The 57,671-nt window shown below is 44.2% G+C and carries 38 protein-coding genes (2 of these 38 running past the window's edge); 3 read left to right on the forward strand and 35 right to left on the reverse strand.

Annotated features, from left to right (window positions below; translation table 11 throughout):
* The 13 genes from M4D81_RS05640 to M4D81_RS05700 all read right to left on the reverse strand — a co-directional run.
* Positions 1–522: the beginning of an McrC family protein gene (locus M4D81_RS05640; RefSeq protein ID WP_260064944.1), read on the reverse strand. The gene continues 762 nt to the left of window position 1, outside the view; 522 of the gene's 1,284 nt are visible here — the first part of the coding sequence; it begins with the start codon at positions 520–522; the stop codon falls past the left edge of the window.
* Positions 512–2,869: an AAA family ATPase gene (locus tag M4D81_RS05645; protein ID WP_260064945.1), complete on the reverse strand. Its 2,358-nt coding sequence runs from the start codon at positions 2,867–2,869 to the stop codon at positions 512–514. Before M4D81_RS05645 ends, M4D81_RS05640 begins: the two co-directional genes overlap by 11 nt.
* A 153-nt stretch (positions 2,870–3,022) precedes the next feature.
* Complete coding sequence (locus M4D81_RS05650) at positions 3,023–3,184, reverse strand: hypothetical protein (protein WP_260064947.1); 162 nt, start codon at positions 3,182–3,184, stop codon at positions 3,023–3,025.
* A gap of 423 nt (positions 3,185–3,607) precedes the next feature.
* Positions 3,608–7,942, reverse strand: coding sequence for a sigma factor-like helix-turn-helix DNA-binding protein (locus tag M4D81_RS05655; protein WP_260064948.1), 4,335 nt, complete (start codon positions 7,940–7,942; stop codon positions 3,608–3,610).
* An 11-nt stretch (positions 7,943–7,953) separates the two neighbouring features.
* The gene (locus M4D81_RS05660) at positions 7,954–11,082 is read right to left on the reverse strand and encodes a type I restriction endonuclease subunit R (protein ID WP_260065100.1); all 3,129 of its coding nucleotides are present in this window, start codon (positions 11,080–11,082) and stop codon (positions 7,954–7,956) included.
* A gap of 56 nt (positions 11,083–11,138) precedes the next feature.
* Positions 11,139–12,428, reverse strand: a complete 1,290-nt coding sequence (locus tag M4D81_RS05665) for a restriction endonuclease subunit S (RefSeq protein ID WP_260064949.1) — start codon at positions 12,426–12,428, stop codon at positions 11,139–11,141.
* Positions 12,418–13,941 carry a class I SAM-dependent DNA methyltransferase gene (locus M4D81_RS05670; protein ID WP_260064951.1) on the reverse strand — a complete coding sequence of 508 codons (1,524 nt, stop codon included), beginning with the start codon at positions 13,939–13,941 and terminating at the stop codon, positions 12,418–12,420. Before M4D81_RS05670 ends, M4D81_RS05665 begins: the two co-directional genes overlap by 11 nt.
* 28 nt (positions 13,942–13,969) lie before the next feature.
* Entirely contained in the window at positions 13,970–15,559 is a 1,590-nt protein-coding gene (locus tag M4D81_RS05675; protein ID WP_260064953.1) for an N-6 DNA methylase, read from the reverse strand.
* A gap of 121 nt (positions 15,560–15,680) precedes the next feature.
* Positions 15,681–17,840, reverse strand: coding sequence for a Z1 domain-containing protein (locus M4D81_RS05680; protein WP_260064954.1), 2,160 nt, complete (start codon positions 17,838–17,840; stop codon positions 15,681–15,683).
* Positions 17,841–17,916: 76 nt separating this feature from the next.
* Entirely contained in the window at positions 17,917–20,667 is a 2,751-nt protein-coding gene (locus M4D81_RS05685; protein WP_260064957.1) for a DEAD/DEAH box helicase, read from the reverse strand.
* Positions 20,668–20,682: 15 nt separating this feature from the next.
* Positions 20,683–21,918, reverse strand: coding sequence for a hypothetical protein (locus tag M4D81_RS05690; protein ID WP_260064959.1), 1,236 nt, complete (start codon positions 21,916–21,918; stop codon positions 20,683–20,685).
* Positions 21,908–22,642, reverse strand: a complete 735-nt coding sequence (locus M4D81_RS05695; protein WP_260064960.1) for an OmpA/MotB family protein — start codon at positions 22,640–22,642, stop codon at positions 21,908–21,910. Before M4D81_RS05695 ends, M4D81_RS05690 begins: the two co-directional genes overlap by 11 nt.
* A 14-nt stretch (positions 22,643–22,656) precedes the next feature.
* On the reverse strand, positions 22,657–24,528 hold the full coding sequence (locus tag M4D81_RS05700) for a hypothetical protein (protein ID WP_260064962.1): 1,872 nt from the start codon (positions 24,526–24,528) through the stop codon (positions 22,657–22,659).
* Between the two features lie 389 nt (positions 24,529–24,917).
* Here M4D81_RS05700 and M4D81_RS05705 point away from each other — a divergent pair, with 389 nt between their 5' ends.
* Positions 24,918–25,580, forward strand: a complete 663-nt coding sequence (locus M4D81_RS05705) for a 3'-5' exonuclease (protein WP_260064964.1) — start codon at positions 24,918–24,920, stop codon at positions 25,578–25,580.
* Between the two features lie 9 nt (positions 25,581–25,589).
* Here the strand turns inward: M4D81_RS05705 and M4D81_RS05710 are convergent, their stop codons facing one another.
* The 5 genes from M4D81_RS05710 to M4D81_RS05730 all read right to left on the reverse strand — a co-directional run bounded on the left by M4D81_RS05710 (position 25,590) and on the right by M4D81_RS05730 (position 34,456).
* A complete protein-coding gene (locus M4D81_RS05710; protein ID WP_260064966.1) occupies positions 25,590–26,546 on the reverse strand; it encodes a helix-turn-helix transcriptional regulator in 957 nt (318 codons plus the stop codon).
* A gap of 165 nt (positions 26,547–26,711) precedes the next feature.
* Positions 26,712–27,692: a PDDEXK family nuclease gene (locus M4D81_RS05715; protein WP_260064967.1), complete on the reverse strand. Its 981-nt coding sequence runs from the start codon at positions 27,690–27,692 to the stop codon at positions 26,712–26,714.
* Between the two features lie 126 nt (positions 27,693–27,818).
* On the reverse strand, positions 27,819–31,118 hold the full coding sequence (locus M4D81_RS05720; RefSeq protein ID WP_260064968.1) for a UvrD-helicase domain-containing protein: 3,300 nt from the start codon (positions 31,116–31,118) through the stop codon (positions 27,819–27,821).
* Complete coding sequence (locus M4D81_RS05725) at positions 31,111–34,005, reverse strand: PD-(D/E)XK nuclease family protein (protein WP_260064969.1); 2,895 nt, start codon at positions 34,003–34,005, stop codon at positions 31,111–31,113. The genes M4D81_RS05720 and M4D81_RS05725 overlap by 8 nt, the downstream gene beginning before the upstream one ends.
* 85 nt (positions 34,006–34,090) lie before the next feature.
* A complete protein-coding gene (locus M4D81_RS05730; protein ID WP_260064971.1) occupies positions 34,091–34,456 on the reverse strand; it encodes an HIRAN domain-containing protein in 366 nt (121 codons plus the stop codon).
* 418 nt (positions 34,457–34,874) lie between these two features.
* On the opposite strand from M4D81_RS05730, the gene M4D81_RS05735 reads away from it, so the two are divergent.
* Together M4D81_RS05735 and M4D81_RS05740 are read left to right on the forward strand one after the other, a co-directional pair.
* Positions 34,875–35,117 carry a hypothetical protein gene (locus M4D81_RS05735; protein ID WP_260064972.1) on the forward strand — a complete coding sequence of 81 codons (243 nt, stop codon included), beginning with the start codon at positions 34,875–34,877 and terminating at the stop codon, positions 35,115–35,117.
* Between the two features lies 1 nt (position 35,118).
* Complete coding sequence (locus M4D81_RS05740; protein ID WP_260064973.1) at positions 35,119–35,508, forward strand: retropepsin-like aspartic protease; 390 nt, start codon at positions 35,119–35,121, stop codon at positions 35,506–35,508.
* Positions 35,509–35,714: 206 nt separating this feature from the next.
* Here M4D81_RS05740 and M4D81_RS05745 read toward each other — a convergent pair whose 3' ends face one another.
* The 17 genes from M4D81_RS05745 to M4D81_RS05825 all read right to left on the reverse strand — a co-directional run.
* Complete coding sequence (locus M4D81_RS05745; protein ID WP_260064975.1) at positions 35,715–35,954, reverse strand: hypothetical protein; 240 nt, start codon at positions 35,952–35,954, stop codon at positions 35,715–35,717.
* Positions 35,955–36,074: 120 nt separating this feature from the next.
* A complete protein-coding gene (locus M4D81_RS05750; RefSeq protein ID WP_260064976.1) occupies positions 36,075–36,386 on the reverse strand; it encodes a hypothetical protein in 312 nt (103 codons plus the stop codon).
* Positions 36,387–36,726: 340 nt separating this feature from the next.
* Positions 36,727–37,479 carry a superoxide dismutase family protein gene (locus M4D81_RS05755; protein WP_260064978.1) on the reverse strand — a complete coding sequence of 251 codons (753 nt, stop codon included), beginning with the start codon at positions 37,477–37,479 and terminating at the stop codon, positions 36,727–36,729.
* Positions 37,480–37,708: 229 nt separating this feature from the next.
* A complete protein-coding gene (locus M4D81_RS05760) occupies positions 37,709–38,944 on the reverse strand; it encodes a family 16 glycosylhydrolase (RefSeq protein WP_260064980.1) in 1,236 nt (411 codons plus the stop codon).
* Positions 38,945–38,991: 47 nt separating this feature from the next.
* Positions 38,992–40,386 carry an ABC transporter substrate-binding protein gene (locus tag M4D81_RS05765; RefSeq protein ID WP_260064982.1) on the reverse strand — a complete coding sequence of 465 codons (1,395 nt, stop codon included), beginning with the start codon at positions 40,384–40,386 and terminating at the stop codon, positions 38,992–38,994.
* Between the two features lie 237 nt (positions 40,387–40,623).
* On the reverse strand, positions 40,624–41,508 hold the full coding sequence (locus M4D81_RS05770; protein ID WP_260065101.1) for an AraC family transcriptional regulator: 885 nt from the start codon (positions 41,506–41,508) through the stop codon (positions 40,624–40,626).
* Between the two features lie 90 nt (positions 41,509–41,598).
* Entirely contained in the window at positions 41,599–43,014 is a 1,416-nt protein-coding gene (locus tag M4D81_RS05775; protein WP_260064984.1) for an ABC transporter substrate-binding protein, read from the reverse strand.
* 41 nt (positions 43,015–43,055) lie between these two features.
* Positions 43,056–44,018, reverse strand: a complete 963-nt coding sequence (locus M4D81_RS05780) for a carbohydrate ABC transporter permease (protein WP_260064985.1) — start codon at positions 44,016–44,018, stop codon at positions 43,056–43,058.
* Positions 44,015–44,908 (reverse strand): carbohydrate ABC transporter permease, encoded by an 894-nt coding sequence (locus tag M4D81_RS05785; RefSeq protein WP_260064987.1) that lies wholly within the window; start codon positions 44,906–44,908, stop codon positions 44,015–44,017. Before M4D81_RS05785 ends, M4D81_RS05780 begins: the two co-directional genes overlap by 4 nt.
* Before the next feature lies 1 nt (position 44,909).
* Positions 44,910–47,324, reverse strand: coding sequence for a DUF5696 domain-containing protein (locus M4D81_RS05790; RefSeq protein WP_260065103.1), 2,415 nt, complete (start codon positions 47,322–47,324; stop codon positions 44,910–44,912).
* On the reverse strand, positions 47,324–49,435 hold the full coding sequence (locus tag M4D81_RS05795; protein WP_260064989.1) for a YIP1 family protein: 2,112 nt from the start codon (positions 49,433–49,435) through the stop codon (positions 47,324–47,326). Before M4D81_RS05795 ends, M4D81_RS05790 begins: the two co-directional genes overlap by 1 nt.
* A gap of 24 nt (positions 49,436–49,459) precedes the next feature.
* Positions 49,460–50,374: a carbohydrate ABC transporter permease gene (locus M4D81_RS05800; RefSeq protein WP_100540388.1), complete on the reverse strand. Its 915-nt coding sequence runs from the start codon at positions 50,372–50,374 to the stop codon at positions 49,460–49,462.
* Entirely contained in the window at positions 50,374–51,261 is an 888-nt protein-coding gene (locus M4D81_RS05805) for a carbohydrate ABC transporter permease (protein WP_397376662.1), read from the reverse strand. The genes M4D81_RS05800 and M4D81_RS05805 overlap by 1 nt, the downstream gene beginning before the upstream one ends.
* Positions 51,262–51,358: 97 nt before the next feature.
* Entirely contained in the window at positions 51,359–54,328 is a 2,970-nt protein-coding gene (locus tag M4D81_RS05810) for an extracellular solute-binding protein (protein ID WP_260064993.1), read from the reverse strand.
* Between the two features lie 13 nt (positions 54,329–54,341).
* Entirely contained in the window at positions 54,342–55,460 is a 1,119-nt protein-coding gene (locus M4D81_RS05815) for an ABC transporter ATP-binding protein (RefSeq protein ID WP_311200609.1), read from the reverse strand.
* Positions 55,461–55,569: 109 nt separating this feature from the next.
* Positions 55,570–56,949 (reverse strand): ABC transporter substrate-binding protein, encoded by a 1,380-nt coding sequence (locus M4D81_RS05820; RefSeq protein WP_260064995.1) that lies wholly within the window; start codon positions 56,947–56,949, stop codon positions 55,570–55,572.
* Between the two features lie 28 nt (positions 56,950–56,977).
* On the reverse strand, positions 56,978–57,671 hold the 3' portion of the coding sequence (locus M4D81_RS05825; RefSeq protein ID WP_260064997.1) for an ABC transporter substrate-binding protein. The gene runs 692 nt beyond the window's last position; only the last 694 of its 1,386 coding nucleotides appear in the window; its start codon lies off the right edge, out of view — the gene reads right to left on this strand; it ends in the stop codon at positions 56,978–56,980.

Genomic DNA, 57,671 nt, shown 5'->3' on the forward strand with positions numbered 1-57,671 from the left:
AACTATATGGGCATGCCGGAGGCCATAATTTTGCCGTAGAGATGGTTGAAACAATATTTTCCCCTTAATAAATTGCAAATTATCTTCTTTGTCCTCATATGAGCGATGAACGTGTCTTTCATATAATTTAAGAAACTGTTCCAGGAATAGATGAATAAACAATTCCAATATATCGTAGTCCAAACGCTGCATGAGTTGTGGGCTTGGGAGTTCACGGACGGATAGAAAACCGGAATAATGAAGTAGTCGCATCAGCAATTGAGCCGAAAACTCAACTTCTTGGTCGGGAGTACCGTATGCCGATGAATCATGAAATATTTTAGGCAGTACCTGAAGATGAAGCTTGGGAGTGGATATAAATCCTACATAGTGCTTGAGCAACAGCCTACCATCCGCATGCAGCGTAAAATTCTGCTTTCCCCATATGCTCTCGAGTGACATCAAATCCTTGCGCTCTTCAGATGTAAAAGCGCATTGTTGTGTTCGATCTTCATATAGGGTGATCATACCTTTACTCATCATTTGCCTTCCCTTTATAGATGTCCATCAACGCACTCTCAAACTCGGAAATTCCCTGCCCCTCTCTATGTTGGTTCAGAAAGATCATGCTGCCGTATTGATCATAGAATTGGGACCCGACAATTTTCTTAACAGCTGCCGCATCGTTATAGAAGTATTCGCTTATCAACGGAAGCACCTTGTAATACCAAGTATGGTACAAATCGCTGATGGATAGAACATCCATAAAATAAGCCTGGCCAATCCGATGGTCACGATCTAGATGTTTTAGAATTCGTTCGTTTAAAGTTCTTAATAGTTTCTCTAAATCGACCACATCATTAACCATTGCAGATAGGTTAAGATTCGGATCTGTAAAGACGCTATAATCGGGTTCGACCTCAACAAATGCAAAGCGTCTTCTAAGTGCTGTATCTAGCGCAGTTATAGAGCGATCTGCCGTATTCATAGTTCCGATCAAATAGAGATTCCTCGGAAGTGTAAAAGGTTTCTGCGAATAAGGGAGGGTCACGCTCAGCGTCTGCCTCTTATCTTTCTCAATTAATGTAATGAGCTCTCCGAATATTTTAGAGATATTGCCGCGGTTAATTTCATCGATAATTAGATAGTAAGGCTTGGGATCATCAGCTTGCTGAACAGCTGCAGCAACATCAGTTGCATGATCCGCCTGGATCATCTGTTGAATATCACTCATATTGAGCCGAGTTAGTTCATAAATCGTCTTTAATGTCAGACGTGTTCGCCCATTAGCGTCATAGATATCATACGGCTGCTCAAACTCTTTCAACCATGCTACCTCACGGATATGCGGAAAAGATTCATTACTGAGATATTTATATCCACTGCGAATTACACCGACATCTCTGATTGTTGTTGGACTATCGTAAATGAGTACAATATCGCCTTCATTCATCTCATTAACGATACTATCAAGGGTGCTTGCATCATTTCCGGGAGCTTGAGCATCGGGTTCCCTCTCACTCTGGAGGATGTCATAAATATCCTCATAATTTTTACCCGTCAAGTTATGGTTACTTAACCAACCTACAGCTATCCAATTGTTCTGCTTACACCGCTCATAAGTTTGATCATCGCTTCGTTTTCCAAGGGAGACTTTCCAAATTCGGGAGCTGTCCTTGGTGTTAGACAGAAGATCTGATTTCAATTCAGATTTTAAGGTTTGTGTAAAAGCTGCTGTTGCCATGCCTTTTAAAACTCCATTTTCAATACCATATTGCAGCGATCCTCCGCTCTCTGAGGCTTCATCCGTATTAAATCTTGGACGAATCCCTTCAATAAATTCTTCGTAGGAGTAGGATTGGTGGAATGTAACAAACTTAACTCGTCCTTCCCTCTCCACCTGTTCAAATGGGACTGTCTGATTGCTGTACCTGTTCTCAAACGCCTCGATAATCTTCTTCGTGGCATAGGTTTTACCAGTACCTGGGGGTCCGTATAATACCAAGTTTGGATTAAACTCCAGTAGTTCTGCATATCTTTTATAACTCTCTTGTATTTCGACTACATCTTCATCCATATCTTGAATGTAAGATTCCGAATTGGTTTGACTGATGGAGCTGATGTTATCTTTGCTTCTCGGTGTTCTTCTGCGACCGACTAGGATATTATCATACAGCTGGACAGGATTCGACACAGCATACCAACCCTGCTTGTTCAATTCATGAAGAACAGTCGAAATGTATCTAGCTTTCTTAGGCGCTTCATTATTGGCGTATTGCAGCAGTTCTTTCAGGGTATATCTTTCTGTCGGTAGATTCCTACTTTCATATAATTTCATTAGCGGCTCATACGGCTCTGTGGAATTTCCGTTTCGCCTGATAACACTTAAGATACGGGTATCCTGAAGATTATCAATTACGACAATAATTTGCTGACTCTCGTTTGGAAGAGACTGATTTTGTAAAGCTACGTAAAAGTTTTGTTTCTGCTTAAAATCAATCTTAAGAGAATCAAAAGATTGATTCCCTTCAAGCGTAATTTCAAAGAAACCGCATCCCTTAGTGGACTTCACCGCTTTATTAAGCAGATTAATATCCAAAGAGAATGCTGGGTTTCGAATAAATTGAGCTACAGGGATTGGGGTACTGAAGGGAGTAACTTCGTCAAATTCAACAACTCCTGAGTCATTCTTGTTAATACGATTGGGTTTATTTGTATAGCCCTTTACTATCCAGAGACCAATCACCTTACCCTCAAAGATCGGGTAAACAAGATCTCCCGATTCAATCCCCCCATACCAAGTATCACCTTTGGGGCCCGCCGCATAAAATTTCTCCGTAATTTGTTCGGGTTTATCTACACCAAACTTTCCAAAATACAATTTTGCCACGTACCTTCACTCCTTAGCTTAAAAAAGTGTGTTTATCAAGTGAGACAATACCTTAGGAGTTATCCGAGAACGGCATGGTATATATTCCTTACTAAATAATACCCTAACCACAAGACTGAATATTGTCATCGAATTATAAGTTCGCATAGCCAGCTACTTTGCTGCTCTCTTCAACCACACGATTCCTGAAATCAATGCATATCCACCAACAATCAGAATGAATGATCTAGCCCCTACATTCTCTATAAATACGGCTACAGCAAACATGATAATTGCAGTACTTAAACGAAGTGAGCCTTCCTTTCTATATTTCAAAAAAATCCCCCCTTAAGACAGATTTTCTGTTTTTCATTTTACAGAAAAGTAGCCTCCTACTTTGTTTTTCTGCTACCTTCTTCTTTTAATGTTCAAAATGATGCTTAATACACATATGGCAATAGTTAAAAAAACAAATATCAAAGATAAAGTTGATAGATCCATAGTGAATAACATTGTCATGCATGTAATTAACATAAATATGTAAAAAGTATTGAATTTAATCATTGCTTCCTCCTTAGTAATGGGTTAATCATTTTTATAAATAATATATAGGAGGAAAGTAGCAACAGAGTGTCAGCGAATGTTTGTTCTGGAACGAAAGATACCGATTTTTTAAAAGTATTGATCTTTCAAAAAGAAAACGGCCATGGCAATTAGACCATGGCCGTTAAATGACATAACTCTTATAGAAATATTAATTTAAATGAGAATGTATTTATCCCCGTCTTTTCTTAGACGTCCAACCTCATTTTCAATATCCGTCAATGTGTTATAAAGCAGCTGTCCGTCCTGAGAATATCTTAGTTCGGCTAATCTACGATGTAAATCTCTCGCCGGGGCCTGACCATCAAATTCTTTATCTAGAATATAAGCTACAAAGTCACTTTCACGTTGAATTACGGAGTCTTCAATCGAAATAATGATGGAATCATAAGAACCTATTAAGCCAACCTTTTTGCCTTTCTTCAACACATCAATAATGAGGTCTTCCGTCCACTCCACATCATTTTCTAGAGTAGGCAAACCATCAGCAATTAAGATCTGCTCGGCTAATATATAGGGCTGTCCTTTGATATAAGCTTCTTGAAGTTTATGAGACACCGTATTCATTAGTTGCTGTTCTTTGGCATCATCCCAACCTAAATTATCGCGATGAATATATTCTCCGTACTGCCCCCGCGTGTAATAAAATATATTTTTCGAATTAAATAATACACCATCTAAGGTTTCCTGCCGAGCGCCCAACTCATCGGTCAACCATTGCCACACTTGCTCGCGGGGAACCTCTAATCCCTGTTCCAAAATATATTGTTCGGTTAAATTTTGCATGCTCACGTCCTCAATTTCTTGCCCAGCTCGAACGACAAACGGATATCGGATAAACTTAGTTTCCGTATCCGTATAAGCTTGCATTAAATCATATAGAAGGGAATCCGACTGGATATCAAGGGACTTGCTGTATTCTTTCATTTCTTCGAACAATAATTTGATATGGATAATAGGGCGAGATTCTAACAATGTGGAGAGTTTATTGAATAATTTATTGAAATCATCCCGACCCAGAAAATAAAATTCCCGTAGTGCGACAATACCATAATCTACACGAACATAATCCGTATCTGAGGAAAGATTATATTCGATGGTGAATTTCTTCCACCCTCTCCGTTCTACAAATTCCTGCATGATTTCCTCCCGGGTAACCGGACGATTCATCTCACGTATATAACTCTTGATCATTTCCGAGTTATTGATCTGGAAGCTATCTTTCTCATGCCAAATGTGAGGAAATTTGCGTAACTGTAATGTTGAAGAAGCGTGTTTTCTTAACAATGTGTACAGCGCATACTCATTAGGAACATTTGATCGATTCAGAGCTTCCTCAAACTGCGAATACAACCTTCCTACTGAAATGGGACTGCGCACTTCAAGAAGTTTCTCAGCAGCTGCTGCTATCTCTTTAAGTAATTCTATATCGGGTTCAACGAAAGAATAATGAATATACGTGCCGCGGCCCCATAAATACGCCGTGTCCGCAAATTCATCTCTGTTGAATATAGATGTAATTTCCCGATCTTTACAAAATGAATCTGGCCAAATAGCATTGGCTTCTTCCATTAATTCATTAGCCTTTTTATAAATTTCAATCCCGGTTGGATAATTTCTTAACACCATTTCAACGAGGTCGGCTTTACTGCTATTTGCTAACAGATAGCCTTTATCGCATCTTCTTAAAATTGCATTTGGAAGTAAATATATGAATTCATTGGGTAAGACAAACTCGGTATGAATGGACGCTAACTTTTCCTCTAGCATCCCATCCGAGATTAAAGCACCTTTGCATGTCTCTCTTAACAATCTATGCAATGATTGCTGCAGATTCTGTATCTCTTCCATCGTTCTTTCCGTCCACCAACCGTGCGACCCCAAATAGTTAAGCCCCGATACCTCCAATGTTTCAATAATCAAATAATGAATAAATGATTCATTGGGTTGTAACGGATATTTAAAGAAACCTTTTAAGGGTTCACAAGCTGTTCTGATGGCAGCCTCCAAGAACTTCGTATCTTTCTGCAATTTTTTGTTTTGTTTGATCAGAATCTGTCTAACTCTTTCACGAGTGAGACTGAAATTCTGGCCCGTCTCTTCAAGGGTGGCTTTTCTTCCATCTCTACTTGCAATCCAACGATACCGTAGGACCTCTAAATTCCGTTCACTCCCCCTGGACTTGTCATCTCCCTGGAGCCACGCTTGCCAGTTTAATTCGATTTGCTCAATGGAATCTGCGATCCTTGCTTCAGGACTCTTTAAATTCCATTCGGTTTTCTCTTTCTCCTGCAGCCTATGCTGAAATAACATTTGAACTAACTGGCTATGGAACTTGTCAACCGCTGTTGCACCAACACCTGGATATTCCAATAGTTGTTCAAGATGACTCGGAAGTTGCCCGATTGTCTCAATTCCTGCAATAATAAGTTCAGACAATAATTTGTTAACACTCGAAAAAAAAGAACGATCAATTGTAACCTGATACTCTACCTCAGCAACAAGCGTTTCTTCACTCCGCCAATAAAATCTCCCCTCCACACTCACTGGAGTTGAACGATCAATTGGCTGTAGATTAAAAACAGTTGCTTCGCCAAGGGTATAAGGATCATTATTTTTATCTAATTGTTTTAATTGCTCAAAAAATTTGGATAACGCTGTTAACCCAACACCTTTAATTTTGGTAGGCAAAATATTAAGCACTTCCGGTAAATCTTTGACATAGTGAATATTCCAGTCTTGTTGAATGCCCTTTAGTAACGCATTGCAACCATTAAAATTCAGTTCATCAATCCGCAAGGCGCATATCTGCTCCGAGATTCCAATCTGTTCGCCATTTAGTCTAAAGACCTTATGAACTTGAACCGAGGAATTGGGGGGGGCTGTTTGAACCGAATGTTTCTCTAACTTCCGAAGACTATTTACCGTATCCGCATGACGTCCTCGAAGTAACCATGCCAATGAAGAAACAGGGAGACCGCTAAGTTGATGGGACGAGAAGATTCCAAAACGCCCAAGCAAACGACATACATCGGAAGCTAGAATTTCAGTCAGATTACTTTCATCGTCTATTCTTCCTATGTACTCATCGCTTGCGTCATGCTGCAATTTAACGAATCTACCTAGTTTCCCTTCGAATTGGAACCCGAAAAACCATAATTGGACCATTACATCATGGAGAAGCTTTGGTTGTCGTTCATAAAGCTCAAGCAACCGCTCTTCGCTCCAATCACCAAACTTGATAACTCCTAGAGATTCGGATATTGCTACCAACCGATCAGACGCAAACCCTTGTAAACTCTGCTCTAGCAATCGTTCAGGAATCCTAACCATTTCTACTTGAGAAGTGTCCCTTTCCTTATCGACTACGACGTCGGTTTGATTCCCTGTCGTATTCTCCTTTGTCTCTTCTCCAACAGGCGAAGTTGATATAACGGATGGCGAACGCACTTCTGCAGAGACAGTATCTCTGTCATTCGTTACACTCTCCTCAGTTTGAGGTACTGTTTTTTCAATGATTATATCCGCTTGGGTCACACACACTTCTTCGATAGGTTGTGGTTGTGAAATAGCAACCCACCGCTGGGCCGACGGATCCTTCCCTAGCATGAACCAGGCCGGCTTACGTTTCGTGGACTGACTTCCATTCTTGGCATAACGGAAATAGATCCCCTGATCGTTCCATGTACCAAGCGCTTCTTTCAACTCCCAGCCGCCAACAACCCATAGAGCTCCACCAAACGGCCGTTTATCGATCACAGTTAAGCTTTTACTGTTAAGCTCAACAGCAATTTCTATTCGATCAGAACCCTCTGAAGAGGGAGGAGACGTGGTAACGCCCCCAGATTGTACTTGATTATCAGACCTTCTTAAGGAATGCTCAGGGCTGTTTATGACTTCTGCTGTAGCAGCCGTCCTTGTTTCCGCAATGCGCTGGAGTGCTTCCTCGATCGAACGGAACTTCTCATCCAGAGTAGGCAGCAACCTAGCTTCCAATTGGTCGGAGATCACTTTCTCTACAAGGCCGGTATCCAGAACTGGGGGCTGTTCAATCTGGTGATTAGTATGTGCCTGCTGAATCGGCATTTGATAGGGAGGCACTTCGGAATCTACAGAGCCGTACAACTCCACAAACCATGCAGATAACTCGAACATGTTTCTGTGTGCGGTTAAAGCCAAGTCAGAGTGAACTTCACTGCTGCTATGAGCAGCAGCGTTACCGTTCATCCTAAGCCATTCGAATTTATTGCGAATCTCTTCTGTTAGTAATCCCTCTCGCGCCAACTTATGCAGACGGTCAATTTGTTTAATTGAATAGACCGGTTCCACTTTTTCCTGAGTAGATATGGTTGTAGCCAGTATCTCTCCAAATAATCTCCCCTGCATAAGCGTACCGCGAGGATTCGACCAAATGCTTCCCTCCGCCTGCTCGGCAAGGGAGGCTAATTCTGGATGTAACTCCCTTAAAAATGCAAAGTTTGATGCTTCCATTGCCATTCCCCTTAATATCGAAACTCTTGAGAAGCCGACAAGCTCATGACTTCTGCCTGCTTGAGAACCATATCAATCGCCAGCTGTTCTAAATCCGGCGGGTATCCGTATTTCTTCAAAAGCCGTTTGACCGTCACCTTCATCTGAGCTCGTACATTCTGCCGCAGCGTCCAGTCTACGGTAATATTGTTTTTGATCGACTGCGTCAGTTCGTGAGCGATTTGTTTCAGCATCAGGTCACCCATCAATTCCTTCGCCGATCCGTTGGAAGCGAGCGCATCATAGAAAGCCAGCTCCTCCGCAATCATCCCCATATCCTCACCGCGTTTGACGGCCTTATTCACTTCTTTGGCCATCTGAATCAGCTCTTCAATAATCTGCGCAGTCTCAATCGTACGGTTGTTGTATTTACGAATCGATTCGTCGAGCATTTCCGAGAACTTGCGGGATTGAACCACACTCACCTTTTCAAAAGACTTCACTTTGCCCTGAAGGAGACGACGCAGCAGCTCGACCGCCAGATTCTTCTGCTTGAGACCGCGAACGCTTTCAAGGAATTCATCCGACAGAATGGCGATGTTCGGCTTCTGCAAACCGGCTGCTTCCAGAATATCCACTACTTCTTCTGAAATAATGGATTTCGAAATCAGCTGGTTTAGCTCAGCGTCCAGTTCGGCCGTAGTCTTCTTCCTGTTCTCCGTCGTGATCAGTTTGATTATCCCGGATTTCACCGCTTTTAAGAAACCGATCTCCACATTGACCGCTTCAGCCTCGGGCGTAGTCGCACACAAGGCATAAGCTCTGGATAGTTCCGTAACCCAACTTGTAAAGTTACGCTTACCTTCTTCACCGAGTCCAAGTACGGCATCTACAGTCTCCACAATGGCCTGCATGCGCTCGGAAGCTTTGGGTGAATTGTATTTACTGTAATCATGTCCATGAAGGAGATCATGTATCAAATCAAGCCGTTCCAGCATGTAATCAATTGCCTGATCCGTATCGATACCGGCGGTTTTGCGGTCATTCTCTGTATACTGCTGCAGCGCAGATTTCAGCATATCGGCAATCCCAATGTAATCGACAATCAGACCACCCGGCTTATCCCGGAAGACCCGGTTGACCCGGGCAATCGCCTGCATCAGATTGTGGCCTTTCATCGGCTTGTCGATGTACATCGTACTCATGGATGGAACATCAAAGCCAGTTAGCCACATATCGCGCACAATGACAATCTGAAGCGGATCGTTCAAGTCCTTCATCCGTTTGGCAAAATACTCTCGTCGCCGCTTCGTGCCAATATATTGCTGCCACTCTTCAGGATCGCTTGAAGTGCCGGTCATCACGATCTTGATCTTACCCTCGCTGTCATCATCGCTGTGCCAATCCGGACGGAGTTCAACAATCGCCTTATACAGATCAATGGCAATCCGACGGGACATGACCACGATCATCGCCTTGCCGAACATACCCTGCTGTCGCTGCTCATAGTGAGCAACCATGTCATTCGCAATGGCTTTGATTCGCTTCTCCGAACCGGCGAGTGCCTCCAGCCGAGCCCATTTGGACTTCAAGCGTTCCTTCTGGGTAACCTCCTGATATTCCGTAATCTCTTCATAAGCGCTGTCGATAATTGGACGTTCAGCCTCGGACAAGTTCAGACGAGCTACGCGGCTTTCATAATAAATTTTGACCGTCGTACCGTCTTCCACTGCCCGGGTCATATCATAGATGTCAATGTAATCACCAAAAACAGCAGGGGTATTCTTGTCGCTCAATTCCACAGGCGTCCCTGTAAACCCGATGTAAGACGCATTTGGTAGCGCATCGCGCATATATTTGGCATATCCGTACTTCACGTCGGCTTCGCCTGTCTTCTCGTTAGCCACCATCTCCGCCTGGAAACCGTATTGGCTGCGATGCGCTTCGTCCGCCATGACGATAACGTTCTTACGTCCGGTCAGTTCCGGATACGTATCTTCGTCATCCTCAGTGCTGAATTTATGAACCGTCGTAAAAATAATGCCTCCGGATTCGACTGCCAGCAGTTCCCTCAAATGCTTGCGGTCTGCTGCCTGCTTCGGCGTCTGCCGCAGCAAATCCTGCGATTTGCTGAAGGTCGTAAATAGCTGCTCATCCAGATCGTTCCGGTCGGTCACAACCACAATTGTCGGATTATCCATGGTGAGGACAAGCTTCCCGGCATAAAACACCATGGACAAGCTTTTTCCCGAACCTTGCGTATGCCAGACTACACCGATTTTCCGATCCCCTTCGGTTTCGGTAGCACGCTCAGTGCTTGTTATCGCTTTGTTAGTCGCATGAAACTGATGATACCCTGCTAAAATTTTGGTTACTTTCTCGCCGTCTGTTTGAAACAGGATAAAATGCTTGATGATGTCCATGAACCGCTTTTTCTCAAACATGCCTTTAATTAAGATTTCGAGTTGCGGGATAGAGGAAGGCGCGACATCGCTGCCATCGATCGTCCGCCACATCATAAACCGCTCCGCATCGGCAGTCAGCGTGCCCGCTCGAGCGTTCACTCCATCACTAATGACCATAAACGAGTTGTATGTAAATAGAGAAGGTATGCTGCTCTTGTACGTTTGCACCTGGTTGTATGCTTCACTTATACCTACTTCTTCGTTCGAGGCGCTCTTGAGCTCCATAACGACAAGCGGAATGCCGTTCACAAACACCACGACATCAGGACGTTTCTCGCCGTTCTCCACAACCGTAAACTGATTTACGACAAGAAAATCATTCTCCTCCACCCGTTCACGCTCCGTGGCGAACAGCCATACCTTGGCCGTTCGATTCTCCCCGGCAGGTGTGCGGTATTCCGCATCAATTCCGTCAGTAATCATTCGTTGAAATGCCCGATTATTCACCAGCAAGCTGGGGCTTTGCGGCACCTCAACGATGCGAATGGCTTCCTCAATCGCATCGCGCGGCACACCGGGATTGATCCGAATCAGGGCATCCCGCAGCCGGTCAGCCAAAATGACATCCGTATAGAACATGCGCTCCGGATATTCCCCTTCCGGGGAAATCTCCGGCCCGTATGCCTTTTTGTAATTCAATTCTTCAAACCATTCAATCGCCGCTTGCTCCAGGTCGCTCTCTGCATAAGATGTAATGTACACGGCACACCTCCTAAGCTGGTTGATGGACTGATAAGTAATTTGTTTATAAGTTATTCATTGATAGAAGTAAGTTCCTGTTCGTCTATCGGAACGCGAATTTCTCCGGACATGAGTTTGGGGAGAAGGGTGTCGCGGATTTCAGTTAGAACTCGATTTTGCTTCTGAATTTCCCACATTTTTTTATGCATTGCTTCTATAACACTAGATAATTCCTTTAGAATCTGGTCATGTGGTATTGGTATTTTTAATGTCTGAATATCAGCTGGTTTAATAGAAGGATATGTTGTCGTACTTCCTTCTGCTATAGATTGTAGCTTTTGTGTTATGTCCTCTTGTGTTAACCATAGATATAATAGATCGCTAGGAAAATTTCTATTACTTGTTATTACAGCAAATCCCGTTGAAACAAGCATATTCTCCAAAGGTTCCCTAATCATGCCATAATGGTGTTGATTAGGTCTTACAGTTGAAATAACTATATCATTCGGATTGACTTTCCTCTTTGCCCTACTTGGAATTTTATCTAATTTGCAATCGAGCGGTTGAATGTTTGAGATCCTGTTTCTCGTGATGTTGCCAGTATCAAGATAATTGATATAGTTCCATTTTTCTTTTCCAGAGTAGCTCTCTAAATTTACATCACTCACTTCACCTATAGAGCCAACCCTCCATCCCTTCGGAATCAAACCCAACTCACATTCTTTAAACTCTCCCCCGCTAGACTTGTAAGGTTCACCATTCTCATTCGGAAATTCAAAGTCAATAAACCAGCGTTTAAAAAGAGCTTGGGCCATTTCTTCGAGGATTTTGTTGATGGAGTTGTTGAGTTCTATTTTGTCATCCAACGCTGACAAAATTGCTGCAATATTAGTTTGAATAGATATGGGTGGAATATCTAACTCAATATTTTGAAAATCACTCTTATTTAGTATCGGCATAGTTGAGCCACCGGCAATTTGATGAAAGAATGCCTTTAATGGTTTTAACTTATAATAAATATATTCCGGACTAATATTCATATTAAAGTTAGTAATGGTATTAATCTGTTGATTTGTTAATGATGGAAGATCTGAATCAACAAATACAACCTTTCCCATGTCTGATCCAATACAACTAACGCAAATTGATTTCCCAGTAAATGTTACACCTTTAAATTTTTCTATGACTTTTTGAGAAACTGTTCTTTCTGTTGTTCTAATATACTTATTTATTGACATATCTCTAGGAGTTATAAATAAGTACTTTCCTTTAAAAATGGCGGATTCCTTTGAAGAAGGTGTTTTTCCAGTTAAAACTTCTCCAATTTCAGAAATTTTCATTTTTTTCAGTTCAAAACTCAAACCCAATCCCCCCCAACAGCTTCCGAATTTCATCCTCCAATTGGCGGGATTTCGCGAACTGCGCAGCCAGTTCACTCGTCAGGCGCACCATTTTGTCCTCAAACGGTTCGCTGCCTTCTTCCGCATCTTCGATCCCCACATAACGTCCTGGGGTCAAAATATATTCATGCTCCTGTACCTCAGCAAGCTTTACAGCTTTGCAGAAGCCTTTAACATCCTCATATTGCCCAGCCTCTGTCTGCCCACGCCAAGCATGATACGTGTCGGCGATTTTTCGCATATCTTCCGCGCTTAATTCCTTATGGGTACGGTCCACCATGTGTCCCATCTTACGAGCATCGATGAACAAAATTTCACCGCGGCGGTCGCGCAGTCCACGTGGCGCTTTGTTCTTCGCCATAAACCAAAGACATACCGGAATCTGCGTCGAGTAGAACAGCTGTCCCGGCAACGTAACGATGCAATCGACTAAATCGGCATCTACAAGCTTGCTGCGGATTTCAAGCTCACTGGTTGTGCTGGTAGACATGGAACCGTTCGCCAAAACGAACCCAGCTACGCCGCTTGGTGCCAGCTTGGAAACGATATGCTGAATCCAGGCATAGTTGGCATTGCCACCCGGCGGAAATCCGTACTGCCATCTCGCGTCTTCCGTCAGTCGCTGGCCGCCCCAGTCACTAATATTAAATGGCGGATTCGCGAGAATATAATCGGCCTTTAAGTTTTTATGTAGATCGTTATGGAACGTGTCCGCATTATATTCACCGAGATTGCTGTCAATGCCGCGGATTGCTAGGTTCATTTTGCATAGACGCCATGTGGTTGGATTAGATTCCTGTCCATACACCGCGATGTCGCTTACTTTCCCCTGATGCTCTTCCACAAACTTCTCACTTTGTACAAACATGCCGCCAGAACCGCAGCAAGGGTCATAAATTCTTCCTTTATAAGGCTCAATCATTTCAACCAGTAAACGTACTACGCTGGCAGGCGTATAGAACTCGCCCCCGTTCTTACCCTCTGCACTGGCGAATTTGCTCAGGAAATATTCATACACCCGGCCAAGCACATCTTTGGAACGGCTCTCTTTGTCCCCTACCTTAAAGGAGAAGACATCAATAACTTCCCCAAGACGAGTCTTGTCCAAAGCCGGTCGGGCAAAATCCTTCGGCAGGACGCCTTTTAGCGAAGGGTTTTCCTTCTCGATCAGAATCATGGCGTTATCGATAATCTGGCCGATCTCCGGTTTCTTGGCATTCGCCTGAATGTGGCTCCAACGTGCTTCCTTCGGTACCCAGAAAATATTGGCCGCAATATATTCGTCGCGATCTTCAGCATCCGCATAAGGCTCTAGCTCGAGCTCCGCGTATTTTTCCTCGAACGCATCCGATACATATTTTAGGAATAACAGGCCAAGCGCTACGTGCTTGTATTCCGCGGAATCCATGCTGCCTCGCAGCTTGTCTGCCATTGTCCACAGCTTCTCTTCGAATCCAATGTTTGCTGTTGCCATGCTGCAATTTCCCCCTTATTTTGCTTCCTCAATATAATGTTGAATAAATCTGTTCTCGCTGCGCTTCCCAGCGCCGGGAAGCCGCTTGAACCGTTTCCGAATACAGCTGTTTCTCTTTCCTATATGCTTCGCTGATCGCTAGCTGCTTCTCTAACGGAAGAAGCGGAATCTCAATCTCACCGACGTCAGCCGGATTTAGGTTCATGACGGTTGTACTGCGCTGAAAACTCTGGATCAGAGCCATGCCTACCGGACTTTCCAGAAAAATCTTCGCATACAAGCTGTCCACCTGCTCTTTGAAGCGAATAACAATAATATTGGCAGAAGCAATAACCATCTGCGAATATTCCGGAAGTACAGCCAGCTTCGTTTGCGTGCCTCTGCACGTCATAACCAAATCTCCCGGAAGCACCTCATATCGTCTTACCTTGCGGTACTCTTCCTCAATCGTTTCCAATTGCTCGTGCTTAACTTCCCCATCCTCAAGATTGGAAATATTCAGGACCGCAATCGGGCCCGGACGTAGATCCTGTTTCAGTATCGATTTCCCCCTGAAAATATCCGCGACCGCTCTCAGCTTGATTTTGGGAATAGCGGCCTGCTGAAAAGCTGCAAACGTATCGCTGTTCTGCTCCAGCAGGAGTTCGATTCGCCAATCCTCCAGCTGCTGGAAAGCGGCGGTCTTTAGCTGAACCTCCTGCTCTTCCTCTAGAACCGTATCCTTTAACACATAACGCCCAATTCGAATGTTCTCCGGTTGCTGTCCGCTACAAAACGTCACAAGATACGTCTTTACAGAGGTATACGGTCTAAACAAACCTTCCGGCAGGATATAAACCGCTCCGACAGGAATCATTTCGTTTATTCGTTTGCGCCATTCCCCGATCGTGCCCGATTGGAACATCATCCGCGCCGGTAGAATTGCTGTAAGCCTGCCTCCCGATTTGAGTAATGGAGCCAAATGCTGAAGCGCAACTCCTTCCGCTTCACGAACCCCGGCCGCCTCATCATCAAGCTTTAACCCGAAATTGGGCACGGCCAGAATAGCATCATAGGAATCTGCCAGCGGCAACGGCTGATAGATTGACCCCTGCAGAATCAGAATTTGCTCGTTTCCAGCAAAATACGTCTTCAACAGCCGGCCGATAATATAATTTTCGGTCAGGAGGGTTAGCTTTACGTTTGGGGGCGGCGTATACCGTGCCAGCCCTTCCATGAATTTTTCAGCCTCAACGATCAGCCAACGCCGCTCTTCCAATCCATCAGATACTTCCTTAAAGGATTGAAAAACACTCGAATGCACCTGCAAGGAAGCAATTACTCGATCCTGCCGAATCGTTTGCAATCCGTATTCCGCCAGATTGAGTTCTTTCCCCGTATGATACAGTCTGTAGAACAACTCCCGATCCCCCGGAAAATGCCCCAGCTCGATTGTTCCGATCCTTTCCTGCATCCGTTCGAACAGCTTTGTCGGATTATTCTCAAGCTCTGTCCGTTCCAAGGCAGGTACTTGCTCTATGTATTGCTTCATCTTTATAACGCGAACCGCTTCCCGAAGCAGTTGATCACGCGATTTGATGTCATGATTTAGACATATGTTCCAAAAGTCTTCGATCAATGAATCACCTACTTTGTACCTACTGTGTATAGGTAAACTATACCACAATAATATTTAGTATTACAATACTAAAAAAGGGACATCGCATACTGCAATGTTCCTTTTTTTCTCTACTAGTCTATTAATCTGCAAACAAATGATTGGCAAAAACAACAGTTTGCATCTTTTGAGGTGCTACGAGCACTGGCCAGTAGAACGGTGTCCCGCTCCAACCTTCAGCAGCACCATTCTGTCTTAGCAGCACAATTGCGGGAATATATACTGCCAGCTCTTTCGCCAACCCTTTTTCTTGATAAGAATCAGGAGAGTTCTCAAGGCGTCCGTCTTTCTTTTCTCGGGAAATATCCCGATCCCGTCTTACGATCGTCCAAACCTTTCCTCTGAGTGTTTCGTCCTCAGACAATCCCGCTAAATACTCCAAGCTAGCAATAAAGGCTTTTTGATTCCAGGAATGTCCTTCTTCAAAAGTAGTTCCGACATGCTGAATGATATCAACCACATCGCTGATGTCCATCAAGAATGGTTCCGGCGTGTTAGTAGTCTCCGTACAATACTTATTAATGATGGCATCCATAGCGGCTACCGGCTTTTGGACATGCGTTTTAGCTCTGACTTTGAAGCCAACTGGAAGCAGACGAGCCTTCGGTCTCAACGTAGTTGTATCGGACAGCAAAATTTTATTAGGAGAACAAGGTACGATCTGGCTGCTGACATCCTTTTGAATGAATACAACACCGTTATCATGACTCCCCTTCTCAAAAGCTTCTCGTAAGGCCGAATCAAATTCGTGAATACGCTGCATAACGGAATATATGCTCGACGTAGTATAGAACCGAGTAACGGTCAGGTCTTCAATTGGTCTAGCCCCGTACATTCGGGAGTGCTGAAGTACCGTGTCCTGCTGAAAGGTTTTTGGACGTCTTCCATAGTAAAATCCAATCAAATTTCCGATTGTTATACCTCGGTCAAGTATTTGTCCTCCAATAAAAATATTCAGCGGCGTTCTAAGCTTCAATTGCCCGGAAGCATCCAGAAGTTCATTTACGTCCTTCTCGGAATTAACCTTTGTGATCATGATATGTTCTTCATCTAACACCTTCTTCGCTTCCGCTATGATCTGATGAAGACCCGGCATCATAAGAGGAGAACGCTCGATCGATTTTTCTAAGTTTGCGTAAGCTTCCTGAATTAAGCGCTGAAACAAATGGGAGTCATCTCGGGATTCCTCTGTCAATTTTTTTACAATGGCATCAATAATGCTCTCTTGCCATTCATGGGCGGCCTTGCCTTGTTCGGTATGAATGATAAAACTGTATTTTCTCAAGGCATTACTTTCTTCCCTGTCTTGCATCCTCCGTATACAGCCACCAACAATGAAGTTAACAATGGCATCCCGCAGCGACTTGATTTTATTGCTGAACAAACATTCCTCGATCTTAAATACTCGACGATCCTGTTTCTTTAATACAGCCAACTCGTCTTCGGGAACCTCTTCAAATAAATGATACGCGATCGTTCCTTCTTCTTCGCTTTTCTGAAAATAATATTCACCGCCAATGTATTTATCGTGGATAGGCACCAATTCTGTAAAGACCGGCTTAATCGGTTTAAATACTTCCGAATCCACGATAATATCTTCTGGCTGAAGGTAAAGGGAGTAAGGAGTAGCCGTTACTTGCAAGAAACTACATCCCTCAACGTTTTGTCTGAATTCATCAATTTTCCCTGCGATCTTCTTAATTTCCGGTTCTTCATCCTTCTTGCTCGTAAAACCAATGCTTGCAAAATCAGCTTCGTCATCAATGATTAGAATTTTCTTGTCTAAGAGATCAGGATATGTATCAAAGAAAGCCTGATGCAGTCGTTCCATATTGCGTATCTCTTTTTTGACCACAAATGCAAGTTTCTGATTGCGCTCATATCGGGTCAGTGAAGGAACTACCATGATGTCGAAGATCTGAATGTGATCATCTTCATTCAAATCCCTAAATTCAGACTTCAATCGTTCCAAGGTTTGTTGGGCAAGCGCTTTTGTACCTTTTGTCAATATGATGACGACATCGTAGCCATTATCGTAGGCCAAAGACATGACCCCGAGGAAAGTCCTAGTCTTACCGGATTGAATCTTTCCAAGCAGCATACCTGGACGATCTAACGTAGTTTTCGTATCTAGCAACTTCAGAACTGTTCTTTCCATACAACCAATCATTTCAGCGGAATAATGGTTTTTATCGTTTAAGTATGTAAAGAAGGTACCCTTTAGATCTAAAGTCTTAATCATCCTTAACACATCCTTTCTGAAATCGAGCTTATACTCTTCTTTTGACACCATCCTGCCAGCAAACAAACGTTCGAAGTTAAATTCCCTTTAATATCTCATCTTCGATATTTATCTTCCCACTTGAGACAATCACCGAAGAAGCCATTTCCTGCTTGTCTGTCAGCAGCTGATGAACAATCTCCTCAACCGTTCCCTTTTTCGTCAATCCTTTCGTATCTGCTACTATCGGATAATAGACGTATACTGGCTTCTCCTGCCCAATACGGTAGGCTCGATCTGTCGCTTGGTTCTCAACAGCAGGATTCCACCATCGTGTATAGTGAATGACATGATTGGCAGAAGTAATGGTTAGTCCCGTACCAGCGGCTTTAGGAGAAAGAATCATCACATCAAATCCTGAGGTACTATTAAACCTGTCTACTTGTTCCTGTCTCCGATCCGTCATTCCGTTGATAATCATTGGATTTATATCGAAACAATCACGAACCACTGAGCGAAGGATCTCCTGCATTTTGATGTACTCTGTAAAAATAAGAACCTTCTCACCTTTTTCTTGCACGTTTCGGATAATACTTATCGTTTCTTGCAGTTTGGGTACTTGGTCATATGGAAGGTTTATATATTGGTCGGCCACTAACCCAGGGTGTGAACTTAAGGCCTTTAATTTCTGTATGGCCTGCAATCCATCCATAGCCTTGTTACGAACTAAAGTAAGAGCCTCTGCATAAAGTTTAGATTGTTCTGGTCCCAATGGTACCTCAGCAATGATCGACTGCTTCGGAGGAAGCTGGTCGCCTAATTCCTCCGATTTTGTACGGCGTTTGTAAACCATGGATATACGAGCCAGCAGTTTCTTCTCATCTTCTGAATCACGCGATTCCCCATCTAACTTGTTCACAAACTCTTCTTTAAACTGACTAAGGCTTCCTAGTAACCCTGGCTGTACATAATCCATAATAGACCACAGTTCACTTAATCCGTTCTCTACCGGGGTTCCGGTCATGGCTAACCTGAACTTCGATTTCATAGCCCTGAGTACCTTAGAGGCCGCTGTCGAAGGATTCTTGATTGCCTGCGCTTCATCACAAATAACAGCCTGCCAATCCACTTGTCCAAATATCAACTGGTCCTTCGCTAACGTATGATAAGTGGTAACCGTGATACCAATCCGCTTCAAGTCTTCTGCATCCTTTAATCGCTGCGTACCACGGTGAAGGTATAGGGATTGCAGTAATGAAGGAGCAAATTTCCTTACTTCTTTCTCCCAGTTATCCATAAGCGTCTTTGGCACGACAACTAGCGTCGGCGTTAGGCATCCAATGTCCTGTAAATACGACAAGAAGGAAATAACTTGAATGGTTTTGCCAAGCCCCATATCATCCGCGAGCAGTCCCCCAAGCTTCCGATAATGCAACGATTTCATCCAGACATAACCGTCCGTTTGAAACGGTTTTAGGGTCGCTGTGAAGGAGGCAGGCGGCTGTTCGGTAAATATGCCTAGGTCCTGCATCTCCTGCTGAGCCTTCAATATAGGCTGATTGAATTCCAATTGGCTAATATTATCGTAAATCTCTAAGACATAAGGAAGTTTAGTGACATCTACAAGACTACCTTCACCTAACAACTCTCGCTTCACTGTTTCCGAACGACCTACAAATTGTTCAGCATCTTTAGGCAGCCTTAGCCAGTTACCGTTCCATTCAATGAACTCTTCACCATTCTCTTGTGCTTTCGTAATTAACGTCTGCATTTCGGATGCTTCCCAAGTTTGATGAACTTCTCCGTTCTCATCCTGAGCCGCAAATCCAAAATCCAGTTCGAACCAACCTCTCTCTTGTTCCGTTGCGTGAACGAAAGGCTGTGCTCGATATACTCGGATGCCAAGAGACTTCACGCGTTCCCCAAACCGTGATAAATCAAGTCCTTCTATTTCGGGAAGAAACGCCTCAGGATTTTCAATAAACTTTGGAATATCTGGACCTGTAACAGGGGGAAGCTGCTGAATGCGGTTTGCTTCTTCCACTATAGAAGATTTGACTAACACTTTCCGATTGTTATCATCAACTGCATAGCGAGTAGACAAAGCACTCATGTTGCTCAATAAATCTGGAGATATATCGTCAGAAGAGCCATAGTGTGGACTGAGTGTAATAGCCGTTTGATCATAATTCAACTCAATATCCAACTGATCTACAAACAGATACTCCTGATGCCGCAGATAATCGTCCATCGGATAATCATGGCGTATAGCAGTGTTTCGCACTTCAGCAACGTATGCAAAAATCCGTTCCTTATCCATGGCATTAGGAGCTTCATCTATAAGCTGCTGAAATCGGTACTGCTCTTCATCCATTAGCAGCACTTGTCGATCAGGGAGAACAATCCATGGTCCAATAAACTTCGCTGTTCGTTCTAAGTGCTCCCACGACTCAAAATTCTTTTCCAACACAAACTTGAAATGCGGAGTTCCTACGGCACTTTCATGACCAAGCCTCAAGTTGAGCTTGGTGGGTCGGGGCAGCCCCAATCGTTCCTGTAGCTCCTGCGGGATTTCTTGAAGCTTATCGGTCGTGAGGACAAAGCCTGATTCCTCAGGTTCCAAATAACCTTCGAACCATAAATCCTCCAAGGTTTCAAGCAATTCGGCATTATTCAACCGCCTGAGTTCGGATATCCGAAGGTTTAATGGAAACTGTAGGTACTGACCTTCTCGTATAATGCTATATAAAAGACCATGCGAGACAAACGTTTTTTCAATTTTAATATTTAGATCTGATGAAGAAGCATTCTTACGCCGTTTATTTATAAAACCAAATAATCCTGCCATGTACCTTACCCCTTATTAAAATACTCCGTCTAGGTAATACCTCATGTAATAGTCGAACTTATCCGCCCAATTCCTGCCGTGATGACCTAACTTATCAATATACAGAGGAATGCCTTTTCTTGTTCTTTCAGGTACTTTAAGCATTGCTTCTTTATTGGTCCGACTTCGACTGTTTTTAAAGGAATAGGAAGTACTGATCGGATGGATAATTTGGTCAAAACCTTCACGATGATAGAAGTATGCAGCCCCCATCTGACCATATTCGACAACAACAAACTTATCAAAATAAATAAAAGCGATCATCGGATCCTGAATTAATTCAACATCCTGCATATAGTCGATAAATCTCTTCCAATAGTTAAGGCGTTTATTGTCTTGGTCATCTTTAAAAATGATTTGGAGTTTCTTCTGGATTAACCAACGCTTGACTTCTTCAAGAGCCCCATCACTCAAAAATTCCCAATCGGTTATTCGTTCTCTAGGATCTCTTAGTCGATCTACTGCTTGCTGGATGAGATTAGCGTGAAATTGATTAAACTTCCGTGCTTCCAGATAAATTCTAATAAGAAGCTTATATTCATCCATCGGATATTTATCGAGCAACCTCATGATAAATTCAGTACCATCCCGTTTAATCAATTGATCTGTAGCCAAACCTTGTTCCAGTACATTTTTCATTAGAGTTGCTTCCAGCTTTGATTCTGCCTCCACCTTTAACTTGTCGAAGATATCTTTGGTTTTCATATCCATCGATAACACCATAGAAGTCAGTCCCTGCACCATACCACCTTTATGGTAAACAGCATGTTCCATCCGCTCCTGTAATCGGTCATCCAGTAACAGAAACCCAAAACGATCGACATGATAAACTCCGCGTAATAAATCTTGCAACAGAGCTTCTTCAAATTGATGCTGAAAGATAGTCCATGCCGTTTTACCTACCTCAATCGAATAACGTGAAGTAAGAATTCGATTAATTTTCAGTACGGTTTCCTGATTCTCATTGGGGAATGGATAGTCATCGTAAATAAGTAATAATACTTCCATTTTCTTTAGGCTTTGTGCCAATTCTTCAATTTTTTCGATTGGCGTAGAACGTATTAATTCGAGAAGCTTGGGCAGGAGCATCTTCCCTCGGCGTTTAATGATATCAACTGCCTTGTTCTTATATTTACGTTCAATTCGAATTCTTTCATCCGTTAACAGTTGAGGTTTAAATGAGAATAGATAAAAGTACTGATTAATTTCCATCTTTTTCACCTAACCCCTGTAGTTGATCCAACAGCTGATCATCCTTCAAACGGAACTTAAACTCTACTCTTCGGGATTTATTAGCGTCAATCTTCCCGTCAGCTTTCAAAATCGGTATACTGAACGATCTTCCATTTGCAGTAATGACGGATTTCAAATCGCCCCTATATTTGAAGTTTGGGAAGGTTGGTTGAAAGATTTGCTGCACTACCGAAAGAGCACGATCTTGGGATAATTGTAAATTGTACAGATACCCACCTGCCGTATCCGTATGACCTTCTACAATGATTTGAGAGATTTCATTTCTAAATCGATCTGAGAGAAGAATATTAATATACTGTGGAATAAACTCCTCTAGGTATTTCCTGCCAGTGGGAGATACTTCACTACTGTTCGATTCAAAAAAGACTCCTCCCGAAAAGCGGATCGCTCCTGTCTGTGGGTCTACCTCCATGGCTAGATCTGAATCCTTAAATGCCTTAATCAATTCCTGAATAATCTCTGATTTTACTCCAACTACTTCCTCTATCATTTGGTTTTTCTCGTTTATAGCCGCTTCTTTTTCCTCATATGCCGATTGTGTATTAAAGATGGTAATCATCAAGACCAAAGCAAAAATAACAAGCAAAGCGGACATTAAATCGGTATACGAGACCCAGAAACTTTCTTTCTCCGCCTCGTGAGATCGGGACCTATGCCTTTCATTTCGGAATCCTCTAGCCAAAAAATATCAACACCTTATTCTGAAGTTACCGGATTCAATATCCGTTTTGATTGGCGATTCATCTCATTTACTGCTTGTTTTAATGTCTGCATGGTATCAGGCAAATCGATTAACCCTTCCTGAATCGCATCAACTCCACTGGCTAGATGCTGTACCGATTTAGTTAATTCCTGATCAAATTGGGTGAAAGTATTTTGAAGCCCGCGGTGCATATCATCAGCAAATTGGTTCATTGAAGTTTCGAGATGCTTGTTCGTCTTTGCCATAGATTCGCTGGCAGATTCCCACACCAATCTTAATTGTTCGACTCTTACATCCATGTCAGTTAATTGTTCTGTCAATGTGGTTTGTACTCTGCTCGATATACCATCCATTTCTTTACGTTCTTGCTGAATATCTCTTATTAAGGATCTCAGATCATCTTGGATATGAATAAATTCAGAGTTGTTATGAGTAAATTTATCAAAGATCAACTCCAATTCTTGATTCGACCTTTGGCTCAAATCAGCCTGTTGTGACAACGTAACCGCCAACGTTTGCTGACTTTGTGTGATATTAGAGATTCGCTGCAAATTCTCTTCGAATCGCTGCTGGAGCGAAACCTGAAGTCCTGTCTGATTAACGATTGCCCCTACGTTTTCTTTAAGTGTACTCATGTGACTATCAAAGTACTCGTTAAATAGCTTGCGTTCTTCCATCATTTTATCCAGCAGCTCTGTAGTAATGCTTTGGAGTTCGCTGTTCTTCTCAGTTGTAGCATTTAACTCCGCAACCGTTTTCTCAAGAACCGACTGATAATCGGTGATCCTCTCGGTATAACTATGGATCTGTTCGGCCAAACCTGTAGTTTTATCCACCATTGCCGACTGGCTTGAGGCTGATTCTTGCATGGATTGAACAAGAGCTCCCATTTCTGCATGAACCTTCTGCTGCCATTCGATAGTTGAATTTAAGGCGTCTCCAAGGTTTTTCATATGGTCCCCAGTCAACTCGTTAAGTTGAGTTACAAACTGGTCGATCATTTGCTGCATTCCCTGGGCCTGATTTACGGTGGTCGTCTGCATTAGGTCAGACATCATTTGTTGTGTCTGTTCCATTTGTGGAGCAAGTGATTTCTGAATTGAATCTGCCACACCGTTGACCATATTAGGAATTAGTACTTCAGATAGGAAGGATTGAAAATCCTGCATTTGCTTTTCCTGGCGTTGGTCCATACTATACAAAAGAGTACTTTGATCTTGAGTAGGGAAAGCTTCATCCAGATTTTTTCGAATACCGGAAAAGGAACGCGAAAGCCCTGGATAATAGACTCCTTTATCTAGTAGTTGCCAAAATAAAGATAGTATTATCCCGACTATGGAGGAAGCAAACTTAACCTTCATTCCAGTGAGCAAAACGCCAATGCCATCTTGCATAACGTCTGTGCTTCCATTTACATGGAGCCCCGAAACGCCAAATGCAATACCGATAAAAGTGCCCACGATTCCCATGGATAAGAAAATGCCTGCTACAATTTCTGCATATTTACGCTTCCCAAAGTTATGTACTAACGATTCCTCAAAGAAAAAGTCGTAAATATCAGGCGTATAGGAGATCCCTTTCTGCTGGTAGAACATGTATTTTTGGTAATAGCTGTTCCATGCCGGAAGGAAGCTCTTCTTAATATAACGGTTTTCATTTTGTTCTACCCATTCGTTAAATAGATGGAATTTTTCAGATACATTCTGAATCTCTGCTAACTCAGTTAATTTTGCGTTAATGGATGCAGCAGCTTTTTTACTGTTAGAGTAGGGACGAAGGACAAAGAACCAGCTTACTGCGAAAATCAAAAACATTAGTCCTATATAACATGAATAAAACAGAGACGATGTAAAAAAGGCCGCCATAAAAAACCTCCAGAATATTTTCTCTAATAAATAAAAAAGCTCCGCCAAGAGCGAAGTGTAATATATAAATACTAATTTACGTAAGCATTTCCTCTATGCACTCATGTGACTATTTAATTTGTATAGATAACCAAGTATATCTGAATTACAATCCCCTTCCCTCTAATATAAAAAGAATCAAATCAATCACTCCCAATGTTTTCTTTCTGTTTCAATTATCGGTAATTCGTTGAGAATACGATAGTATATTTTGTAAACCTAATCTCTCTTTACGTATTCTCTTAGAAAGCATTATATCTCCCCCCCATCCCCGAACACCCATTCCCTGACAACCCCAGCCACTCCCCTCTGCTAAACTAATAACAACAATTGCAGAGAGGAGCACTCCAATGCCAAATTACATTATCTTCGATCTTGAATTCATGGTGGTTCGTAAACATCAGCATCTTGCCGACATTATCGAAATCGGTGCGATTAAAATGACCGAACAGGAAGGAACACTGGTCATGACCGATGTGTTTCATTCCTATGTGAAGCCTTTGAGACAGTATAAATTAACACCGGAAACGACGCCGTTTACAGGGATTACGCAGGATCAAGTCGATCAAGCACCGTCTTTTCCTGAAGCGCTCAAAGCCTTTCAAGAGTGGATCGGCGAGGCGCCATATTATTTATGCGCGTGGGGCATGGATGATAAATATCAACTCATGCAGCATTGCCGATACCATGAGATCTCCTTAGATTGGCTTCAAAATTATAACGACATCCAGCTAGCGTTTACTCGGCTTCATCAATCGGATCATCGACAGAGATTCGGATTGAAGCGGGCTCTTGATCTGCTGCAGCTTCCATTCATCGGGGAACCGCATCGAGCAACCGATGATGCCTATAACACGGCCAAAATCTTTTTATCCATCTTCCCTAACATTCAATTGGTTACTAATAATGCCGCGGAAGATCAGCTGTACGTCTCGGAAATGGTATATTCCACAGGCTCGGAGGAGAACCACCCATTCAGCAAATTGGCGGAAATGCTGGGAATGGCACAATAGTGCCGTTCCTTATTCCCCCTCATACAGCTTGCGCCATTGTTCAAGCCGTTCTTTCATCCGGTCCCGATAAGACACTGGCGCCAAAATCTCAGCATCCGGTCCGTATTGACTTACCCAATTCATAAATTCCCTGTCGTGATTCAAGGTAACCTCGAATAGCAATCCGCCATCTGGCAAATCCTTCATTTTTGGTCTGACGAACATTTCCTCTTCCTTGATGTAACGCGCGACGTCCGGCGAGAATTTCACTTTGAAATGGATTTGTTCCTCGCCGCGTTCAATCGACCACGTGTTCTTCATATAACTCTTCAGGTTAAAGTCCCCGCGCTCAAAAGTGCGGTTGGTCATCTCCATAGAGCGGAAACGACTCAGACGGAAGGTCCGAATATCCTTCGCCTGATGGCAATAGCCGATCAGATAGAAGCGTTGATCCCTCGGGACGAGGTAATACGGATCGATCTCTCGTTCCGTTTGTTGGTTTCGGCTCTGTGTATGGTAAACGACGGTGATCGTCTTTTCTTCAACAATGGCCTGAATGACTTGATATAGATAGTTGGGCGCATCCTCCCTATATGCAGGAGAACCCATTTGGATAATATCCGTGACATGTTTGAGGATTTCGCGATCCCGCTTCTTCTGCCGAAAATGTGACGCCATAACCTTATCGTATGCCGTTTCGAATCCCGGCGGCATGTTGCTCTGATCGACAAAGGAAGGAAGCATGGAGAAGACCAGTGCCTCCTGCTGCGTCCAATTGAATGGGAACATGGCAAAATCCCCAGCGAACGTGTAGCCTTTGCCATACCCTTCATTGGTAATCGGAGCCAGCACATCTAGTGAACGCAAATCGCGATAAATCGTTCTTTCCTCGGTTTCACATCGTTCCGCCAATTCCTTGGCGCTGATTCCAGGTCTTGCTTGGATGGCATAAATAATTTTGAACCAACGAAACAGCTTATCAGACATAGTTCTAATCTCCTATGATAATATTCCTAATATATACATCATTCGACAGAGATTTACCATCCCCTTCTATATTCTCATAATTCCAATGGATTATTTTCCAGGATTTTTTCATGTTAGACATGCAATTAAAAAGGCAGGCATAGTAATATGCCGTACCTTGTTTCTTCAATCTTCAATTCCCACCTGCAACATATAGTCTTCACGTATTTGTGACAACGTTTTACCACTTTCTTTATGTATAGCAAAAACATAAGTTTGAACACTTGACCATCCAAAAAGTTCTTTTAGCCATGTTTGCATGGATAACTCCTGACCACCTACATTCACATTTCCATTCGATAGAAGTATAGCCTCATCGCCCTTACCTTTAGCTACGATAGTATCTCCCTCTCTTACCACTCCCCAAGTTAGCATAGCTTCGATCTTAGGTAGACTTCTTCTAGTGATGTCTTTCTTGGTTTTGATGACTGCGGGAAATGACCTATCCAAAAAATTAATATAATAGTCATCATGGTCCGCAACAGGAAGTAACTTTTCTGCGTTTATATATATGTCACTATTAATTTTGTATGGAACCAACCTAAAACAACTAATATCAACATTATTGCTATTTAACCAGGCTACGGCAGAAAGAGTTTGATCATCGAATTCTGACGCTACCAATATTATTCTTTGTTTGTTGTTAAAGGAGCTTACTGCACCGTTTCTTTCTAAAAACTCATTTAACTTCCTGATGCCAAGTTCATATGAAGTTAACTCGCTTGTTTCGTATTCATTTCGGTATTTTTCAATATAAGGAGCGTATACCTTTTTAACTAGCTCATCTGTAGATTTAATAGTAGCGTAACTAGCTGCATAACGAATGGCCTGGAATTCGAAAGCTTCTTTTCGGTTCTCAATATCTCTGCGGTCTCTTTTAATCTCTATCAAAACAACGTTACCATTGTTATCGATAGCAGTTAAATCACTTCTTCCATTCCTTTCGTTTTTAACCTGTCTTCCCACAATGAGCATGGATTCCTCTTCATCGCATAACATAAAAACACTGTTTCTTAAAATTTCCTCCAAGTCACTTTCCACCATATCTAGCTCCATAAAAGTAACTGATTCTATTTTTTCTGCTTTAGCACCATGAATGCTATACATATATACCTCCATATCATTCAGCAATTAATATTTATTCTCATCAAAGAAGTTTATTTTCGATACCAAGTTATGACTGTACCTAGTTAAGCAATCGTCGTACATTGGAACATGTGTTTTTTAGAATAGTTACAACACCACATACCGCCCAACCCCCGCAAAATAAAGCCCCGCTTCTTTAACTTTGAAGCCAAAGGTATTCTCCCATTCAGTAGCGTAGACTAGAACCTGAGGACGATAGAAATTAACAAACGTCTGCAGGGCCCCCTCCTCGATGTGATCGGTTTTGAAGTCAACAATGACCCAGCCGTCTTCTTCTTCGAACAGAAAATCGATGACGCCTCGCATGTAAGCATGCTTTACAGTCTCATCCTCGATTGCCGAAGCCGCGGCCGCTTCGAGCTGGATGTCTTCCATTGCCAAGCTATTGTAAGTCTTAAGCTCTTCAGTGCTCTTCCTAAGTAACAGGGGCAGCTCGAACAACCGGCGGCGAGCACGCAAGCTTCGCTGCCACAACTCGCTGACCAGGATGCTTCGCGCAATTCGAACAGCTTCGGGTATGTACTCTGCTGCCAATCCTTCTTCGCTAGCAAGCAAATGTACGGCCCCTTCTAGATCCGACTCGGCCAACCCTTTGCCGAGCATTTCCAGCGAGCGGTGGACAACGCTGCCGAAAGCCATCCCTTTCCCCTCCGACGACCATTCCGGGCGGTCATGAAGCGTCTTGGTCTGTTCCGTCACCGACAGCAGCGAATAGGTAGGCCGGCTAATATCATTCAGCTGGCGTTGACGAGTTGCCCGAATGCTGAGGATATCGGGTCCTTGGGTTAACTCCGTTTTTGGCGTTTGTATGCGTTCAGGAACCTCAAGCTCCGGCAACTCTAGCATTCCCTCAATCAGCGGGGTCCATGGGCATTTGGCCGGCTGCTCGGGATATAAACTGATGACCAGCATTTGCTTGGCCCGCGTAGCAGCTACATATAACAATCGATCTTTCTCTGCCTTTTCGAATGTCCGCTCCCGCTCACTCATTAGGCTCCAACCCGGAGGCTGAGCTACCGTTTTCGATTGAAAAACCCCTACCTTTTTATGGATCGTAAAATACCCTGCCGCCGGATCAGAAGACCGATCGATATATTGCGCGGGATCGTGTTCAGATTCTTCGCATGGACCTGCGAGGAAAACAACAGCGGCTTCCAGTCCTTTCGCTTTATGCAAATTCATCACACGGACGGCTTGATCGCCACCGGCATACAGACTCGATGTTTCCATCCCTTTGCAGGTTCTTTCCATCAGTCGGCATAGTTCGCTCCAGCTTGAACCAGCTCGGGCATCGCTGTGCACAAGCTGCATCAATCCAACCAAGGTTCCAGCGCGTACCGAACCTGCGGGTAATGCCGACACATACGGTACAATTCCCAGATCTTCGACGATAAGGCTGAAAGCCGCCGCAGCGCTTAATGTACGGACCCAATCCGAATACACGCGTAGTTTGGCCAATGCTGCGCCAACTGGCTGCGCATCGTCGCTCAGGTCCCCCGGCGATATCGACTCGTATAGAGAGATCCGGCAGCCTACCTGCTTGTAAGCCCACAGCTGCTGATCGCTTAATCCAAATAACATGCCGCGCAGTACCGCCAGCAATGCAGGCTGATCGGAGGCATCCTCGAGGCAGCAGGCCAGCTGCCAGAGCATCAGCATTTCTTCATAAGCGGCCGTGCTTCCTGAAGTATCGGCAGGAATACCGCTCAGATCCAGCTGTTCGGCATAGACGTGGATGAATTGTTTCGTTTTGGTCAGGATCATAAAGTCCCCAGGAACCGCATTCCGGCTTGTGCCGTCCCTCTGGATCATCTGCAGGTTGCCGTCGGTACAAGCCCATGAAATATAACTCGCAATACGCTTGGCATCTTCGAGGGAAGCCGCAGCTTTGCCCCCAGCAATCTTGGGATAGTTCAACACGTGTACACCATGCCCTGCTGCTTGGGTCGAGAGATCCCAGTCCGTTTCCATCTTCGCGAACGCCGCTTGATATTCCGTTTCGGCAGAAGGAAATTTGTCTGCAAACCGACTGTTGATATACTCCCCAATCGATGGAACGGAGCGGAAATTCGATGTTAACTTGAGTACTGTCCCACACTCCCGGATTCGCGCTTTAACCTCGTTGTAGATCGAGATATCTGCCCTGCGAAAACGATAGATCGACTGCTTCGGGTCCCCAACCAGAAATAGTGAGCCGGGCCTCGGCTTCAGTTGCCTCCAGTCCAGATCCTCCAGTATCGACTCGCTAACGCCCGTCAGCAGAAAAATAAGCTCTGCCTGAACCGGATCCGTATCCTGGAATTCGTCAACAAGAATCCGTTGGTACTTTTGTGCAAAATATGTCCGAACTTCACGATGGCTGCGAAGCAGCTTGGCGGTTTCCAAGAGCAGATCCTGAAAATTCAAACGTCCCGCAGACAAACGGCGTTCTTGGCAATAAGCAATAGCCGGACGAACGAACGCAATCAGCTTCGGATATAAATATTCGCGCCATTCCTGCAGGAATGGAAGCAACACGGCCTGCTGCCAATCGAGAAATCTTGTCTTCATCTCGATGGCCTGCTCTTTGGATGTCCATCGCTTCTGCGTTACATTGATCTTGCCTTCGAACTCCTCAGCGATTTCAAGAATGCGCATATCGTCCTTCAAGTCGATCAGCTGCATCTTTTGGCGATTTGTACGTACAAGCATTTGAAGCTTGTCCCAGCCTGGATCAGGCTCAGTCGATGGAATATACGGTGCCGCCGCGTCAAGCAGTGGAAAGAGCGTCTCCCGAATACGGTCGAAGTTCGGATAATTTCGTTCCTGACAAGGCAGCTCGACATCGGAGAACATGGATACCCGATCATAAACTTCCTTCAGGGTATTCACATTAACGGCGAGCGATGATAGTTCGTCATAGAGCTGCAGCTGCGTGTCATTCAATTCAGCAATATACTCATCCCAACAGGCAGCATGAAAGAGCTTTTCCTCCTCTTCCGCCATCTCCTCAAAATAGGGTTCGAGCCCCGCTTCGATCGGACGTTCCCGCAACAGCAAACCGCAGAAGGAATGGATTGTTCCAATAAACATGAGATCCAGATTGCTAAGAGCAGCCGAAAATCGACTGCCGCTCATTGAACTGGGCTCAGCTGTCCGATTGGCGGTTTCCAACGCGACTCGGAATCGTTCCTTGAGCTCCCCGGCAGCTTTATTCGTAAATGTGATAGCCGCGATTTGTTCCGCATGCACGCCGTGATCAATTAAGGCAAGAAGCCTGCCCACCAAACTAGTCGTTTTACCGGAACCGGCCCCCGCCTCCACAAGCAGCGTCGTATCTAAATCTAGAAGGATCCGTTCACGGTCTGCTTGATCTGGAGGCATGCTTAATATGCTAGATTCAATCAATCTCTTCAACCTCCCGCAGTGAACCTAATGCAGCTGCATTAACAGCGGCTCCACGTTTGTTCACCATCCACTCGGCGTGTGAGCCGCACACCGCCTGGTAATTGCACCACGTACATGTCTTAACATCCTTTGTTGGAATGAACACCCCCTGGTTCATGGAATCCAGAAGCTTAGATACAATGTCGCCCAATTCCTCCCTGCGGTTTTGCTTTCTCCTAACATACTCTCCTCTTCCCCGTACAGTTGGAAAAGCATATTCCGCTTCCGTCACCCTCGCCTCAGGGTCTCTTCCTGTTACATGAAGCCACTGTTCAACCGCGATTGCATACAGGGCATGCTGCAGCTGTGTTCCTCCGCTGAAATATCCAGAAGAGGCATACCTTTTTGTATTGCCTGTTTTATAATCAATGATTCGATATTCATGGGGGCCGATTCGGTCAACCCGGTCTACAAAACCTTTCAATCTTATTTGAATTCCGCCAGGCAATGTCAGCACCATCGGCTCACCTTCAGATGTCCCTAGTTCCAACTCGAAATAGCAGGGCTGTTCGGTCTTTCCTTCTTCGTTCATGTAAAAAACCTCTGCATCGCGCCGAATACCCTCAGATTCCTTATTCAGCACATGCTCGCTTGGAGACGGTATGGAATGCGCGGCATCTTCAAGCGCTTGGTCTACAATCATTTGCAGCTTGCGTCTGTCATGCTGCGACGGTTTTGTCCCGGACTCCGTAACCTCCTCTAAATACTCCCTGTATATATGATGCAGAAGCGTTCCCCGTTCATCGGGCTGCAGCCAACGGGTACGGTCGAAGACCGGAATGTCTTTGGGACGCAGTTTTAACACGGAATAAAAGTAGTACTGCAGTCCGCATGCCGCATATTTCTCGAGTTGACTCACACTAATGGCTTTTTGGCCCAGCGTTCCATCCGTACTTGGGAATTCTGCTATGTTCATACTCAGCCACCCGTCATATTTCGATAACCTTTCGTCTTGGCGATTCACCCGGGCTAGATATCCCTGTGCCAAGGCTGGATAAGCATCTGATACGGCTTCCCATCCATCTTTTGTTCCGCTTGGATCCCGAAGATATTGCGCCCATGCATCGATCTCATCATATGTACTTCTTCGTACTTCCGGATGCAGCACATCCATTACACTGTACGGCTGGCCTAATACCCTCTCTAAATCACTGAAATCCTGTGTGTCATCCCCAGATTGCAGCCTCATCATTTGCAGCATCTCGAATGCAGGGCTGCGGCTTTCCCGCTCCCCCGGATCGTACGAAGCATAACTAAGCCACAATTCCCCGCAAATCAGTGATAACCGGGCATCACGAACACTCCTGATTTGTTTGACTTGTTCACGGATCAGCTGCAAATTTGTTGATACTGCCGCCCTCTCTTCATCCAACAGCAGAGGATCTTGTTTGGCCGGCACGCTCCAGGCTCGCTCATCCATGCCAACGATCCATGTTCGGTATCTTCCGCTGAAGCCGCCATTGTGTATGGAAGTAACATGAACTGCCCCGGGCTTCGGTGTTGCATCGACACGGATTCGTATACTGTTCAAAATTCCCTTTACATATCGTACCGCCCACTCGGATGTCATTGGTCCAACCATAATTCCCGATAGACGTGTGTTCCAAGATTGAATCGCGGTTTTTACGCTCTGGTCGTCGCTCGAATGAACAGGCACATGCTGCTCAACAAAATCCGACAACCATTCGAGCAGCTGATCCGGCCTCCACTCGCTTCCTTCCGGAAGATTGTCGAACCAGCCCTGAATCACCTCATGCAGTTTCATTCCCAGCTCTTGCTGCTCATCGCCTATATTTCTGGAATGAAGGATTGCGACATATCGATGTCTGCCCCAGCCGATTCCGCTGCGCTCCAGCAGGCGAATCCAAACTCCCGCCGATGCTTGCTGGTCAGGAATTTTCAGACATCCATGACGAAGCATCTCGGTAAGCCGTGACACCGGGTAACCTTCATCGATCCAATCAAGGATGGCCAATACGGCCTTGCCTGCCGTGCAATAAGTGATTGGGAGCCCGTTTGAAAACGTACTTGGAATCCCCGATGCCTCTGCCTGCGAATGGATCACAGGCGCATATCGTTCATAATCGGACAACAAAATTTCCATATGATCAAGCGGAGCCGGTTCGGCTTGCATCCTGCGAAATCCTTCACGGACTTCCGCTAAACTTCCGGCAGCCCGAAACATCGTAAATTGATTATTAGAGAATCTTGCGTTGGTATAAAAAGGTTCATCGAAATCGATGATATGCAGGCGGCTCCCCGCTATTTTTTTTACGAGACACCATTCCGTTCTAGACCAACCCGTGGGCTGGAGGATTAAAAAATTGGTGTCATTCGCCGCTGGCTTACAACAATCCACCAAGCCGGCTAAATCCGTCAGGCCATGCTCCCTGAGGAAAGTCTCATAACGACCAAGCAATTGCTGAAGAAACAAGCCTTTGTTCTCGTTCATAAAGTCATTCGAATGGAATTCTCCGGAACGAACTCCAGCCATCCGCAATTCAACAAGCGACTGATGAACTTTACGGACCACCCCGGGGTTTACCATTGATTTTTGTGTAATGTAGCTGTGCGGGGCTGCTTCGGCCTGATGCAGCATCAGCTGTCGAACCACCCAGAACAACTGATCCTCATCAAGCAAACGAAGCCTTCTGCGCGCTAGCTCTAATGCTGTATTGGCGTGCACCATGCCCTGGAGAGTCTGGACTTCTACATTAAAAATAGAGCCGAAGCGTTCGCAAATTCGCTCAAGCAATTGATGCCCTTGTGAATAGGATGGGACAATCAGCACCTTAGGGGATAGCGGATCTTCTATTATTTTCTGATACAATCGATCTACCAGGTCCATGCCAATTCTCCTCCCTCTTAATTCTATATACCTAAATTCGTCAAAGTTCCCACTGTCCCTTCCTAATTCCACAATAAAAAACAAATTACGGCAAATTTCTCTCACTTAAAGGGAATGATTGATGTTCTGTTTGGAGAAAAACATCGAATGCTGCTATACCTTCCATAAGTTCTACTATGACCAAGTCCTTCACAATAAACCGAATCACTCCGTAGACTTGTTGTTCAAATGAATCATAAATCCGACCAGCGCTCCGACATCCTTTAGGCACCGTATGTGTGCTGTTCGTAACGTAACCGATCTTTCCAATCGGAGGAATAACCGCCTGGATCGCCTCCTCGTCATACGGATTGCCAGGATCTTTAACAAGCTGTACGACCATCCCCGGCTTCAAAAAACTCGTGCCGAAATAATGCGAGGTACCTGTTATTGCAATAAAAGCTTGCTTCATGTATACCTTCTTTCCGTTTCTCACTGAAACTCCTAGTATTTGCACTCCGGAAGTTTAGCCTAGTATCGTTGATTATCATATTTTATAGTTCTAAATGAACAGCTGTTTGTCAGCGAATGCATGTTCTAAATAAAAAACCTTCACACGACTGTCGTGTGAAGGGAAGATTCTATAATTTCTATACAACTTAAGTAAGACCAAGGATAAACTATGGGAGTTTCGATAAGTTATCAGCCAATGTACTTTCCCAAAAGTGTCACGACTTATTTTGGAGAAATAATGTGCACGTTTTTTTATTTTGTTATAAGGTATAATTATGTTATCCATGGTTTGATAAGGGATTAATTCTATTATAAAATAGCGAAACATGCTCACCCATCAAATCGGAGATTACAATAAACGAATGGGAGTGATCACAATGCAATGGCGAGAAGTGCGTTCGATTTATCCCGATCAATATGTCTTGTTAGAAATCCTTAATTCACATACCGAAGACAACATACAGTACGTTGACGAGGTTGCTCTTGTTCGGGCCATTCAAGACCCTTCCGAGGCGACCAAAGAGCTTTTAACATGCAAAGACAACAACATCGTCTACCATACGGGCCAAGAAGAAATTGCTATCGAATTGAGAAAACACCCTTTCTATAGGAGTCGCTAGCATGCTGATTGAATATATCGATAATCTGTTGCAAACTTCCATGACGATTCGTTTTAAAGGTCGTTCCCTAACGATCAATCATTTAGTCATCGATACCGGTGCAGCGCATACTCTTCTCTCCTCTGATATCGTGACGCAAGTTGGAATACATTTTGAAAATGGAGATAAACTAGTGCGCAGCTTTGGGATTGGCGGAGATGAATATTCTTTCCGCAAGCAGATCGATCAAGTCCAGTTAGGAAACTTCGTCATAGACAATTTTTACATGGATTTTGGTGTATTTCATGAAGATATTGATCAAATCAATGGACTCATCGGACTAGATATATTAAAAGGCGCAAATATGGTCATTGACCTTTATCGGATGGAAATGCATCCTGCATCCCTCTAGCATCAATTAAATAACGGACGCGATTCGCTCGCGTCCTAATTCATCCCCAACTATCTCAAACTTGCCATCGGAATACTTCCACTAGCCTTCTTGAGTTTTCCCTATTAACGCCTTTTTGTCTGGGAGCCGTCTACTGTACTTTTCTACTCCCGTTATACCTCTCAATACTTGATCTATAATCGTCTTCATCTTCTTCTCCCAACACATCAAAAGTCTTTCACATGACCATCATCTTCTTGCTCATTGATCTTCTTTCCGGATACGAATATAGATAACTGTCCATGATAATCCCACATCTTAATCCAAGGATATGTTCCTTCTGGCAGCTCAAAAACTCTTTCCTCTAAGGGCTTAATAGGTTCCTTGGAAGTTTTACTACCTTGCAAAAATGTTCCTAGGTGAATGTTAATTTCCTTACCCGTATCATTAAAATAGACTAACTTCACCAAATATCCCCTACCTTTTTATAATGGTTAATTTTGTATCATATTTTATCATACCAAACGAAATTGCAGCCGCGATGGTGGTCACTTGATATTTAGAAGAACTCTTCATACTACTACCCACTACGCCATATCCACAAAATGACCAAACAACATAAAGAAAATAACAGCTAAAATCATTAATCCTATGGAATAGAATATCAGTACAATTCTAGCGGCGAACCAGCTAAAACGCTCATATACTTGGCTTGCTATAAATTGAGTCGGTCCGAACAACGGAAAGGCCAAAACCATCAAAAACTCTAAATCATGGACAATCCATCTGTAAAATCTATTCCCTAGCGTTTTACTAAACAAATATAAACAAGCAAATAGTAAATTAAAAACAGTAAATGCACCGATCACGCCAAATATAACGGTAATAATATTAACCATGCGTATAACATCCTTTTCACTAACTTTTCATGAGGACTTGCAAGAGTCTAATGAGAATCAACCTAAGCACATCATTCATAAAGACCTTCTAACGATCCCCATGGTTATATTGTACAGTATCCCTGTTCTGGTCCAAACCGGAACTTCGAAGATCCCTCTACAGTACAGCAGTCAATCGTTAACGACGTATCAACCAAGATTACACCTTACATAAAGCACTCCACCAGTTCCTTCTATCACCTTCCGTTGCGCAGCCATCAAAAAAACGCACCTCCCTGTGGAGATGCGTTTTTCACTGGATTTCATATGTTGCAAACCGCAGGTGCTGCAACTTGCCAGATTACTCTGGGATATTCCCTCCAGCCACACGGTCGCCGGAATTGCCCGCCGGGTCGGTAACATTGTCATCCTCGCCGGCATGTATGATCAGCGAGCGCCCCAACACCGAGTTCGGCTGATTCTTATCAAGCGTTCCATGCTGAATGGTCAGCTCCGCTTCCACGTTTCCGTCTGCGCCTACGACTAGGTTCGGCATGTCGCCGACATGGCTTCCTTGTGGATGCTCAAGGCCATGGTGCTTATCGGTCGGATTAAAGTGCCCTCCGGCAGATTTAAAATCCGTTCCCTGAATTGCATTCTCATGCACATGGAACCCATGCTTGCCTGGAGTTAGGCCGGATGCGGTAATCTTTACCTTCACCCCGTCTTTGATCTGCTCCAACGTAGCGGAACCAACAGGCTCGCCCGCCGCATTGTATAGCTTGACTACAGGAAGCCCCAAAGAGATCGTCCTGGAAGCCTGCTCCCAGTACACAGGCTGGCCAACCAGGTCAGAAACCATGCGAACAGGCACATAGGTCGTGCCGTTATGAATAATGGAATCCGGCGCAGCCGTCCCTTGGTTCATGAATTGACCGGCAGGTGTAGATTGGTCCTTGCCGTTGACGTAGTAGCTTATTTTAGACATCGTGTGTTTAATCGCATCTACGGCTCCTTCGGGATTTGCAGCCGCCAGCGAAAATCCTGAAAACAGCATGGCTCCAGCAAGAAATGCTCCTGCCATATGTTTCAACGTGTATATCTTCTTCTTCACTTCATCGCCTCCTGATGATGGTATACCTTCATCTCCCAATACCCTGATTTTATACGTTTCAACCGTCATTTTATGGGAATTGGGGCTTTCGGCGTTGATCATTGATTCCTAAGACATGTAAAGTGATAAAATATACTACAATGAGGTAACTACGACTGCTTCAGTTTACGCCATCCATCCATTTCCTACCGTCCTTCACATAGGTTTCCACGCATTGAGCTCTGATCCATTACGCCTTTGCGCTCAAATAGACAGCAATATCCTGGATTAGGTACGATCCTGATTCATGGCTACCGTTGAAGGCTTGAATAACCACTCGAAGCGACCTAACCTGCTCTATTTGGGCAAACGTGATTTCGTGCGTTTCTAGCTCATCCTCACGATGGCTCCATGCGACCTGCCCTGACTCCCCCACTTTACGCCAATCGGTTAGACCATCAGGAGATACTTCAATATCCCACTGTGTCGGACCTTGCTTCAATCCCGCTCGTGTCGTTAACGATACCGTATTAAATGCTTTCGGTTCCATCCAATCCAAATAAATATAGTGAGGTAATGACTCTTCCGGTTTGCTGATTAGAGCGGTATTCGGATCTCCGTCATTGATATAACATATATGCGACTGTGCATTGTACAAATCTCCCCATGTAATATCGTTACCTACTCCGCTAATGGCAAACCGGGCGAGGTTGCCTTCTTTGCCTTCCAGCGGAGTGAGCTCCATAGGCATCCCTTCACGTTTATATAACCTTAAATAATCTACGAGGAATTCCTTCGGATACGGAATCGATCGATCCAGATCGCCAATCCATCCTCCATCGCCATCATTAATTTGCAGCAGGGTAACCATCGGATAATCCGGTGACTGATCAATTTCCCAGTACAGCTCATGATCCAGATAGAACTTCATACCGGATTCATCCCACTCAAAGCCGTATACATGAAAATCTTCAGATAAGTCCACATCCGTACGATACGGAATATGGGCATACTTCAATTCCGTATCACGCAATGAATGAAGGGTCGTATTCAGTAAACGTGTATCTTTGCCTAACATTTCAAAAATGTCGACTTCAGCATTTTGCTCTTTCTCATTTTCGAACCCGATCATCCACCAAGCTGAATTAAGCCCGCTCCCTTTCGCCACCTTCGCACGTAGCTCAAAGTAACCATATTTCGTCACAAGGTTCATGAAAGCACGATCATGATGGTTTAGCCCGAGATCATCACCGTAACGGTGCAGTCCATCTCGCATCCCCGTAACAATCGCGGATACACGCTTTTGCTCATCAGGCAGTTGTAACACGATACAACTATCCCGGAATTGATAGGTCGCCTTTGCTTCCTCTAACGTCTTCCAATGGGATAACCCGTAGGGTGAGAACTTCGTCTGGTCGAGCGTTTCCCCGTCAAATTCTTCATGAAATACGAGGGTCCAGCCTTCCTTATGCAGCAGATCTGTCATGATTTTACTCGCTCCTATTCCGTAAGTCTATTTTGTCTGAAATTCTCTTACTGTTTATTCTTGGCATCCTTAATCTTGATCGCAGATTCCTCTTCCAGCACACGGATGAACTCCGGGATGTTCATGTCCGAGGTCGCAAACTTCTGCATAGCCCCATTCAAATCAACATACTTATCCCACACGCTTGCTCTAGCAGGAGGAAGGGCAAATTGATTTTGGAACATGGCCATTACATTTTTACCTTGATGATCCGGATTGTCGGCACCAAACTGTTTGCGAATTTCCACATCGGATGTAGCCGGGATGGTGCCTTTTCTTGTAGCCTTCGTTTGATTCTCTATGGAAATAATCGCTTGCAGGACTTGCAGCGCTGCTTCTTTATTCTCGCTATACGGGTTAATGACGGTAGGGGCCGTATGAACCGCTGGAGCGGTCGCCGGGATGTCAGGCCAGGATGGTACCGGCAGAATGTCCATGTTCTTCTTGAACTCTGCTCTTTCCTCCGGGGTATCCCCTCCGAACCAAGTGAGGAAGCCGTGCCAGTTGATTTCCATCGCGGCTGTTTTTTGCATAAACTTATCTGGTTCCTCCGGATTGTAAATGCCGGGAATACTATATATTTTTTTCATGAGTTCCATATACTTTGTAAACTTCGGATCTTTGGACAATAGCAATTCCCCCGTATCCGGATCCGTCAACGTTGTGGACAGCTGCAACAGAGCAGCATCCACCGTATCCGAGCCAAACTCCAAGCCTACATACTGATTACCATCCCGGATACCTGTCGTTTTCTTAGCGAGGTCAATGATTTCATCCCAGGTCATATTGTCTGTCGGGTAGGGAACACCGAATAGGTCGAATACTTCCTTGTTATAGAAGAGGCCATAGATCCCTCCATTGCCCGTCAAACCGATCAACCGTCCTTCTGGGTCTTGAGCGCGAATCAGAGCAATAAACGAAGGGTCCACGGTGCTCAAGTCTATCCCATACTCTGCTACCATCTCATCCAGTGGCTGCACCATATCGAGATCGAGCAGCACATCTACCCCAAGGTTCGGCGTTAGTAAGTCAACCACCGTCCCTGCGCTGTTAATCTCTTGGATCCCTTCAGCCGTTCCGTTCCAATCGACATATTCGAATGTAATATGGGGAACAAGCTCCTTCATATCTTGAACAAAATTGTTCTGGAAATTTTCTTCCCCCCATTGGGTTGCTACCTTTAACGTAACGGGTTCATTCGAGAATTGCTTCACCTCTACAGGTTCAGGCTCCGCCACCTGCTCTTCCGTGTTCGTATTCGTTCCTGCGGTTGATTCTGTTGTATCTGGCTTATCACTTGTACCTTCACTGCCCCCGCCTGAGGAACATGCTCCCAGAACGAACATGAACAATAGACACATCATGAGCAGCAGGCCTAGACTTTTTTGACCACTTCTTTTCATACATAAACCCTCCCAGTTTCATCAACTCATAATACCGATGCGAAAAGAATGGATTTAATGAATGCAAGAGCCATTCGATCCGGGTTTCTTACCTTTGAACAAGCTAATCCTGAATCAACCTAATCTATTCTCCATCATTCGGAAGCGTTTCCAATCCGGTCTTTCATTCATAGTTTACTCGGCAAACCCTTGGAAGTATTTAGCCCAGAGTAACACTTTTATAACAAAAATAACCCCCTAAGATTCTTCTAGGGGGGAGACGATATCGAGTGACGAAATAAGCGTGGCATTAAACTGACTTAGACTGATTCCCATTCGTTTTTTGAACATTCGACTAAAGGAGTGCAGCTCCGTATATCCGACCTGGTTCGCAATCTCGCTGATTGAAAGGTCGGTTTCAATTGCGAGCTGCTTCGCCTTCTCTATGCGAATCGTAGCCAGATAATCAGACGGCGTCATGCCGTAACACTTGCGAAATTGCCGTATGATATAGTTCCTGCTCAGCCCGGTCATCTCACTTAACGTATCTAAACGAATCGTCGTGCTATAATTTTCTTTAATGTAATTACAGATTTTCACCATTTTCGCATTGATTTTGGTGGTCTGCTTCGCTGTTCCATCCACCGGATTGTTATTAGCCAAATCATACAATATTTGTAACAACAGTCCTTGGGCAAGCATATTGCTTGTCAACGTATGCTGCTGGACTGCCTGAATTAGGGGGATCAGTTTGCCTAGTAACGAACCATCTGGATCGCTCCCCTTCATGTAGTCATTTCCAAACATGAATTCGATTGGTGACTTTGACAGTCCAAAATGAAATGAAATGGTTATTCCCACGTATGGATCATCTTTAGAGGGTTGCAATGACCGAACAGCACCGGGTCGAATGATGTAAATATCCCCTTTTCCAAGCGGACACTTCACGCCATTCATCATATTATCTGCTTTCCCTTCGACTCCATATAGAAGCTGATATTGACTAATCTGCTGAGGTGTCATAAACCAACCCGTTGGAGGTTTGTACATATGGGCAAGCGTAATATATGGTGGATAATAGAATTGATCCTGCAATAACGGGATCGTTTCCTCTGGGTTCAGGACTGGAAGCTTATCATACATCACGATAGGACATGCTCCTCTCAAAGCGTCAAGAACCTGAGACGATGACCTCAGGTTCTTAACAACGTACTTATGCAGGCGTCCGGATTCTTATTGCCCTTGTTCTTTCTTTTGTTTCTCTTCCTTGATCTTAATCGTTAATTCCTCTTCCAGCTTACGTAAAAATTCGGCGATATTCATATCCGAGTTGGCGAAGTCTTTCAATTTCTCCGTGATCATACCTTCAGCTAATCGTTGATATTGCGATTTTCTACCTTCAATGATTTTTGCGTTTTCCGGGAAATACGCTTTTACATTTTTGCCTTCGTAAATATCTTTTTCACTCCCGAATGTCGCGATTACTTCAGGATTCTTCAATACCGTCGGATATCCTGCTGCGGAGAACTTCATCTGCATATCTTCCGCAACGACTTCTTTCATCCACTGGAAAGCTGCATCTTTTTGCTCACCGTATTTATTCAATACATACATATGAGCTTGCGTTGGTGTCGCTAACTGATCTTCTCCTCCCCAGATTGGCATGAGAACCGAATCTACATTCGGTCGAATGGTTTCAGGAATTCCCCATTCCAGATATGTGGGCCAAGACACTAACATCGCAGCCGTTCCACCGGCAAAGAAGCTTGCTTGTTTGTCCGGATCACGTTCATACATCCCTGGTATGCTATAGAACTTTTTCATCAATTCAAAATATCTTGTGACTGCCGGCTCCTTCGTAAGTAATACTTCATCCGTTTCAGGATCCACGACATTCGTAACAATTTCTTTAAGAGGTGCGAGCGCTTCGCTCGTCAGGCTGTTCGTATAGCCCATCTCCAGACCACGATAGTTTACACCATTTCGTTCTCCGGTCAACTTCTTAGCTAACTCAAAGGTTTCATCCCATGTCATATGGTCTGTCGGGTAAGAAACGCCGAACATATCGAAAATCTCTTTGTTGTAAAATAACGTAATGGTATCAGCAAACGTGGGCACACCTACCATGGAACCCTTATCATCGTAGGAGCGGAACAAAGATATGACAGATGGATTGATACTGGTTTCATCCATTTCGTATATCTTCATCAAGTCATCAATGGGCTCAACCATATCCAGTTCTTGTAAACCATCAATCCCTTTGGAACTGTATATAATATCCGGGATAACACCACTAGCGTTCAATTCTTGCAGTGCTTCCGAAGTGGAATCACCTTGAATCCATTTAACGGTTATATTCTTGCCTTCTGCTTTGAGCTTATCTTCAATAGGCTGCATGAGAGGAGCAATCTGATCGATACCCCATTCATGTTGAATGGTGATCGTTGTCTCCTCGCTGAAATCCGTCACAGCTTTACTCGTCCAATCCACTTCTTCTTCCTGTGAAGTTTCTTCGTTAGTCCCAGCAGGCTTTGCTTCGGATACAACTTCCGGTTCTTTATCTGCCGGATCATTGCCGGTACAACCTGAAAGTAATGTGGTTAGCATGAATACAAAAGTAATGATTAGAAATAATGTTTGTTTCTTCATTCATAATCCTCCTGTATTATCCCAAATGATTAGATCCAGGTCTATTCGACCAAACCTGTACGTTCAACACTCTCAACAAAGTAACGCTGGGCAACGAGGTAAAGAATAAGCGGAGGCAATATAACCAGGAAGCTTGCACCCATTTTGATTGGCTCTGCCAAATATTCCGGCAGTCCTCCATTCGTAATAAACGTTGTCAACTGATTATCGATAAATGACATTTTCAGTGCTAGCGGCATATCCCCACTTGAACCGAGGAACATCCTTGGATAATACGTGTCATTCCAAGTCCAGACGAACGAGAACAACAGGACGACCAGAATCGCTGGTCTTGCCAAAGGAAACATAACCCGTGCATAAAATCTGAAAGCACTAGCACCATCGATACGCGCCGCTTCTTCCAATGCTTTAGGCTGTGTGGAGAAGAACTGCCGGAAGATGATAACAAAGAGTGCGCCCTTTACACCGAATCCAAAAATAGAAGGTAAAATTAAGGTTAATAAATGACCATTCAACCCAAGCTTTGTATACACCATAATCGTAGGCAGGATAACCACTTGCGGCGGAATAATGAATGCCAGGAAAACAAGGAATAGAATGGTCTTCTTGAATGGCACATCAAGCCTTGCTAAGGCATATCCCGCTAACCCACACGAGATACAGTGCAGCACAGCTGTCGAAATCGCGATAAGTAAACTGATGGACAGTGACTTCGGATAATCTAGCAGCTTCCATGCTTCGAACACATGGCCCAAGTAAACGGAAGACGGAATCCACGTCACGGTTGGATCAATTAAGTCCTTTGCACTCATGACCATCTTCACGAGCATTTTTAAAATCGGGTTCATATACACATAGGAGGTTACGATGAATATTCCGTACAAGACCAGTTTAAATAATAGTCCTTGATTCATCTCTCGCCCTAGAATGCTATACTTCACTTGTCGTAATCCACGTTTCGTCGAGAACTTCTGTTTCACACGCGTTGCTATTTCAACCTTCATGTTCTGCCTCCCTTCCTCACTAACGATTTACTCCGGCATTTTTTTCGGTTAATTCTACTGTAGATGAGAATAACAATTCCCAGGAATACAAGAATAATAGCAAAGTAAATCCAGGCCAGCGCACTATTAAATCCGTAGTTGCCCGTATTAATCAGACTAATGACAGGATTGGATGGGAACGTAAACATATCGACAACGGTATAAATTAAGTTCAGCAGGATGAACGGCGACATAGCTGGTAGTGTGATCTTCCAGAATACTTCCCAAGGTGTAGCGCCATCAATTCGAGCTGACTCATACGCAGAAGTTGAGATGGTCTGAAGTCCTGCTATAAAGAGCAGAATTTGGACCCCGGAATACCATAAGACCAGGACAAACTGATTCAATACGGTCTTTACAGGTTTCGCCCATGAGCTATCCCCAAGGAACATATCCATGTAACCGCCAATATTAAATCGTTCAAGGAATCCCAGGTTCCCTTCCCCTTGATTAATAAATGACATCAGGACAGCACCCGTAGAGAAGATAACCGGTAAGAAGAAGATGGCACGGAATACAAATCGGCCGGGCAGCTTTTGGTTAAGCATGATGGAGATCATCAAGGCGAATATGACGATAACCGGGATCATGATGACGACTTCTTGAAAATATGGAATTAACTTATCGTATAGATCCGAGCTGTTAAACAAGATCTCACGATAATATTTAACGCCAACAAAGTCGTACACAATTTTTTTCGGTAATATTTTTACCGTGTGAAAGCTCATAAAGAGTGAGAAGACCAGCGGAAATCCTAAAAAAGCGATGAACCCGATCAACCACGGTGCAATAAATAACGACCCTTCCAGCTTTCGAGATCTCTTAGCAGAAAGTATTCGCTTTGGGGCCATATTACGCACCTCCTTTGCTTACGAGATAATCTTTAGCTTTCACAACAACATTGTCCACACGAACCTCTTTATCGTTATAATTAACGATCACTTGTTTCCCGTTACTATATGTTGTTTCGAATACGCCGCTTATGATTTCACGATGACCCGTAATGAACTCATTCTGCACATCGCCAAGCGCCTCTTCGTATTTTTGATACTGGGACACGATCTCATCAAGCCAGTCTTTGTAGTTTGTGCTATAGAACTCATGCAGAGAAAGTGATTTAAGCAGCTCCTGTGATGGGGCATTCGTCACGACAAATGACGGTACTGCGCCGTATTCAATTCCCTTTAAGAAATTGTTCGCATAGTCATCACTCAAGTTCGCATACTCGAACGAGTATGTTGTCAGACCGTGGAGAGCAATTTGGGCAAAGGGTACAACGCGATCGACAAACAAATCGTAGGAGAAGTTAGACGCCATATTGTCCATATGGCTGATATATGGGAAGGTATATGCGTTACCTCTTTCCCCTTTTACGCTGCCAAACGTTTCTTTTGTCTTCTCGAACAATTGGCTCTGAATTTCCTTCGATTGTTCTCTTGTTGTTAGATAATTCTCATTAAAATCCGTATTCAAGAACGATCCGATTCCTTGACCGTATACATAGCCATCGATTCCTAATGATTGTGCTTCTTGAAAATCCCCTTCGATAACACCCTGCATAAATTGAGGACTGACAAACGTCTTCCTCCTGCTATCCCAATTCATCGATTCAATGACAGAAGAAGCTAAATCACGAAGGCCATCTCTATTCTTCCGAAACCCATCTTTGCCGCCTCTGTTATACGTATAGGAAGAGGCATCAAGATAAACCGTGTAGCCCTTCGAATGAGCAAAATCGGTAAATCTCTTCATTCCTTTGTTACCACCAAGTTTATCTGGAACGGGGAAGTCACCGCCAAACTTGCTGTATCCATCGTTCTGCCATCCGAGATAAGTGATGTCCATGTTATCCACACCGAGTGCAGACAACTCCTGGACAATACCTTCCGCCTCTTTCGTCGTTGTTAACGGTAGATAGGAATCCCACAAAAATCCGTCTTCGGTATCGCCGCCAAGGAAGTGCAGCTGAAGCCGCAGCTTCGCTCGCTCACCTTCTAACGGTTTCATCGCAGACTCCTTCATCAACAAATCCCGATAGCGTTCTGCTAATGTAACATAGCTAATTTCCTCGTTTTTCTCCTCGATCATATAATAACGGGTAGCACGATCCGACTTCGTTATGTCCTTGCTATACGTCAAGTAACCATTCTGCTTCTTCGTATCTGTCGGTTGGAAGAACTTGAACCGGTATTGATACTCTGGTGCAACCCAGTTGAATTGACTGAATGATCCCGAAGGGGCCGCTACCACATTCGCATACTCCTCACCTTCCGTTATGACTCCTAGAAGCGCTTGCTTATTCGATTTAATCCCGAATACCGGCATGGTAATCGGATTACGATCAGAGAGGGTATTGCGGTTACTGTATGCCCAATCGTCACCGTAAACACGCTCCGTGTAGAGGTTCTGCGTGCCCGCACGACGTTCTCTGAAATCAATTAACGCGCCCGGACCGTCTGGGATGTACAGAAATCCATCTTCATCATTCGAAGTTTGGGCACCCAAGAAAGGGAACAACCGAATGGATACTAGGCGAGCCATAGGATCTTTCTTGGGCTTCGGTTTCTTGACTTCTTTGCCATCCTTATCAACCGTAGCTGCCGCCGGCTCTTCCTTCGGAATGACTTTCTCATCCACAAGACCCTCAGCTAACACCTTCGTTTCCACGAAATCTTCGCCGAGCTTTACTTCTACAGGAATAGTGAAGCCAAGATTCGGCATGTCATACATAACTTTAAATCCCTGATCCGTTACTTCGAACTGGCTTATTCCCCCTTTTTGTGCATAGAAGTTAGTCTCCTTCAGCAAATCTTTACGCAGATTAAACTCTACATAACGGAACATAAAGGGGGAAGCAAGATGCACCTTCCATGCATCCGTATTCAGCTTATCCTGCCAATCCTTCGGATTAGGAAAGGAGCGCCATACTTCTCCTGTTGTTTTACTTGTTACGGTAAAATGACCGGAGGACTTATCCGCCTTAAGCAATAATTTCTCATTTTCCGCTATCCTTTGGAACATAGTTTCATCCGGCAATTTTCCATTTAATTTCGCAGGGGTTACTGCCTGTGTCGTATTCGTCTGAGGTGCCGTCTTTGTCTCCGTTTGAGTTTCAGCCTTTGTTTCAGTCTGTGCTGTAGTTTGAGTTTCGGTCTGCTTCTTATCGGTTGAAGCGGATGTAGCAAACATGAAACCGCCGAGCGTCGACGCGAATAAGACGCAGATGACAGCTACCATTAATCGTTTTTTGGAGCGTAATAAGCGCATCACATCGACACCTCCTGATAGATCGTGTAAACAAAGTTACCAAATTCGGATGTGAGTCCGATTAAGATGAACACAAGTACCCACATAATGGTCATCGTGATGACCGTAAGTGTAATGTTCAATACCGTTTCCCCAACACCGTAGTTTTGCAGCGCTTGAATGTTCCAGAAGAATAATAACCCGCTCCACAAAAGCATACCGACCTCGATCGTGCTGTAAATGGATGCTTCGCTTTGTGTAAAGATGTTCGAAATAAGAGCAAGCGGGATCCCGAGTAACACAACTGGGAACAAGGAATAACAGCTTCCAACGAAAACATCTTTAAACCTTGCTTCACCTTGCTTGATCGAACCTACCAGATAGTTACATATCACCCATGAGAACCATACCGCCAAGAAGACCGTGAGCATGTAGGTTGAACCTTTGGCATAGACCGGAACCGGATTATACGTAAAACTCGTATAGAATGATTTCACCAGCAGCATGACCACCGTTAGTATGAGAATAATGAAAGCACTGATGTAGCCGCCCTTATTCAAATATCTCAAATCGCCAAATCCATCAATCGGATGTTTTAAGATGTAGAATACATGCTTTAATTGCTGGAACCAGTTTTGACTGTTCAACTTATTCGATTTCGGCATCATTCGGAAATTGAATTTTCTCTTTAGCTTGATAAAGACCCATAATAAGAGGCCGGCTATAATAGCAAAGTTCGCCAAAGTCGAGAAGTTTCTCTGGAACCATTGCAAGCGAATTTGCCAGAACGAGTCTGAGTATCCCTCACCATCTCCTGCAAGCTTGAACAAGGCTCTAGCGCGCTCGTATTCACCGCGAGAAAATGCGGCCTGAGCGATTCCTTTATACGCTGGAGCGAAATGAGCATTCAACTTCAGTACTTTGTTCCAATATTGCTCCCCTTCTGAATACTTGCCTTCCTCCATTAACTTGTAAGCTTCGTGAACCGTTGCTCCAAACTCGGTCGGTTCATAGACTTGAATGAGATTAAGCGCCTCATCCAAAATATAAAGGCGTTTGTTCGAGTTGGTTTCTACTGCAACAGGTGCAGCTGTTAAACCAACCAGCGAATTACCTAAGGCCGAACGGCCCGACCAATAGAATAACATCGTTCCGTTTGCATCATACTGGGAAACAATGTTCCGTGATTTATCGATAATCGTTACATTACCATTCTGATCTAAGGAAACATCGGTAAGCTGCTTCTCAATCAATTCATCAGATTCTACGGCAGCTAAGGAAAACAACCGTTCATTGAACGACATCTCTTTCCATATATTTTCGCCGCGAATGTTTAATTTCTTGACTTGCTCTGTTTTGGAACCGGAAACCGTATAGATGAAGCCTTGATCATCGATATCTATATTCCGGATCGTTACAGGCAGCAATCGAACTTGCCGACTCAATTGCTCTTTCGAATAAAACTGTCTCCGAATGATATCCATCAGCGTTACTTCCGTTTTATTCGTACCGAAGAACTGATCGAATTTCCCCTCAGGGGTAAATTGGATGATCCCGTGATAACTCCCTTTCGATACAACATAGATAAAGCCGCGTTTATCGATCACCATATTCGTCGGTTCATATACGAAGGATTCATTAATAAGCGGGGATTCAGGACGGCCAATTTCATTTAATAATTTCGCATTCTTATCAAGGTGAACAACCCGCTTATTACCTGTATCCGCAATGTAAATATCGCCATGATCGGCCACAAACACACCCTGTGGTTGATTTAACGGGCTTTCTGGCAATGTGATGATCCGAACGAGCTCACCATCTTCATTCAGATGAACAATCCGATTATTATCGGTATCCGCAATATAAATATCATCGTTGTCTGCAATGAATAGATCCTGAGGCCGTTGCAGCGATGTATACTCTACTTCACCCTTTTCATTGACTACTGGAATTTCCTGCGCTAATACGCCGACCGGAGAATAAGCAGATTGCGTCATAATCGTACGTTCATAGCTATCTTCCGTGAAGGTACGATAAGGAACATCAGCGCTTGCGATCATCGGGAATCCAGTCAGTGCAATCAAGCAGACTAGCCAAAGCATATATTTCGATTTGCTTTGATGGTTGCGCACGGTACACCTCCCCCATTCCTCTGCTTATTTGATTCCCGAATGCGCCATCGTCGTAATTACTCTTCTCTGGAAGATCAAAAAGATGATCAATGACGGTAAAAACATGATTAATGCTCCTGCCGCCGCAGCTCCCTGTCTGGCTACAGAGTTACTTAGCCCAGATGTTAATGTGCTCATGTAGAACGGGAGCGTCTTCATGGAATCTTCCTGCATGAATAAAGTTGAAGTCTCCACGTTCCCCCATGCCGATTGGAAGGCAAGGATTGAAATCGTTGCGATGGCAGGTGTGACGATTGGCATAACGATACGCAGGAAAATCGTGAATTCTTTCGCGCCATCGATCTTCGCAGCTTCCAGCAGCTCGTTAGGCACTTGGTCCATAAACTGTTTCAATAGGAATACTCCGACTGGCATCGCGACAAGGGGTAGTACGTGACCCAAATAAGTATTCATAATCCCTAGACTTTGAATGACGATAAAACGCGGAATTGCAATGGCTTCTGTTGCAAACAGCAGCGATAGCATAATTAAACCGAGCACAATTTTCGATCCTGGGAACGGATGCTTCGATAGGGGATAGGCACACATCGCTCCTGTGATCACCATGGCAACACTAGACAGTAAGGTAACCACAATACTGTTAAATACATACCTGGATACCGGCACAATGGTGCTTGCCGTCATGGCAAACAGTTCGGAGAAACTGCCCGTTGTCGGCTCCCTGACAATAAATGTGGGCGGGAACATAAATAGCTCATGCAATGGTTTAAATGCATGGTTGAACAAATAAATGAGCGGAAGGAGCATGAAAATGGCAAGCGGTAAGATACAGATGGCAATCCATATTTGTGCTCGATCGATCAATCTCAGAGCTAATACAAAATCGCTCCATTTTATCTTTAATTTCCGCTGCATGGCAGTCATCCGTGCCTCTTGCATTATTCATCCTCCTTCGGTGCGAATAAATAGCCGAAAAATTTACTTAACACATAACACATCAGAAGAACAACGATAGATATCGCACTCGCGTAACCGAGTTCGAAACGAATAAAGCCATAGTCATTGATATGATCAATTAATAATTGACCCGCATAATTCGGGGTCGGATTCGTACCCGACAATTGAACCCCGATACCTCCGGTTTTAATCGTATGAACGATCGCCATAATGGCTGCGAACATCATCTGCGGCTTCATCATTGGAATGGTGATGTACCACACTTCTTGAAGACGGCTCGATATCCCATCAATTCGTCCTGCCTCGTACAATTGTCTATCCACGTTGAGAATACCGGCCAAGATGGCCAAGAAACCGATCCCCATGGAAGACCAAATCGAGACAATGATCATAATATTGAGCAAGAAGTCTTTATCGAGCAAGAATAAAACCGGCTGCTCAATCAATCCCCATTTGAGCAAAAAGCTGTTAATATAACCCGATCGGTCCCCGGTAAACATAACGGTCCAAACGACGGCCATCGCAACACCTGCAGATAACGAAGGAGCGTACATGGCAAGTGCATACCAGGTGCGCATCGTTGTTGGCAACTGAGCAATTAACCAGGCTAACAAAAAGGCTAAAATATAACCGACGGGCCCTACGAATACGGCAAACTTAAACGAGTTTGGCAATACATACTGCAAGAAAATAATGTCCTGTGAGAATAAATTCTGGTAGTTAAGCCAGCCCCGCCATGATGGAAAATCAAAGGCATTAAAATAGGTGAAGCTTAACAGAATACCTGAAACAACAGGAATCAGGATAAATAGGATGAACATCGCCATGAACGGTAAAATAAATAAGTAAGATAAGCGGTACTTCCACATTTCTTTCAACAAATAATGGATCCGTTCCGAAATGTCAGGCTTTGTCTTACCGAGCTTGACCGGAGCTCCACTCATCTTCTCAGAAAGGGCTGCTGCATTATCTTTCATTCAGAATCGCTCCTTTCCAAGGCTCTGTAATTCGGATCAGATCGAGTTTCTTCAATACTTGCCCGTTTTCATCGATATAGTTGAACTCCTGCTGTTTACGCTTCATCTCCCGGTTAATTTCTTTAACTGCCTTCTCTAATGCAATCCTTGGATTTACTTGATCAATAGCTGCATTGTTCCAAGCAAAACCAAGCTCTCGTGCCGTCATGTATCCTCCCGGTACATTGGGCCATTCTTGCAGCCACTGCCATTGATCCAAAATAACGCTAAGATCATCCTGTTTCCAGGGCATATTCGCAAACGCATGAACATTAGCTGAATTCCAGCGGAATGATTCACCGCGATATTGCTCGAGATTCAGTCCAAACTCGGTTTGAATATCTTCAGACATATACCAATTCATAAAATCCCAAGCGAGATCGCGTTTCTCTTTCGGTGTATCGTTGAACAGAACGTTCGCTGTCGGTGCTCCCGCGGCAGCCCATCTTGCAATCGTACCGTCTGCCTGTTTGGTTCCAGGAATAGGAGCGATGGCCCATTCATTCATAATTTCCGGTGCTGCGACAAGTAGCTGCATGTATGTATTGAAATCTGAAATACCGATCGGCATCGTTCCATCTCTAAACTGTTGATAGAAACTGTTCACTTGTCGTTCCATCCCGTACACATTGAACATTTCCGTCCATTCTTTGAACGCTTCAAAAGCTTGCGGTTCATTCAATGCACTCGTCAGTCCATCCTTCGAGTACAACTCCACGTTATTCTGGAAGAACAGATACGAGAAGTTATCCGGCGGGATGTAGAAGTTGCTTTCGTTCTGCAATAACGTCGGCAGGATCTGGTATACATCTTCCCAAGTATCCGGAACCGATAGGCCAAGCTGATTCATAATATCCTTGCGATAAAACATGACGTTAAAGTTATTCGTTTCCGGTATGCCATAAACACCGCCGTCATAACGGTAAGGCTGCATAATACCTGGATGGAATTGATCTAACAATTCCTCCGAATCCGGGAACTTTGTAAAGTCATAAATGGCATTGCGCAATGCATAATCAAAGATCGATGCACTCGGCACTCCAATCGCGATATCAGGCAATATCCCGGCTGCTTTCCCGAGAACTACTAAATCTGGCGATTGGACCAAATTGATGTTCACTTTAATGCCATGCTCTGGTGTAAACCGTTCATTGGCAAGCTGCTGCAGCTCATCGACGTAATCACGCCCTTTAAACATCCAAATATTCAATTCATCCTCCGCATTCCGATCCAGCTGGTTCTTGCTCGTAAAGGAATGGAACAGCGTAACGATCGCGTTCCATAATTTCTCGAAGAAGTTCGCCTCTATTTTAGGCAGTTTAGTATCGGGGGCGGCTACATAAATTCGATCAATTTGCAGCGGGGTATTCATCAACTCCACACGCTGGGCCTCAATTTTCTCTTGCATCGTTCCGATGGTTAACTGACTATAAGGAATTTCATTCGGATCTTTTAATAAATCTTCTAAATCTCGCACGCTGGACTTAAAGGATTGTGATACATTGTCTCTTACCTTGTTGATGGCGAGCATCTCATCTGTAAGTTTATTGAAGCTATCCTTTAATGTTTCAAGTCTCTTGGTCATACCCGGGATATCTTTCTCGACATTCCACACGCGATACGCATCCGTGCTATTCCCTGTAGCAATACGAAGGTCTCTGGAAACATCGCGAAGTTCCTTCGACATTTGATCGATGTCGGCTATGATTGAGATATAAGGCTCGATCGTTGCCTCCAGCTTGATCGAATGCTTCCCTTTTGTGAAATAGAAATCAAAAGCTTCCCCATCCGAATTAGCAAGCGATACCTTTTTCCAGTCGCTGTCATACGGAAACGGAACATTTTTCATTTCGTTAAAAGGAATTTCACCGTCAATATAAATATTTCGAAATACCGTAGCATTTTTACGCAAATTTTGTTTCACACGGAATGTCAGATGGTATACGCCATCTTCCGGTACTTCAAAATCCCAAGTCACCGCTTGACCGCCTTTGTTCCAGCCCGTACCGCCTATCGTGTTAAATCGAACGAGATCGAGCGACTTAGGCTCAGATAACGGACTCCGATCATATTGCGTTTGAATCGAAGAGGAGTTTTTGAGACTGAACTGTTCACCCTCGATGACTATAACTTCCTTACTGCCGATCGCCTCATTCGTTGGATACGTTTTCTTCACGTCTTCATAATTAGCAATGACTGTAGGGGGTTGTAAACGGAATGATTTCAGCGCGACCGACTGGCGAATCGTCTCTATACGAATCGTGTTCTCCCCTTTGTTCAAATGCCATTGCAACGGTTGGCTATATGACCCCTCAGAATCACGAAAAGAAGTCGTTTTCCAGCCCGCTTCTTCGTCAATTAATGAGCGGATCTGATTCCCCTCATCATCATATTTCTCAGGTCTCACTTCAGAAAACTGCCGCTCCAACGTAACGGAATGTGCCTCGCGAAACGGATATTCTCCATTGATCTGAACACTCATGATCACCGACTGGCGCCCGAGCCCATCCTTTGAAAGATACGGGTGATAATCCGTAGCCAGCTCATATACGCCTTCTTGATCTACATTTACTTTGTACTCTACCCAGCCTTTAGGTTGAGACCATAGAAGCACATCATTCTCGCCTTCATAGGAGCCGACGGAGACGACAGCATCATCCGATTTCGCATGATACGATGCAGCGTCAATCAGAGCCCCATTCTTACCCGCCGGAACCTTATTCTGCTCCCATTCTTTCGATATGGTATAAAAATAGGGTTCATGGCTCGAAACATCTTGAGCAAGTGCACCCGGACTGCTTGTTTCCGCAGTCTTGGGATCCCCTTGTGCGTTACCTGGCAACACCGGATTACCTATTAGGGCTACGGATAAGATAACGAGCAATAATCGGCTAAGAAATTTATTACTTCTCTTTACCATTCGTATCCCTCCATCACTTTGTTAATAGAATCCCTGTATCCTTATGGAAAAATAAAACTTTGTTCATATCCACTGCGACGGCAGCTCTCATTCCATCATCAAAGTGATAGCGTGGGTGAGCACGGGCAACCAGATATTTCTCCAACCCTATATTCATATGGTAGTAACGGTCAGATCCAACAAATTCACTTAATTCCATCGTGCCGTTAATAATCGATTGTGGATACGCTTCCAACATGATTTCCTCAAAGCTAATGTTTTCTGGCCGCATTCCAATAATGATTCCCCGATCTACTAGATTCATCTGTCTGATCGTATGGGCTTGCTTCTCTGTGAGCCTAAGACCGAAGCGCTTCGTATGGAATTCAAGGAACCCTTCACGCTCTTCAATTTTGCCGGTCACAAAATTCATCGGCGGGTTTCCGATAAAGTTGGCTACGAACAGATTAGCTGGTTCATTATAAATGACCTCTGGCGTATCTACCTGTTGAACAATCCCCTTCTCCATGACCACGATCCGATCGCCCATCGTCATCGCTTCAATCTGATCATGGGTAACATAAATCGTTGTGACACCGATTTTTTTGTGAAGGCGAATAATTTCCGAACGCATTTGCACACGCAGTTTAGCATCCAGGTTGGAGAGCGGTTCATCCATCAGAAATGCCTGTGGCGTACGGACGATCGCTCGACCTAGTGCAACACGCTGGCGCTGACCGCCAGATAATTCCCTTGGTTTACGGTCCAAGAAGTTTTCAATTTCCAGAACGCGGGCAGCCCGTTTAACCGATGACTCAATTTCATGTTTCGGAAGCTTTCTCATTTGCAGACCAAAGGCAATATTATCGTAGACAGACATGTTCGGGTATAACGCATAGTTTTGGAATACCATCGATATATCACGGTCTTTAGGCGGCATATCATTCACAATGGTATCGCCAATGTAAATTTCGCCTTCCGAAATATCCTCTAATCCCGCCAGCATGCGTAATGTTGTCGACTTGCCGCATCCTGAAGAACCTACAAAGACAAGAAATTCCTCATCCTCAACTTCGAGGTTAAAGTCTTTCACAGCGTATTCCTTATATTTCCCGTAACGTTTGTGAACATGATTAAATATAATTCTCGACACCGGAATTCCTCCTTTGCATGGATTACATGGGAGCAAGCCTGTCTCAAATAGACAAGCCTGCTCTTTGTTCGAATCACAATTCAGTCGTTTATTTCTGGTCAAGAGGCATCTATTGTCCCTTAGCCATGGCATCTTTGATTTTCGCCTCGGATTCTTCCTGCAATACTCTTAGAAACTCTGGAATGTTCATATCGGATTCAGAGAATTTCAGAAGGCTACCTGAAAGATCCACATATTGATCCCATTTGCTGATCGTTGTTGGAATGGCTGGCTCACGCGAGAAGAATGCGCTAATATCCATACCTTCATACACCTCAAGTTCCGCGCCGAACTCTTCGGAAACTTTCGGATCGGTTAGTACAGGGCGGTCACCAATTCTGGCTAATTTCGTCTGATGCTCGGGAGATACATATTCGGCAAGAACTTGAAATGCTTCATCTTTATGCTCACTGTGTTTATTAATAATGAACGGATGCGAGAAGGAAGCCGGTGCAATATTCGGTAACTCCGGCCATACCGGCACCGGTACGGCTTGAATATGTTTCGCGATTTCCGGATCTCCAATGCCCCATTTAATGTATCCCGGCCAAGATACGATCATGGCGACATTTTTATTTTGAAAGGAATAATCCTTTCTGACTTCCGGATCATCACTATAAATGCCAGGGATGCTGTAGAACTTCTTCATCAGCTCCAGGTATTTCGTAACTGCCGGTTCCTTCGTTATCAATACCTCACCGGTCTCTGGGTCTGTCAAGTTCACATTCAATTGTTTTAGAGGCACCAAGGCTTCCGTCCCTGCAAATCCAGGCCCCATCTCTAGCCCATGATATTGGATGCCGTCCCTTTCACCCGTCAGCTTCTTCGCAAGATCAACCATGGCATCCCATGTCAGATCCTCTGTTGGATAAGGCACGCCAAACAGATCGAACACCTCTTTGTTGTAAAACAACGCATAATTGTCGCTAGCCGTAGGCATCCCTAGCAATCTGCCCTCAGAATCGACTAAGCGCCAGTAAGCTATGATGGAGGGGTCTATGCCACTAAGATCAAATTCATGGGATTCGATCAAACCATCGAGCGGTTCGATCATATCCAGCTCCCGCAGCGCGTCGATTCCCCAATTGGCAAAAATGATGTCGGGAACGATTTGTTTCGCGTTCAGCTCTTGCAATGGCTCCAATTGTGCTTGGGAGTCAACTAATTCCAAGCTAATATTCGGAAGCTTCTCATCAATATCCTTAAAGAGTTTATCGAACGCCTCTTGTCCCCATGGATACAAAATCTTGATGGTAACCTCATCTGTCGATACGGCCTGCTCATCCTCTGTTTTCGCATCTGTGGATGGCGCATCCGTGGGTGGCGTTTCCGCGTCTACTGTTTCCGTTGTGGCTTCCTGGTTGCCACCACCCTCCGTGCTGCACCCTGACAGCAATGAAATAGACAAAATAATCACAAACAATAGGACAAATGCGTGTTTCAGCTTCATTTACCATTCCCCCCATTGCATCTCATATTTATTTCTTGGCTTGTTCTTCCTTGATCTTGATTTCTGATTCTTCCTTCAGTACACGTGTGAATTCCGCTATATTTAAATCGGTAGTCGCAAACTTCGTAAGAGCCTCGCTGAACGCAACATGCCGATCCCATGGGCTTTTACGTGCTGGCGGTTCAGCATATGGATTTTGGAACATCGCGGTGACATTTTTGCCTGTATACGTTGGATCGTCCGCACCAAACAATTTCCCGTCCTCTTGGCTTAAGGATACGGAAGGAGTACCCATTCTCATCCGGTATTGGATCTGGTATTCAGGGGAGATCACGTAGGTTAACACTTGCAGTGCCGCTTCCTTATGTTCACTGAAATCATTAATAATCCATGGATGAGCGCCTGGTTTAGGAGCGGTTCCCGGCATATCCGCAAACGACGGAACGGGAACCATATCCATACTTTTCTCATACTCGACTCTCTCTTCAATTTCTCCGCCAAACCAAGTTAAGAAGCCATGCCAGTTCACGACCATCGCTGCTGTTTTGCCTTCAAACTTGTTGGGTTCGTCCGGATTATAAATATTAGGGATACTGAAATATTTCTTAAGAACTTCCATCATTTTTGCAAATTTAGGATCTTTATCGAACAATACTTCACCCGTCTCCGGGTCTGTATAGTTCATCGATAATTGATTAAATAACGCCGTTGGCATGGCCCCT

It is taken from the genome of Paenibacillus sp. p3-SID867 (genome assembly GCF_025142895.1).
Lineage (GTDB): Bacteria > Bacillota > Bacilli > Paenibacillales > Paenibacillaceae > Paenibacillus_AQ.

Excerpts from the sequence above, each read along its gene's own strand:
- M4D81_RS05760 (WP_260064980.1), bottom strand. The coding sequence starts at position 38,944 with ATGACAGATCTGCTGCATAAGGAAGGCTGGACCCTCGTATTTCATGAA.
- M4D81_RS05790 (WP_260065103.1), bottom strand. The coding sequence starts at position 47,324 with ATGCGCTTATTACGCTCCAAAAAACGATTAATGGTAGCTGTCATCTGC.
- M4D81_RS05740 (WP_260064973.1), top strand. The coding sequence starts at position 35,119 with ATGCTGATTGAATATATCGATAATCTGTTGCAAACTTCCATGACGATT.
- M4D81_RS05770 (WP_260065101.1), bottom strand. The coding sequence starts at position 41,508 with ATGTATGATAAGCTTCCAGTCCTGAACCCAGAGGAAACGATCCCGTTA.
- M4D81_RS05735 (WP_260064972.1), top strand. The coding sequence starts at position 34,875 with ATGCAATGGCGAGAAGTGCGTTCGATTTATCCCGATCAATATGTCTTG.
- M4D81_RS05785 (WP_260064987.1), bottom strand. The coding sequence starts at position 44,908 with ATGGCCCCAAAGCGAATACTTTCTGCTAAGAGATCTCGAAAGCTGGAA.
- M4D81_RS05750 (WP_260064976.1), bottom strand. The coding sequence starts at position 36,386 with ATGGTTAATATTATTACCGTTATATTTGGCGTGATCGGTGCATTTACT.
- M4D81_RS05730 (WP_260064971.1), bottom strand. The coding sequence starts at position 34,456 with ATGAAGCAAGCTTTTATTGCAATAACAGGTACCTCGCATTATTTCGGC.
- M4D81_RS05655 (WP_260064948.1), bottom strand. The coding sequence starts at position 7,942 with ATGGAAGCATCAAACTTTGCATTTTTAAGGGAGTTACATCCAGAATTA.
- M4D81_RS05700 (WP_260064962.1), bottom strand. The coding sequence starts at position 24,528 with ATGGCGGCCTTTTTTACATCGTCTCTGTTTTATTCATGTTATATAGGA.
- M4D81_RS05725 (WP_260064969.1), bottom strand. The coding sequence starts at position 34,005 with ATGGACCTGGTAGATCGATTGTATCAGAAAATAATAGAAGATCCGCTA.
- M4D81_RS05710 (WP_260064966.1), bottom strand. The coding sequence starts at position 26,546 with ATGTCTGATAAGCTGTTTCGTTGGTTCAAAATTATTTATGCCATCCAA.
- M4D81_RS05775 (WP_260064984.1), bottom strand. The coding sequence starts at position 43,014 with ATGAAGAAACAAACATTATTTCTAATCATTACTTTTGTATTCATGCTA.
- M4D81_RS05805 (WP_397376662.1), bottom strand. The coding sequence starts at position 51,261 with ATGTGGAAGTACCGCTTATCTTACTTATTTATTTTACCGTTCATGGCG.
- M4D81_RS05780 (WP_260064985.1), bottom strand. The coding sequence starts at position 44,018 with ATGAAGGTTGAAATAGCAACGCGTGTGAAACAGAAGTTCTCGACGAAA.
- M4D81_RS05800 (WP_100540388.1), bottom strand. The coding sequence starts at position 50,374 with ATGCAAGAGGCACGGATGACTGCCATGCAGCGGAAATTAAAGATAAAA.
- M4D81_RS05705 (WP_260064964.1), top strand. The coding sequence starts at position 24,918 with ATGCCAAATTACATTATCTTCGATCTTGAATTCATGGTGGTTCGTAAA.
- M4D81_RS05810 (WP_260064993.1), bottom strand. The coding sequence starts at position 54,328 with ATGGTAAAGAGAAGTAATAAATTTCTTAGCCGATTATTGCTCGTTATC.
- M4D81_RS05690 (WP_260064959.1), bottom strand. The coding sequence starts at position 21,918 with ATGGAAATTAATCAGTACTTTTATCTATTCTCATTTAAACCTCAACTG.
- M4D81_RS05685 (WP_260064957.1), bottom strand. The coding sequence starts at position 20,667 with ATGGCAGGATTATTTGGTTTTATAAATAAACGGCGTAAGAATGCTTCT.
- M4D81_RS05680 (WP_260064954.1), bottom strand. The coding sequence starts at position 17,840 with ATGATTAAGACTTTAGATCTAAAGGGTACCTTCTTTACATACTTAAAC.
- M4D81_RS05820 (WP_260064995.1), bottom strand. The coding sequence starts at position 56,949 with ATGAAGCTGAAACACGCATTTGTCCTATTGTTTGTGATTATTTTGTCT.
- M4D81_RS05715 (WP_260064967.1), bottom strand. The coding sequence starts at position 27,692 with ATGTATAGCATTCATGGTGCTAAAGCAGAAAAAATAGAATCAGTTACT.
- M4D81_RS05670 (WP_260064951.1), bottom strand. The coding sequence starts at position 13,941 with ATGGCAACAGCAAACATTGGATTCGAAGAGAAGCTGTGGACAATGGCA.
- M4D81_RS05765 (WP_260064982.1), bottom strand. The coding sequence starts at position 40,386 with ATGAAAAGAAGTGGTCAAAAAAGTCTAGGCCTGCTGCTCATGATGTGT.